Annotated in this window: 37 protein-coding genes and 1 riboswitch; of the genes, 9 read left to right on the top strand and 28 right to left on the bottom strand. The window is 70.8% G+C overall.

What is annotated here, in order from left to right; translation table 11 throughout:
- Positions 1–307: 307 nt before the first annotated feature.
- Complete coding sequence (locus AV521_RS43595; RefSeq protein ID WP_076097344.1) at positions 308–976, bottom strand: hypothetical protein; 669 nt, start codon at positions 974–976, stop codon at positions 308–310.
- Complete coding sequence (locus AV521_RS43590; RefSeq protein ID WP_179023841.1) at positions 973–4,137, bottom strand: CHAT domain-containing protein; 3,165 nt, start codon at positions 4,135–4,137, stop codon at positions 973–975. The genes AV521_RS43595 and AV521_RS43590 overlap by 4 nt, the downstream gene beginning before the upstream one ends.
- A 761-nt stretch (positions 4,138–4,898) precedes the next feature.
- Here AV521_RS43590 and AV521_RS43585 point away from each other — a divergent pair.
- The 3 genes from AV521_RS43585 (at position 4,899) to AV521_RS43575 (ending at position 6,553) form a co-directional block, all read left to right on the top strand.
- Positions 4,899–5,465: a Uma2 family endonuclease gene (locus AV521_RS43585; protein WP_076097339.1), complete on the top strand. Its 567-nt coding sequence runs from the start codon at positions 4,899–4,901 to the stop codon at positions 5,463–5,465.
- 316 nt (positions 5,466–5,781) lie between these two features.
- Positions 5,782–6,114 (top strand): hypothetical protein, encoded by a 333-nt coding sequence (locus tag AV521_RS43580; RefSeq protein WP_076097337.1) that lies wholly within the window; start codon positions 5,782–5,784, stop codon positions 6,112–6,114.
- A gap of 103 nt (positions 6,115–6,217) precedes the next feature.
- A complete protein-coding gene (locus AV521_RS43575; RefSeq protein ID WP_076097367.1) occupies positions 6,218–6,553 on the top strand; it encodes a deoxyxylulose-5-phosphate synthase in 336 nt (111 codons plus the stop codon).
- A gap of 78 nt (positions 6,554–6,631) precedes the next feature.
- On the opposite strand, the gene AV521_RS51915 is transcribed toward AV521_RS43575, so the two are convergent.
- Together AV521_RS51915 and AV521_RS43570 are read right to left on the bottom strand one after the other, a co-directional pair.
- Positions 6,632–6,895, bottom strand: coding sequence for a tyrosine-type recombinase/integrase (locus tag AV521_RS51915; RefSeq protein WP_256725961.1), 264 nt, complete (start codon positions 6,893–6,895; stop codon positions 6,632–6,634).
- Complete coding sequence (locus tag AV521_RS43570; RefSeq protein WP_256725960.1) at positions 6,805–7,539, bottom strand: tyrosine-type recombinase/integrase; 735 nt, start codon at positions 7,537–7,539, stop codon at positions 6,805–6,807. The genes AV521_RS51915 and AV521_RS43570 overlap by 91 nt, the downstream gene beginning before the upstream one ends.
- On the opposite strand from AV521_RS43570, the gene AV521_RS43565 reads away from it, so the two are divergent.
- Positions 7,468–7,959: a peptide deformylase gene (locus AV521_RS43565; RefSeq protein WP_079249709.1), complete on the top strand. Its 492-nt coding sequence runs from the start codon at positions 7,468–7,470 to the stop codon at positions 7,957–7,959. The genes AV521_RS43570 and AV521_RS43565 overlap by 72 nt on opposite strands.
- Positions 7,960–8,138: 179 nt before the next feature.
- On the opposite strand, the gene AV521_RS43560 is transcribed toward AV521_RS43565, so the two are convergent.
- Positions 8,139–8,519 (bottom strand): metalloregulator ArsR/SmtB family transcription factor, encoded by a 381-nt coding sequence (locus AV521_RS43560; protein ID WP_076097335.1) that lies wholly within the window; start codon positions 8,517–8,519, stop codon positions 8,139–8,141.
- An 88-nt stretch (positions 8,520–8,607) separates the two neighbouring features.
- Positions 8,608–8,797: riboswitch (cobalamin riboswitch) on the top strand.
- Between the two features lie 26 nt (positions 8,798–8,823).
- On the opposite strand from AV521_RS43560, the gene AV521_RS43555 reads away from it, so the two are divergent.
- On the top strand, positions 8,824–9,933 hold the full coding sequence (locus AV521_RS43555; RefSeq protein ID WP_179023839.1) for a HoxN/HupN/NixA family nickel/cobalt transporter: 1,110 nt from the start codon (positions 8,824–8,826) through the stop codon (positions 9,931–9,933).
- A 34-nt stretch (positions 9,934–9,967) separates the two neighbouring features.
- On the opposite strand, the gene AV521_RS43550 is transcribed toward AV521_RS43555, so the two are convergent.
- From AV521_RS43550 to AV521_RS43535, 4 genes are all read right to left on the bottom strand, one after another.
- Positions 9,968–10,906 (bottom strand): L-tyrosine/L-tryptophan isonitrile synthase family protein, encoded by a 939-nt coding sequence (locus tag AV521_RS43550; RefSeq protein WP_076097332.1) that lies wholly within the window; start codon positions 10,904–10,906, stop codon positions 9,968–9,970.
- A 140-nt stretch (positions 10,907–11,046) separates the two neighbouring features.
- Positions 11,047–12,297 (bottom strand): cytochrome P450, encoded by a 1,251-nt coding sequence (locus AV521_RS43545; RefSeq protein WP_076097330.1) that lies wholly within the window; start codon positions 12,295–12,297, stop codon positions 11,047–11,049.
- 12 nt (positions 12,298–12,309) lie between these two features.
- Positions 12,310–14,136 carry an asparagine synthase (glutamine-hydrolyzing) gene (gene asnB / locus AV521_RS43540; RefSeq protein WP_076097328.1) on the bottom strand — a complete coding sequence of 609 codons (1,827 nt, stop codon included), beginning with the start codon at positions 14,134–14,136 and terminating at the stop codon, positions 12,310–12,312.
- Positions 14,137–14,152: 16 nt separating this feature from the next.
- The gene (locus tag AV521_RS43535) at positions 14,153–15,571 is read right to left on the bottom strand and encodes an MFS transporter (protein WP_256725959.1); all 1,419 of its coding nucleotides are present in this window, start codon (positions 15,569–15,571) and stop codon (positions 14,153–14,155) included.
- A gap of 290 nt (positions 15,572–15,861) precedes the next feature.
- Here AV521_RS43535 and AV521_RS43530 point away from each other — a divergent pair, with 290 nt between their 5' ends.
- Positions 15,862–16,077, top strand: coding sequence for a heavy-metal-associated domain-containing protein (locus AV521_RS43530; protein ID WP_076097326.1), 216 nt, complete (start codon positions 15,862–15,864; stop codon positions 16,075–16,077).
- A gap of 57 nt (positions 16,078–16,134) precedes the next feature.
- On the opposite strand, the gene AV521_RS43525 is transcribed toward AV521_RS43530, so the two are convergent.
- From AV521_RS43525 to AV521_RS43480, 10 genes are all read right to left on the bottom strand, one after another.
- A complete protein-coding gene (locus AV521_RS43525; protein WP_076097323.1) occupies positions 16,135–16,950 on the bottom strand; it encodes an ABC transporter ATP-binding protein in 816 nt (271 codons plus the stop codon).
- Positions 16,947–18,017 (bottom strand): iron ABC transporter permease, encoded by a 1,071-nt coding sequence (locus tag AV521_RS43520; RefSeq protein ID WP_076097320.1) that lies wholly within the window; start codon positions 18,015–18,017, stop codon positions 16,947–16,949. The genes AV521_RS43525 and AV521_RS43520 overlap by 4 nt, the downstream gene beginning before the upstream one ends.
- A gap of 2 nt (positions 18,018–18,019) precedes the next feature.
- The gene (locus AV521_RS43515) at positions 18,020–19,108 is read right to left on the bottom strand and encodes an ABC transporter substrate-binding protein (protein WP_076097318.1); all 1,089 of its coding nucleotides are present in this window, start codon (positions 19,106–19,108) and stop codon (positions 18,020–18,022) included.
- Positions 19,109–19,301: 193 nt separating this feature from the next.
- Positions 19,302–19,916 (bottom strand): sigma-70 family RNA polymerase sigma factor, encoded by a 615-nt coding sequence (locus AV521_RS43510; protein ID WP_076097316.1) that lies wholly within the window; start codon positions 19,914–19,916, stop codon positions 19,302–19,304.
- Between the two features lie 167 nt (positions 19,917–20,083).
- Positions 20,084–20,743: a hypothetical protein gene (locus AV521_RS43505; RefSeq protein WP_076097314.1), complete on the bottom strand. Its 660-nt coding sequence runs from the start codon at positions 20,741–20,743 to the stop codon at positions 20,084–20,086.
- 217 nt (positions 20,744–20,960) lie between these two features.
- On the bottom strand, positions 20,961–21,482 hold the full coding sequence (locus AV521_RS43500; protein WP_076097311.1) for a copper chaperone PCu(A)C: 522 nt from the start codon (positions 21,480–21,482) through the stop codon (positions 20,961–20,963).
- Complete coding sequence (locus AV521_RS43495) at positions 21,479–23,734, bottom strand: cation-translocating P-type ATPase (RefSeq protein WP_107481182.1); 2,256 nt, start codon at positions 23,732–23,734, stop codon at positions 21,479–21,481. The genes AV521_RS43500 and AV521_RS43495 overlap by 4 nt, the downstream gene beginning before the upstream one ends.
- Complete coding sequence (locus tag AV521_RS43490; protein WP_076097309.1) at positions 23,734–23,973, bottom strand: hypothetical protein; 240 nt, start codon at positions 23,971–23,973, stop codon at positions 23,734–23,736. Before AV521_RS43490 ends, AV521_RS43495 begins: the two co-directional genes overlap by 1 nt.
- Before the next feature lie 204 nt (positions 23,974–24,177).
- Positions 24,178–24,918 (bottom strand): YcnI family protein, encoded by a 741-nt coding sequence (locus tag AV521_RS43485; protein ID WP_076097307.1) that lies wholly within the window; start codon positions 24,916–24,918, stop codon positions 24,178–24,180.
- A 39-nt stretch (positions 24,919–24,957) separates the two neighbouring features.
- Positions 24,958–25,560: a hypothetical protein gene (locus tag AV521_RS43480; RefSeq protein ID WP_256725958.1), complete on the bottom strand. Its 603-nt coding sequence runs from the start codon at positions 25,558–25,560 to the stop codon at positions 24,958–24,960.
- 315 nt (positions 25,561–25,875) lie between these two features.
- Between AV521_RS43480 and AV521_RS43475 the strand changes: the two genes are divergently transcribed.
- Positions 25,876–26,088 carry a hypothetical protein gene (locus tag AV521_RS43475; protein ID WP_076097304.1) on the top strand — a complete coding sequence of 71 codons (213 nt, stop codon included), beginning with the start codon at positions 25,876–25,878 and terminating at the stop codon, positions 26,086–26,088.
- 890 nt (positions 26,089–26,978) lie between these two features.
- On the opposite strand, the gene AV521_RS49900 is transcribed toward AV521_RS43475, so the two are convergent.
- Both AV521_RS49900 and AV521_RS43470 read right to left on the bottom strand, forming a co-directional pair.
- Positions 26,979–27,773, bottom strand: coding sequence for a hypothetical protein (locus AV521_RS49900; protein ID WP_179023837.1), 795 nt, complete (start codon positions 27,771–27,773; stop codon positions 26,979–26,981).
- A gap of 657 nt (positions 27,774–28,430) precedes the next feature.
- The gene (locus AV521_RS43470; RefSeq protein WP_256725957.1) at positions 28,431–30,845 is read right to left on the bottom strand and encodes an N-acetylmuramoyl-L-alanine amidase; all 2,415 of its coding nucleotides are present in this window, start codon (positions 30,843–30,845) and stop codon (positions 28,431–28,433) included.
- Positions 30,846–31,314: 469 nt separating this feature from the next.
- Here AV521_RS43470 and AV521_RS43465 point away from each other — a divergent pair, with 469 nt between their 5' ends.
- Entirely contained in the window at positions 31,315–34,344 is a 3,030-nt protein-coding gene (locus tag AV521_RS43465; RefSeq protein ID WP_256725956.1) for a SpoIIE family protein phosphatase, read from the top strand.
- Positions 34,345–34,615: 271 nt separating this feature from the next.
- Positions 34,616–35,752, top strand: a complete 1,137-nt coding sequence (locus AV521_RS47270) for a glycoside hydrolase family 16 protein (RefSeq protein WP_079249706.1) — start codon at positions 34,616–34,618, stop codon at positions 35,750–35,752.
- 15 nt (positions 35,753–35,767) lie between these two features.
- Here the strand turns inward: AV521_RS47270 and AV521_RS43455 are convergent, their stop codons facing one another.
- The 7 genes from AV521_RS43455 to AV521_RS43425 all read right to left on the bottom strand — a co-directional run bounded on the left by AV521_RS43455 (position 35,768) and on the right by AV521_RS43425 (position 43,111).
- Positions 35,768–36,229, bottom strand: coding sequence for a hypothetical protein (locus tag AV521_RS43455; RefSeq protein ID WP_076097302.1), 462 nt, complete (start codon positions 36,227–36,229; stop codon positions 35,768–35,770).
- Positions 36,230–36,302: 73 nt separating this feature from the next.
- On the bottom strand, positions 36,303–36,524 hold the full coding sequence (locus tag AV521_RS43450; RefSeq protein ID WP_076097300.1) for a DUF6059 family protein: 222 nt from the start codon (positions 36,522–36,524) through the stop codon (positions 36,303–36,305).
- The gene (locus tag AV521_RS50205; protein WP_076097297.1) at positions 36,521–38,299 is read right to left on the bottom strand and encodes an acyltransferase domain-containing protein; all 1,779 of its coding nucleotides are present in this window, start codon (positions 38,297–38,299) and stop codon (positions 36,521–36,523) included. The genes AV521_RS43450 and AV521_RS50205 overlap by 4 nt, the downstream gene beginning before the upstream one ends.
- Positions 38,300–38,450: 151 nt before the next feature.
- Positions 38,451–38,675 carry an acyl carrier protein gene (locus AV521_RS43440; RefSeq protein WP_076097347.1) on the bottom strand — a complete coding sequence of 75 codons (225 nt, stop codon included), beginning with the start codon at positions 38,673–38,675 and terminating at the stop codon, positions 38,451–38,453.
- A gap of 107 nt (positions 38,676–38,782) precedes the next feature.
- Positions 38,783–40,003 (bottom strand): ketosynthase chain-length factor, encoded by a 1,221-nt coding sequence (locus AV521_RS43435; protein ID WP_076097295.1) that lies wholly within the window; start codon positions 40,001–40,003, stop codon positions 38,783–38,785.
- Positions 40,000–41,268 (bottom strand): beta-ketoacyl synthase, encoded by a 1,269-nt coding sequence (locus AV521_RS43430; protein WP_076097293.1) that lies wholly within the window; start codon positions 41,266–41,268, stop codon positions 40,000–40,002. The genes AV521_RS43435 and AV521_RS43430 overlap by 4 nt, the downstream gene beginning before the upstream one ends.
- A gap of 253 nt (positions 41,269–41,521) precedes the next feature.
- Positions 41,522–43,111, bottom strand: coding sequence for an acyl-CoA carboxylase subunit beta (locus AV521_RS43425; protein ID WP_076097291.1), 1,590 nt, complete (start codon positions 43,109–43,111; stop codon positions 41,522–41,524).
- Positions 43,112–43,871: the final 760 nt, after the last annotated feature.

The raw sequence follows: 43,871 nt of genomic DNA, 5'->3' as shown, positions 1-43,871 counted from the left end.
AGCTGGAGACGGTCGCTGCCGAACTCAACAGCCGGCCACGCAAGACGCTCGGCTGGGAAACCCCAGCCGAGCGCCTGTCTAAACTGCTCGCGGCCTGATCAACCGACCACGTGTTGCAACGACCACGCGAATTCGCCCCTCGTCCGGGGCCGTTTGGGTGAGCGGTGCGCTCACCAACCAGCCTCCAGCGATTAGCAGTCGACTGTGCAGCCCCGCCAATCACTCAGCCGGCGTCGGGGACGAGTTCCGAGGGCTGTGTCGCGTCGCTGCTCAGCGCAGGGCCCACCACTGACGGAATGCGGCCGGGTCACCCCGCCAGCACGATGGCATGCGGCGACGGTGCGAGCCGTGCCCGGTAGCGGCGGATCCCCCGGCTGCGGTGCTCCAGCTCTGCCGTCACCAGCACCGCCGCCGTGTTCAGCCGGTCGGGCACGAGTTCCACCAGCGCGGCCACCGGGTGGTCGCCGACCAACGGGAAACTCTTGACTCGGCGGAACTCCCACTGCGGATTCGGCTGGGACGCGCCATGGCCGCGGACGATCCACTCGTCCCTCTCCGGCCCCGCGCCCGGCGGCTTCTCCACGCCCACGTCCAGCAGACCTGCCTTGACCGTGAAGCTCATGCCCATGCCGGAGCCGACGACCGGACGGGTGCGCTCGCCGGGGTCGATCAGCCGCGCGACGGGCCGTGCCGGGCCGTCCGGTGTGGACAGTGCCACCCCCAAGGAGGCGTGGCGGAACGCACCTTTGCCGGCCGGTGTCTCCGGACGGAACGAGCACACCATCAGCAGTTGCCGGTACTCACGGTCGGGCGTTGCCTTGACGTAGGACGCCCACTGAGCGGGCACACCCTCGTGGTCGGCGGGCAACACGTCCCAGCCGAACGTGAGCCTGCCGCGCAGCGGCTCGTCGTCGGCCGGGCTGCCGAGCGTGTGCTCCGGCACGAGCTCGACATCGTGCAACCGGACCTCGGTCATGCCACGGCTCCCTTGCTCCGACCATGCAGGTAGGTGAACGCTCCCCAGTCACGGTAGTGGGGATGCCGGGCACGGGTGGCGAGTTGGGCCTCGCGGAAGGCGCGCTCCGGGTGCGTGCCGTGCGCGACCCGATGGTGCATGTAGTGGTAGAAGTACGTGGTCGGCTCCGGGCGTACGGGCCACAGACACCCGACGACGGCCTGCGCGCCAGCGGTGATCAGTGCCGACGGGATGCCCCGGACGTTGTCCGCGCAGTCGAATCGGCCCAGCGCTGACTCGCACGCGGCGAGAGTGATCAGGCGGACACCGCGCAGGTCGGCCTCCAGGAAGTCGTAGGCGAACACTCGCCCGTCGTCGTCACGGTCCGGGGTGAGGTAGAGGCAGTGCATCCACGGCGCGTCCTGGTCCAGCGTCCCGTGTACGGCGATGTGGACCACGTCCGCCGTGGCCAGTTCGGCGAGCAACCTGTCACGTGTGGCCGCGGGCCCGGTGACAGCGTCCGCGCCGACCGCGTCGGCGACCTTCCGCGCGTGCTCCTCCAGCGCCGGTTCGGCGTGCAGCCCGTAGGGCACGCCGCCGTCGGCGGAGGCCAGCACCGCGGTGCGGCACGGCCGTACGGGGCCCGCGGCGGGCGTCAGGGCTTCGAGGCCGGCGATGGTGGTGACCGTCCAGTCGTCGGCGATCATCCGGTCCTCGGTGCGGCATAGCGGTAGCGGCAGGTAGTGCAGCGCGCCGTGCGGCCAGGCCAGGATCCGGTCCTTGCCCTGGGCCCGCCACTTGTCCCACAGTTCGCTGCCGCCGAGCGGCATGTCGCCCGGCTGCCGCAGCAGTCGGCTGCCTTCCGGCGTCACGTCGCCGAACAGCGGGTCGCGTTCGACCTCCGTCCTGATCGCTTCGACCCGGTCCGCCACCGGGTGCCGGTCGTTGTTCTCGTCCGCGCCGTCGCCCAGGTGCACGACGAGCTCCCGGCCCTGCCTGGTGACCGCGAGAAGCACGGCTGCGCCGCTCACAGCGGCGGGCAGGAACCAAGTCAGCAGTACGGTCCGGTCGTCCAGCAGTTGGTGCGTCTTCGCCCAGAGGTGCTGGTCGTCGATGAGCGGTGCGGAGCGGCGACTCAGCTCATCGTCGATGAGCGACGATATGCGCCACCGCACGTTCCGGGCGATCTGCTGAGTGTCGTGGCCGCCGGGACGGTGGTCGGAGTCCAGTACGTTCAGCAGGTGCGGCGTCGCGCCAGACGCGCCATGGGAGGCGGCGGGCTCCTCCAGGTCGCGCAGCTTGCCGTGAAAGTGCTGGATGTGCGCGGGCAGCGCGAGCGGACCGTCGATCCGCCACCATGCGCCCAGCTCCGGTCCCTTGCCCGCCTGCTGCAGACCGAGCATCAGCCCCAGCGGTAGGGTCTCGGATTCCGCGCTGAGCTGCCAGACCGCCGAGTGCACGAGGTCGCGCAGTACCCCGCCGAGTTCAGGCGCGCGGCTCGTGTCGAAGTTCGGCACGTCCACGATGATCGCGGACAGCGCTGCCTTGAGTTCTTCGCCGCGGAGGTTGCCCACCTGCTGCACTAACGGCACCAGGCTCGCCCTCGCCAGTTCCTCGAAGCCGAGCGAGGCGTAGCCGAGTGCCGCGTACGTGTAGTAACCCCACGGGAACGGGACAGGGCTGGAGACCGGCTCGCCCGCCTGGGCCGACTGGTAGTACAGGTCCGCCGTCAGCAGTCTGGCTTCTTCGCTCCGTACGTCGCCCGCCTGCCGCAGGAGGGTTAGTCCCAGCGTCGGCTGCCGCAGGTCGCGGGCATGTGCGGCCGCATGCAGCAGCGCCGCCGACCGCTGCGTCGGGGTCCAGGATTGCGGGAACGACGCCGCAAGCGGATGGTCGGGCCCCGGGCAGTCGGTGGGGTCGTCGGGCAACACGTGGAGCCGTGCCTCGGTCAACTGCCTGCGGTGGGCGTGGTCCCAGTGGACGCCGAGCTGCTCTGCCCAGTTCAGCACGGTGCGCAGCAGCGGCCGGTCGGCGCGTTCCCGGGCCAGGTTGACGCCCTGGCTGATCACCTTCGCGGTTACGTTGCTGCCATGAGCGGCTACGAAATCGGTCAAGGACGACCCGAACACCGCCCTGGGGAACCCGTCGACCATGTCCGGGGGAATCTCATTCAGCACCCTGAGTAGGAACAGGGCGACATCCGGATCGTCGGCGGTCGACGAGTCGAGCCATGCCGACAGCGCGGCGCCGGCGGCATCCCGGTGAACTCCCTCTCCGTCCGCGAGGAACTGCGCCAACGAAGCCAGGAGCCGGGGCTTTCGCTTCCCGCCGTCCAGCTCCAGAGCGCGCAGCACCAAGTGTCCCGCCTCCGCCACCAGCCGGTGGGACTCGGCCTGGAAGGGCTCCTCGTCGGTGAACCACGTGCGGTACAGATCCGCGTCCAGCCGAGCGGACCAGACGGTACGCATCCCGCGGGCGTAGTGATCGGCGGCGAAGTCCTCCGCTCCCCGGGTGGCCATACGCAACCGGGCGGCGGCCAGCAGCCCGGCTTCCAGTTCGGCGGGATCGCTCAGTTTGTCGATCAGCCGTGACGACACCGCGTCGGCTTCCTCGAACACCGCGCGATCGCACCGGTCCGCCACCAGGTGGACGGCCGACTCGACGGTACGAAGCGCCGCGTCCCGCCAGGCGGCCTCCGCCCCGCAGGCGTCGGCGACCTCGGCGACCAGCCTCCAGTAGATATACATGAGCTCGGCCAGACCGCGGTGGTCGAGGAACTCGTCCCGGAACAGCAGTTCCACCATCGCCTCGGCGGGCAGCGCTTGGTCCGTCTGTTCCGCCAGGGCTTGTCGCGTCTGCTCCAGTTCGCGCGCCTGTTGCTTCGCCTCGGACAACGACAGGATCCGGTCGCACACGTAATGTGCCAGCTCCATCAGCGTGCCGACCGGGTCGATGAGGAACCTGGCCGTCGGCGTGCCTCCCTCCTCATCACGCGGTCCGTAGCCCGGCTCACCGAAACGCACTGGGCCGGCGCACACCATCCCCTGCCGCGTTTCGAAGTCGAGCGCGCCGATCGCATCGTCCGTGGTAGGCAGCACATGGGAGACGACCAGCATGACCGAACCTGAGGCGATCACCGTCTCCCGCCAGCCCGGCGGCACTTCCAGGCGGAGGTCGTGCACAAAGTACGCGCCGTCTGGGCTGAGGACGGATAGCACGCCTCCGTCATCCTGTGTGACACACCACCTGTGATCGACAGGGTGGCCGAGGGGCAGGTCGTTCAGCGAGAGGAGCACCGGGAGGCTCCACCAGCCATTCGCGCGGGTGAACAGGCTGCCTCCGGCCCCGTCACCGGCGGTGAACGGGCTGATGCCAGCCAGCCCTACCGCCAGTCCGGCATGCCGGACACCGTCCACCTCCACCATGAACGCCCACCCAGTGATGTCCCGCGACAGCCGCACGCCGTTCCCCCCGCGCCAACCGGTCATCAACGGGTTCAACAATGGCACGCCCCTGGTCAGACCCGCTCGCTCCCCGGCCCCAGGATGAGGATGTCGAGTGCGGCAGCATGCTCGCTACCCGGCACGACGAGGAACCACCCGGCAAGGATTCGGTCCCACTCCTAAAGCGGCTGTCGCACGTTCGAATCATGCCGGGGCACCATGCAGTACGCCGTTGAACTGGGGTTTCTCCTTCCAGGGAGGCGCTCTATTCGGCCTCGGACTCCTCGTCCGGGGCCGTTTTGCGTGAGCGACAGGTGCTGGTCGGCCGGTAGCGGGTCTGTATGCGCAGGTCTGGGCGTCGGGCCCCTTTCCGGTTCAGGCCAGACTGAACTTCTCGGCGTGCACCTCATGTGAGCGAGATCAGCGTGCCGGACGGACGGCAGACCGTACGCTGAACCCAGCGGGATCGGGCCCGCAGCACAGTGTCTGGGAGGTGCTTCATGACGGCCGAGATGATGGCCCCGGCGTGGATGCATGAGCAGATCACGGCGGAGGAGTACGAGTCCTGGTCCGAGGAGCAGTGCGCCGGCATCGAGATCGTGGACGGGATGATCGTCGTGAGTCCGAGTGCGTCCAAGCGGCACAACCGGCTGGCCCGGATTCTGGCGAACGCCCTGGATGCCGCCTCGGGCCCGGAGTGGAACGCTGACACGGACTTCGACGTCCGGCTTCAGGACGTCCCGCTCACCAATCGCCGCCCGGACGTCGTCGTGTACCGCGCGGACACGATCGACATCACCCCCACCCGCCCTGAGCACGTGCTGCTGGTCGCGGAGGTGGTGTCGCCAGGCTCGGAGACCACCGACCGGATCGTGAAGGTCGACCAGTACGCCAAGGCGGGCATCGGCTTCTACTGGAGGATCGAGCAGGCCGCGACAGGCGTTCCTCTCGTGTACACCTACCTCCTCGACCCCGCGACGAAGACCTACCGGGACGGAGACGTGTTCACCGGCGTCCTCAAGGCAGCGGCCCCCTTCCCGGTGGAGATCGACCTCGGCCAGATCTGATCACTCGCTGCTGAGCAGCCGACTGCGCGTGAGCGATGCGTGAGCGGACAGCCCGATACAGAGCGGCATGAGCCGGATCAAGTGGCTTGCCATGCGGTTCCGACCAGGGGAAACAGCACCGCGCGGCAGCGCCAGGCACCCCCGGCAAGGATTCGATCCCACTCCTAAAGCGGGTGTCGCAGGTTCGAATCCTGCCGGGGGCACAGAGAAACACCAGGTCAGGGCCCCTTCCGTCCAGCGGACGGGAGGGGCCCTGCGCTTGCAGCACACATATGGCACACATGCGGCTGCGGGCAGAGGCGGGGAGCTGTGCGAGATGTCCGCGAAGGACGAGCTGGCCGGGCGCCGGTACGAGAAGCTGGTCGACCGCTTGGAGGGCCTGATGCGGGCTTCGCTGAAGCCTCGCTACCGGGGCTACCACGGGCAGCTGATCCTGAGCAGCGGCGATCTTGCGGAGATGGGCGAACTGAAGGACGTCCGTCGTGCTGCACGCGAGGCGGGCCGTCGTCTCTGCTGGCACCCGAAGACCCACGTCGTCGGCGCAAGACTCTTCGTGTATGACGACCGCGAGGTCCCCAGGGAGATCAGCGAGCTGGCCGCGAGGGACGCTGCTGACGCCATCGACGCAGCACTCCGAGGCGGCGAGTAGAAGCAAGTACGGTCGGCCGTCGCCGCCCCACCTCTATTGAAGAGCTGTGCAGCATGCCGGAAATCTGTCGAGCCCGACCCTGCTGCGGGCCTACCCTGGCCGCATGGCCCATGGAAAGACCTCGTACGTTTGCCTGCCCTGCCGGGCCTCGTACAAGCAGCCCTACCCGGGCTACCACGACCACGACCGGGTCTGTCCACGCTGCGCCGAACCACTGATCCACGTCGGCTCCGCCTTCGCCGCACCCAAGAGACGGGACACCGCTGCCTGGCGCACCCTCTCCGTACTGCTCCACGCCGGTGTGCGCTTCCACAAGAGCTGTTGCGGCGGCCCCGGCTACCGCCCACGCACCCTCGGCGAGGTGCGCGAGCGGATGGCCTACGCCCGGGCCGCCGGAGAACCGTTCGCTCAGGCGTTGGTCCGACGTGACCTGCCCTAGCAGCCCGAAAGCAGGGGTCGCTTCACCGCCCCGCCGAAGCGACCCCTGCTGTCATACCCAGCACGCGTAAGGCACACATCACGCTGCGGGATCCTCCAGGGCGGCCACCTCCTCGGCGGCCTTGCGGGCCTTCCTCTCCGCCTTCTCCAGCTTGGCCTTCGCCTTGGCCAGCTGCTTGGAGCGGCGCTTGTGCATCTTCTTCGAGACCTCGTCCAGACGGTCCGGGAAGAGGTGCCCGTACGTGTCCAGGGTCAGCGTCGCGGACTTGTGGCCCAGCATCGTCTGGACGACGTTGACGTCCGCGCCGCTGGCGATGGCCGGCGAAGCCGCCGTGTGCCGCAGCTTGTGCGGGTGACCTTGAGGTGCCCCAGCCCGGCCTTCACGACCGCCGGCGCGAAGAACCGCTGACGGAAGTTGCGGGCCCGCAGCGGTCCGCTCTGTGGGGCGGTGAGGAGCAACTCCTCATCTCCCCGCCCTTGGACGTGGGGCTTCAGCTCCTCGGCCAGGAACCGCGGGATCGGCACGGACCGGCGCTCGTGGTTCTTGGGGGTGTCGAGGTAGAGCTTGCCGTTGTCCTCGGCGTACGCCTCGACGATATGAGCCCGGCAGGCGTCCAGGTCGACGCGGCCCACCTTCAGCGCGGACGCCTCACCCCAGCGCAGGCCGGTGTAGGCCAGCAGCAGGATGAACACCCGGCAGGCACCTGACGCGTTGGCCAGCGCGTCGACCTGCATGTCGTCCAGGTACACGTGGTCAGCCGGCGCCGCCTTCGGCAGAGGAACACCGACAGCCGGATTGACCGCCAGACGACGGGCCTTGACCGCGTAGCCGAGAACGCGGCTGAGGACGACGTACGCCTTGCGGACCGAGCGGGGGCTGAGCTTTCTGCCGCCGGTCGCCTCGCCGGACAGCAGATCCGCGAGCCACTCGGCGATGTCCTCGAACTGGACGCGGCCCAGCGGAGTGGTGTCCCATCTGGGGATCACGTCGCCGCCATCGAGGGCATCGGCCAGATCCACCCCTTCGCCAAGGGCATGGGCATCCCCGCCCCCCAGATCGGCATCGCCCGCGCTGCGGCCGTCGTCCTGCCGCCCGACGACGCCCCGGCCGTCATCCTGCTCAACCCCCGCATCACCAACCGCTCCGAGGAGACGGACGAGCAGTACGAGGGCTGCCTCAGCTTCTTCGACGTACGCGGCCTCGTCCCCCGCCCGCTGAAGATCACGGTGGAAGCCACCACCCTGGCGGGCGAGACCCCGACCACCGTCTACGAACGCGGCCTCGCCCGCCTCATCCACCACGAAGTCGACCACCTCGACGGCCTGCTGTACACCGCCCGCATGCGAACCGGCGTCGACCCGATTCCGGTGGAGGAATACCGGCAGACCGGACGAGCCTGGGCATAAGAGTAGGCCCCTGAGGGGCTTTCTGCGCAGAGAAGGGGCAGTTCACGCACCACTCTCCTGACCAACAAGCTCTACGACACCCGCGACCGCGCGCTGCTGACCGACGTCCGCAACGCTTTCCGTGGGCTCGCCTTCAGCTGAGAGTCCCTGACGCAGCACCACCTTGGTCGAGTGACCGGTCAAGGGATTGCGGGAGCGTGCCCCCCAGGCTCGGATGTGCAGTGTCGCAGCAGCGCGGAAACCGGTCCGTCGACGAGTCGGTAGCGCACGATCCGGCCGTCCTTCTCGCCCTCGACGATGCCTGCGGTGCGCAGGAGGCGCAGGGCCTGGGAGACGGCGGTGTCCCGCATCCCGGTGGCGACGGCGAGGTCGGACACGGCGATGGGGCCGGCCTCGTGAAGGGCGAGCAGCAGGGACAGGCGTCGGGGATCGGAGAGCAGGGAGAAGCGGTCGGCCCAGGCGCGTACGTGCTCGGGCTCGCCGACGGCGGCGATGGCGTCGCAGACTCGATGGCCGTCGATGGTGCGCTGCCCGGCACGTTCCGCGGGGACGAGATGCATGCAGGCATCATCGCAGCCCACGTTTCACCCTCAACACCCCTCTATACCTGCTCAGATATGCAGCCTTGCAGCTGGCACTCGCCGCCTTCTAGGCTGAGCAGGCCGTGGTGTTCGGGAAGACCGGTGACAGCCCCCAGGGGCTCAGTCCGGAGCGGCCCTCGCCACTGTGATCGGGGAGTTCCCGCCCCATACATTGCCACTGGCCTCGCGGCCGGGAAGGCAGGGGCGGGCGCGGTGACCCGTCAGCCAGGAGACCGGCCACGGCAGCACGAAGCTGATCCACGAGGTGCTGGAGCGTGACCGTATGACCCTGTCCGAAGGCGTGCCCGAAACCGATGCCGCCCCGTCCTTCCGCTGGCGCCGCGAGGACACCGTCCGAACCGCCGGCCTCCTGGCCGTGATCGTCGCTCTGCACGTGGTCGCCTTCGGGATCCTCTTCCTGCTCGTGGTCCCGCACCACTACGAGGTCGGCACCAAGGCGTTCGGCGTCGGGCTGGGCATCACCGCCTACACCCTCGGCATGCGGCATGCCTTCGACGCCGACCACATCGCCGCGATCGACAACACCACCCGGAAGCTCATGGCCGACGGCAAGCGGCCCGTGTCGGTGGGCTTCTGGTTCGCGCTCGGACACTCCAGCGTGGTGGTCGTCATGGCCGCGCTGGTCGCCGGGGGCGCCAAGCTGGCCGGCACCCTGATGAACGACAGCTCCCGCACCCATCAAGTCCTCGGCACCGTCGGCACCACGGTCTCCGGCAGCTTCCTGTACCTCATCGCCGCCCTCAACCTCGTCGCGCTGTTCGGCATCATGCGCGTCTTCAAGGCCATGCGCGCCGGACGTTACGACGAGGCGGAGCTGGAAGCGCACCTGGACTCGCGCGGCTTCATGAACCGCCTCCTGGGCCGGTTCACCAGGTCGATCCGCCGACCGGGTCAGATGTTCCCTCTCGGCTTCCTCTTCGGCATCGGCTTCGACACCTCGACCGAGGTTCTGCTGCTCGCCCTGGCCGGCAACGGTGCCGCCGCCGGCCTGCCCTGGTACGCGGTTCTGTGCCTGCCCCTTCTATTCGCCGCCGGCATGAGCCTTTTCGACACCCTCGACGGCACGTTCATGAACTTCGCCTACCAGTGGGCCTTCTCGAACCCCGTCCGCAAGGTGTTCTACAACCTCACCATCACCGGCCTGTCCATCGCCGTCGCCTTCTTCGTCGGCACGATCGAGCTGGTCGGCGTGCTGCACGACAAGCTGGGCCTGAGCGATGACGTATCCGGCTGGATCGCGGGCCTGGACCTGGACAACGTCGGCTACGTGATCGCCGGCCTGTTCGTGGTCGTCTGGGCCGTGGCCGTCGCCTACTGGCGTCTGGCCAAGGTCGAGGAGCGCTGGAGCGCCCGCGCCGCGGACACCGGCTGACGGCACAGTGGCTGTCGCCGTGACCCCGGCCTGATCAGTTGTGCACGAAGTGGCTGGGCCTGCCGTCCTGTTGGATCAGATGGCCCAGCCGGGCCGCCGCCGCTCGGGGCATGAGCGTCCAGGTGCCGTCGGCGCGGTGGAGTGCGGCGGAGTGCCAGGGGGTGGTCCAGGCGTCGCGGGCATCGAGGAGGCGGATGCCGAATTTCGGGCCGCCGACGGGTTGCGGGTGGATCGAGAGGCGTACGGCGTGGGGGTGGTGCTCGGCGATCAGGTCGCCCCAGGCGCGGCTGCGCTGGATGACGCCGTAGGCGCGTTGCCGGCAGCTGCGTTGGAGGGCGGAGCGGGTGCCGGTCCAGTCGGAGGTGTCCTCGACGAGGAAGCGCGTGATGCCCCGGTAGAGGGCGAGGGCCTGGTCGTCGGCACGGACCTCGGTACGCAGAGCGTCCAGGGCAGGGGCGTACCGGTCGTGGACTCGGGCGCGTTTTGTGTCGTGCGGGAGGTCGCCGAGGATGTCGCGGAGGTCGAAGACGGACAGTCTGTCCAGGCCCAGTTGGGCCATCTGTATTCGAAGGTCGTCGGCGTATGCGTCGATGTGGTGGTCGGGGACGTGGATGAGGTCGCCGAAGACGTGGCCGTCGGAGCAGATGATCACGCGTGCCCCGGGCGGGTAGATCCGCTCGATCTCGGTGCACAGGGTGTTCAGGAACGTCAGGGAGAGGCGTTCGCCCTGGTCGGGGAGGTGACCGAGGACCTTGGCGGGGTTGGGGGACTTGCAGGGGAAGCCGGGCAGGGTGAAGACGACCGGGGCGCCCTCGTGTACGAAGTCGGTGATGCGGCGCAGCTGATGGTGGAACGCTTCCGCGGGGGCGGGAACGGGAGCGCGACCGGTCGTGCGGTGATGCGGCAGGAGCAGGTTGAGGATCTCGGTGCCGATGCGGGTGGGGAGGGCGTCTGACGGGATCGTCAGGGGCATGTCGTTCCTCCGGGAGTACGAGGGCATGTCGACATGGCGCCGTGGCGGGAATGCACGCCAGGCGCCAGTGGTCAGCGGGTTTGGGTCAGCCGAGACCGGTCCGGCCGGTGTGGCCGGACACGGTCTGCGTTACGTCGGTGTCAGAGGCGTCGGTCGTAGCCGACGGGCAGGCTGTTGGTGCCGCGACCGAGGACGGCGGGGATCCACTCGATGTCCTCGGCTTCAATGGCGAGATGCAGGCCGGGCAGCCGGGTGAGCAGGGTGCCGAGGGCGATCTGGAGTTCGGCGCGGGCGAGGGCGGCGCCGGGGCAGAAGTGGATGCCGTGGCCGAAGGCGAGGTGGGGGTTGGGGCTGCGGTCGAGGTCGAGGGTGTCGGGGTCGGGGAAGCGGCGCGGGTCGCGGTTGGCGGCGCACAGGGAGACGATCACGGAGTCGCCGGCCGGTACCTCGGTGCCGTGCAGGTCGCTGTCCTTGTCGAAGAAGCGCCAGGTGGTGAGCTCGAAGGCGCTGTCGTAGCGGAGGAGTTCCTCGACCGCGCGGGGCAGCAGGTCCGGTTCGTCGCGCAGGCGGGTCAGCTGGTCCGGGTTGCGGAAGAGCGCGATCAGAGCCGTGGTGATCTGGTTGGTGACCGGTTCCTGACCCGCGACGAGGAGCTGGAAGATCATCGAGTCCAGCTCTTCCCGGGACAGTTCACGGCGGTCGCGTGCCACGACGAGGCGGCCGAGCAGGTCGTCGTCCCAGTGTTCGCGCTTGTGGGCGACGACGTCGGCGATGTAGCTCTGCAGGCCGTGCAGACGCGCCTCATACAACGGGCGTCCCGGGTCGGTGGGGCCGACCGGTTGGACGACCTTCCCCCAGTCGCGGTCGAAGCGGGCCGCCAGTTCCTGCGGAAGGCCGATGACTTCGGCGAGGACCTGGAAGGGGAAGTGAGCGGCGAATCCGGTGACGAGGTCGGCGGGCCCGCTCTCGGGCAGGGCGTCGATCAGCGCATCCGCCAGCTCCTGGAAGCGGGGGCGCAGGCTCTCGATCCGACGTGGGGTGAAGGCGTCGGTGACGAAGCGGCGCATACGCGTGTGCTTGGGCGGGTCCTGGTGGAGGAGGTGGACCTGGAGCTGGGAGTGCCGCGGCTCGGGCATGATCGAGGCGCGGGCGCGCCAGCGGTCGTTGCCGCGGTCGTGGTTCTTGCCCAGGCGCTCGTCGTTCAGCGCGGCGTGGGCGGCGTCGTAGCCGGTGACGAGCCAGGCTTGCACTCCGCTGGGAAAGAGAACGCGGTGGACCGGTCCGGCCTCGCGCATCTGCTCGTACAGGGGGTAGGGGTCGGCCTTGTAGGGGCAGCCCATCAGCGGGACCGGGTCGGGTACCGGCTCGGCCGCCGGCTCTTGGATGGTCATGAACGGGGCTCCTCAGAGGGCGAGTTCGGGCCGGTGGTGGTCCAGCCACAGGGCAAGGTCGACGACACGTTCGAGGCGCAGGCGGTGGCCCCACTCCAGCCGGTCGGGCGGGGTGTCGAGGCAGGGCTTGATCCGGGTCTCGTCGGCCAGCGCCCGGACCTGTTCGATGGCCAGCGCGTCGCGGGCCATGTCCTGCAAGCCGCGGTTGTAGTCGGGGTGGTGGGTCGCCGGGTAGTGGTTCTTGGGCCGGTACAGCACCGAGTCCGGGGCAAGGCCCGTGCCGACGGCGCGCAACAGACTCTTCTCCCGGCCGTCGAAGCTCTTCAGCGCCCAGGGCGTGGAGAAGGCGTACTCGACGAGCCGGTGGTCGCAGTACGGGACGCGCACCTCCAGTCCCTGGGCCATGCTGAGGCGGTCCTTGCGGTGCAGGAGCTGGCGCAGCCAGCGGGTCAGGGACAGGTGCTGCATCTCGCGTTGCCGGTGCCCGGCCGCGGTCTCGCCGTCGAGATGCGGTACGGCGGCCAGTGCGGTGCGGTAGATGTCGTCGCGGAACTCGCTGATACGGAGGTCGAGTTCGGGGTTGAGCGGCATGGCGGCCTCGTCGCCGGTGACCAGCAGCCACGGAAAGGTCTGCGCGGCGAGCGCCTTGGGGTTGTGGAACCAGGGGTAGCCGCCGAACACCTCGTCTGCGGCCTCGCCGGACAGGGCGACAGTGGAGTGCTGTCGTATCTCGCCGAAGAGCAGGTACAGCGAGGTGTCCATGTCGCCCACGCCGATCGGCGAGTCACGCGCCACGACGACCGCCTTGCGGTGCTCGGGGTCGAGCAGAGCACGCGGGTCGAGGACGACGGTGCTGTGGTCGGTGCCGATGAAGGCCCCGGCCTCGGTGGCGTACGGGGTGTCGTGGCCGGTGCGCAGGACGTCGCCGGTGAACTGTTCGGCCTGGTCGCTGTAGTCGACGGCGTACGAGCGGATCCTCGCCTCCATCCCCTCTCGCAGCCGCAGTTCGTCGGCGAGCAGCGCGGTCAGGACGGTGGAGTCGATGCCGCCGGAGAGCAGGCTGCACAGCGGGACGTCGGCCTCCAGCCGGCTGCGGGCCGCCGCGCCGACCAGCGCACGGACCCGCTCCACTGTTGTTTCTTGGTCGTCAGCGTGGTCCCTGGCTTCAAGCTGCCAGTAGCGGCGTTCGCGGATGCCGTCCCGGTCGAGGACCAGCAGTCCGCCGGGCTCGACCTCGCGCACGCCGGACCAGACGGTCGGCCCGGTGTTGAACAGCAGGCTGTACGCCTCCCGCAGCCCGTCCGCGTCCACGCGGGGCCGTATCTCGGGATGGGCGAACAGGGCCTTGGGTTCGGAGGCGAAGGCCACGCCGCCGTCGACGGCCGCCCAGAACAGCGGCTTCACGCCGAGCCGGTCACGCACCAGCACCAGCCGCTGGGCCCGCTCGTCCCAGACGGCGAAGGCGAACATGCCCTCCAGGTGCTCGGCCACCGCCTCGCCCCACTCCGCGTAGGCCCGCAGCACCACCTCGGTGTCGCTGCGCGTGCGGAACACATGGCCCCGGCCACGCAGTTCGGCCCGGAGTTCGTGGTGGTTGTAGACCTCGCCGCTGTAGGTGAGCACGATGTCCGGCTGCTCGGGACGATCCGGCATCGGCTGTACGCCGCCTTCGAGGTCGATGACGGCCAGGCGGCGATGGCCGATCGCGGCGCGTTCGCCGAGCCAGATGCCTCCGGCGTCGGGGCCGCGGGGCGTGAGGGTGGCGGTCATCGCCTCGATGACCGGAGCCTGGGTGCGGGCGTCGTGGTGGAAGCTCGCCCAGCCGGTGATTCCGCACATACGGGTGACTCCTTGCTCAACGATGGGCGGCGGACGCCGCGTCGGTGGTCTTCTCCGGCACGGCGGCCGGGCGTCGGGCGGGCAGTGCCAGCAGAGGTACGGCGAGGCATGCGGCGGTGGCGGCCACGGCGAGCCCGGCGTGCACGCCGTTGACAGGTCCGGCAAGGCCCCAGGCGGCGGTGGCCAGGGCCGGGCCCAGGGTGAAACCGAGACTGCGGGCGAACTGGACGGTCGAGCCGACGGTCGCGGTCCACTCCGGCGGGGCGGCACCCATGACCAGGGCCTGGGTCGGACCGCCGTTCAGGCCCATGCCGAGGCCGGCCAGCGCCAGCCGCCAGGCGACGCCCAGCGGTGACCAGTCGCCGCCCAGCGGAACGAGGAGAACCAGGCCGACAGCGGTGAAGGCAACGCCGGTGACCGCTGTCGGCCGGGCGCCGTACCGATCGGCGAGGCGTCCGCCGAGCGGCCCGGCCAGGCCCATGCCGAGCGGGAAGGCAAGTACGGTGAGCCCGGTCGTCGTGGCGCTCACGCCGTCGTCGCGCTGGAGGTGCAGGGCGACGACGTAATGCATGGCGGCGAAGCCTGCCGCAAGCGCCAGTACCGCCCCGTGTGCCCGGAACAGCCCCGCGACACCCAGCACGCCTGTCACCGGACGGCCGCCCGGTCCGCGCAGCCACCACCACAGCGGCGGGACTGCCGCGAGCGCGAGTACCAGCCACGCCGGACGGTCCGAGGCCAGGGTCAGTGCCAGCAGCAGGGCCGCCACACCGGTGGCCACCAGGAGGGTGTCCCCTGCCGAGCGCCGATCGGGCCGGCGCAGGGCGCCGTCCGGCGGCATCGCACGCCAGGCCACCACCAGGGCGAGCACGCAGAAGGGGATCTTGACGAGGAAGACGGCGTGCCAGCCCAGGTGGTCCAGGAGTAGCCCGCCCACGGCCGGCCCGGTCACCGCCCCCAGCGGGCCCAGGGTCGCGGGCACGCTCATCGCCCGCCCTCGCTTCTCGGGCCGTACGGAGCGGAGCGCGAGGACCGGCATCAGTACGAACAGCACTGCCCCGAACGCGCCCTGCGCGACGCGGGCGGCGATCAGCCAGGCAGCCCAGGGGGCGGCGGCCGCCAGCGCGCTGCATAGTGCGAAGCCGGCGGTCGCGGTGAGTACGGCGGAGCGCATCCCCACGCCGTCCAGCCAGCGGCCGACGGGCAACAGCAGTGCGACGACGGGAAGCTGGTATCCGAGCACGGCCCACTGGGCGGTCGCGGCGGAGACGTGCAGGCCGTCGGCGATGTCCGCGAGAGCCACGTTGACGATGTTCATGTCGAGCATCGCCACGAACGACAGCATGCCCGCCACGGCCACCAGCAGCCAGCGGTCCTCGCCGGCAGAGCCGTCGGGTATGTGCCCGGGCTGTTCCGATCCGGGTCTGTGGTCTGTCACCTTTCCGCCCCTCACCTTCGTGGGCGGGCTGCCGGAAGGCAGCCTCGTCCCACAAGTCGGGAGGGATCGCAGGTGAGTTCCCGGACCTGTCCCAAAAAATGTGGCGGGAAGGCTGGAAGTAGCCCCGTCGGCCAGTTGAGCCCCACGAGGGTCATCGGAATCAGCTTGCTCACGGCGGAACTCCAGGCTCCGCTCATCCGACTACTGAGGTGACGGCGACAGCCTGAACATCCGCGTTCACGCGAACGTACGCCACGCCGAAACCCCCATCAGCTTCCAGGAGTTGCGCCATGACCCAGAAGCAGTACAACGTCACCGGAATGAGCTGCGAGCACTGCGCGGCGAGCATCAGGGAGGAGGTCTCCGAGGTGCCCGGGGTGAGCGAGGTCGTGGTGGACCTCTCCGCCAACGCCGTCACCGTGCACGGCACGGGCCTCGACGACGAACGGCTGCGTGCCGCGATCGTCGAGGCCGGGTACGGCATCGCGGACCCGGCCGCCGCCTGACCGGAACCCGGAGAGCAGGAAGGACGGCACCACCCCCGCCGTCCTTCCCCACCGTGTTCACGCGCCGGTGTGCGTCTCCACTGCCACAGCCGGCTCCGCGTCGGCGGGCGCCCGGTGGTCGAAGGCGATCAAGGGATCCCCCGTGAGGGGGTGGTCGACCACGGCCGCCCGCACCCCGAACACCTCCGCCATCAGAGCGGGCGTGAGAACCTCACGCGGCGGGCCGGAGGCGACGACCGATCCGGCGTCGAGGACGTGGAGGCGGTCGCAGACGGAGGCGGCCGCGTTGAGGTCGTGCAGCGACACCAGCGTCGTACGGCGCTGGGCGCGGAGCAGGGCGAGCAGTTCGACCTGGTGGCGGATGTCGAGGTGGTTGGTCGGCTCGTCGAGGACCAGGATGTCGGGGTCCTGGGCGAAGGCCCTTGCGAGTAGGACGCGTTGGCGTTCCCCGCCGGACAGGGCCGTGAACCGGCGACCCGCCTGTTCGTCCATGCCGACATCGGCCAAGGCGCGGGCGACGATGTCCCGGTCGGCGGCGTCCTCACCGGCGAAGGCTCGCTTGTAGGGAGTGCGGCCCATGGCGACGACCTCGCGCACACTCAGCTCGAAGTCGCTCCCCCGCTCCTGCGGGAGCGCGGCCACGTGCCGCGCCGACTCGACCGGGCTCATCTCGCGCAGGTCGGTGCCGGACAGAAGTACCCGCCCGGCGGTGGGCTTCAGGTGCCGGTAGACGGTGCGCAGGAGCGTGGACTTGCCGCTGCCGTTCGGCCCGACCAGGCCGGTGATCTCACCCTCGGCGGCGATCAGGTGGGCGCCCGCGACGACCGTACGGCCCGCGTAGGCGACGTTCAGGTCCTCGATGTCGATCCTCAACTGCCGCTCCCCAGGCGCCGGTCCAGCAGATACAGCAGAGCCGGAGCCCCGAGCAGCGAAGTGACCACGCCCACCGGCAGCTCCTGCGTGTCCATGGCCGTACGGCAGACGATGTCGACCACCACCAGCAGCACTGCCCCGAACAGGGCCGAGACCGGCAGCAGGCGCCGATGGTCACCGCCGACGACCAGCCGGCAGACGTGCGGCACCATCAGCGCGACAAAGGCGATCGCGCCGGAGACCGCGACCAGGACACCGGTCAGCACACTGGTGACCGTGAACAGCTCGCGGCGCAGCCGGGTGACGTCGATGCCGAGGCCGGCCGCCGTCTCGTCGCCCATCAGCAGGGCGTTCAGGCCCCGGGCGCGCGCCTGCAGCCAGAGCAGAGCGATGGGCACGGCGCACGCGGGGACCGCGAGCATCTGCCAGTTCGCTCCGCTGAGGCTGCCCATGAGCCAGAACAGCACGCTGTGCGTCTGCTGCTCGTCCCCGGCCTGCAGCACCAGGTAGCTGGTGAAGCCGGACAGGAACTGACCGATCGCCACCCCGGCCAGCACCAGGCGCAGCGGCGCGAACCCCCCGCCTCGCCGGGCCACCGCCCACACCAGTGCAAAGGTGGCCAGGGCCCCGGCGAAGGCCGCGCCGGACAAGCCGAGACCCAGCGCCCCGCCCGCGCCGACGCCGAGCACGATCGCGGCCACCGCACCGAGGGAGGCACCGTTGGAGATGCCCAGCAGATACGGGTCCGCCAGCGGGTTGCGCACCAGGGCCTGTACGGCCGTACCGACGACGCCGAGCCCGGCGCCGACGAGAGCGGCGAGCAGGGCGCGCGGAACGCGAAGTTGCCACACGATCAGGTCGTTCGTGCCGGGCCGCGGCGCCTCGCCGGACAGTCTTCGCCACACCACGCCCCACACCTCGCCGGGCGGGATGGACGTCGAGCCCCAGGCCACCGCGGCCGTCAGCGCGGCCAGCAGCACCACCGCGAGGACCACCGCCAGCGGTGTCGCGGGCAGACTGCGCTCTTCCGAGGCTGAGGCTTTTCGGCGCACCAGCGTGGAGGGCATGGTCAGCCGACCTTGCCCGGGTAGAGGGCCTTGGCGATCTCCTCGACCGTGTCGGCGTTCTCGACTCCCGCGATGGTCGTCTGTTCGGAGCCGACGCGCAGGAGGTGGCCTTCCTTCACTGCCTTGAGGCCCTTGGTCGCCGCGTTGGACTTCAGCCACTGTTCGGCCTCGTCGAACGCCCTCTTGTTCGCCGCCTCGCTGCCCCGGTCGCGGACTCCGAGCTGGATCCAGTCCGGGTTCTTGGCGATCACGTCCTCCCAGCCGACCTGCTTGTAGTCGCCGTCGCAGTCGGCGAAGACGTTGCGGGCTCCGGCCAGGGTGATCACCGCGTTGGCGACCTGACGGTTGCAGGTGACGGAGGGCTGCTTGGTGCCGGCGTCGTAGTCGAAGAAGAAGTACGCCGGCCGCTTGTTCTCCGCCGTGCCGCCGACCGCCTTCTGGACGGCGTCCACCTTCTCCTTCATCCCGGCGACGAGTTCCTTCGCCCGTGCGCTCGTGCCGGTGACCGCGCCGAGGGAGGTGATGTCGGCCTCCACCGCGGACAGGTCGGTCACCGGGCTCTTGCTCTGTGCGGCGCAGGCGGTGGACTTCAGGTAGATGTGCTTGATTCCGGCGGCCTGGAACTCCTCCGCCGTCGGCGCGTCCCCCATTCCTCCGCCGCCCATGCTGCCCATGGAGGCGAAGGTGTCGATGTACAGGTCGGCGCCGGAGCCGAGCAGCTTCTCCTTGGGGATGACGGTCTGGCTGAGCACCTTCACCTTCTGTGCCTGCGTGTCGAGCGTGCCGGGCAGGGTGCCCTTGCCGGGCGGGAAGCCGGTGCCGATCACCTTGTCACCGGCACCGAGGCGCAGCAGCAGTTCCAGGCTGGAGGCGTTGCTGGTGACGATCTTCTTCGGGGCGGCGGAGAAGGTGGTTTTGGCGCCCATGCAGTCGGTGACGGACACCGGGTAGGCGCCCGAGACGGAGTCTTTGGCCTTCCCCGCGCTCCCGCTGCCGGTGTCCGTATTTCCGCGGTCCCCGCCGCCACAGCCCGCCGCCAGCAGGCCGCCGAGCACGACGGCCGCCGCAGAGCCCCACACTCGAGAACGCATCGAACAACTCCCGGATCCACTCGGTACGCGGGCGAACCTCCGTCACCCGCTCCAGAAGTCGGAGCGAACGTCACGCGAGTTCCCGTGAGTTTCCGAAAAGTTGGCGACACGGCTCGGGAGAACCGTTCCCAGGTGCTGACGAGGGTGTCGGTGCCGGGAATTCCATAGTCGGCACCGACCCCCTCCCGGAGCATCAGGCCGCCAGCTCGGCGGGCCTCTCCGCCTCGTCGAGCAGGTCCATCAGGGCCGCCCGGGCGCGGGCCACGCGGGAGCGGACCGTGCCGACCGGGCATTCGCTGACCTCGGCGGCCTCCGCGTAGGGCAGCCCGACCAACTGCGTGAGGATGAACGCCTCCCGCCGGTCATCGGGCAGCGAAGCCAGCAGATCGAGCAGGGCGATGCCGTCGTCGAAACCGGGCAGATCGCACGACTGAGCCAGCTCAATGGCTGCACACCAGTCCGGTACGTCCGACTGACGCGGCCGGGCCGCGGCGTACCGGTAGCTGTCGATCACCGCGCGGCGGGCGATGGACAGCAGCCAGGCCCGGGCCGAGGAACGCCCCTCGAAGCGGTGCAGGCTGCCGAGCGCCCGCAGGAACGTGTCCTGTGCCAGATCGTCCGCAGCCTGGGGATCGCCGCAAAGGTGGGCGACGTAGCGCTGGACGTCGCGGTGCAGGGCGCCCACGAACTGCTCGACCGCGTCCGCGTCACCGCCTCGGGCGGCCAGCGCCCATGCGGTGATCGATTCGTCGAGTGCTGCCGCTTTGTCGCTTTTGACGCGCGACGTGGGCAGGGCAGAGGTAATCACCTGGTGTCCTTCTGGAGTCAACCGTGATCCGAACCATCGGCTTGCAGAAGCGCGCGGTCCGGTGAAGAGGGGAGACGGCCCTACGGCGCGGTGGCGCTACGGCGCCTGTGCGGTCGTACGGCCGTGGCCCGAGGCGCAGACGGGCAGCCTCGGGAAACCAGCTGTCCTCAGACGACAGCCGTCCCCACGGGCGGACCCCGAGAAGTGATCGCGTGGCCGAGAAGGAGCAGACGCGGCGCCCGGTCCGAGCGACGGCGCCGCAGGTGGACGCGCGGGCGGTCCGGGGTGAGGGGCGAAGCGAACAGGAGTCGCAGCGGCGCCGCCAGCCATCCGGCCACCGCCCGCAGGATCCGGAAGGCGGCCTTCTCGCCGTACGCCAGCCACAGCCCGCACAGCAGCGCGGCGAGCAGGTGAGCGGCGAGCATGCCGAACGAAGACGAGCCGCTGTCCATGGAATGCCCCATGTGCCCCATGTGCCCCATCTGGCTCATGTGGTCCATGTGACTCGTGCCCATGTGCCCCATGCCCATGGAGCCCGTGCCGCTCACGTCCGCGGAGGCCGAACCGCCGGATGCCGACTGCGCGTAGGAGAACGCCTCGTGCAGCACGGTCTGGGCGGCGACCACGGCCGTCACGATCAACGGCAGCCCGCGCTCACGCCCCGCCAGGCACCAGCCGGCGGCACCGGTCACGGCCACGCCTGCGGCCAGCGCCCACGCGGGCACGTCGCTCCCGGACATCAGGACGTGGCCCAGGGCGGCGAGCAGCACGCATACGGCCGCGAACACCGCGGCCCGTATCGTGCGAGCACACCACCCTGCTGTCATGGCGCCTCATCCTCGCATCCGGGCTTCGGCCGTCATGCGTGGGTACGGAAATCCACCGGGCACCACACTCAATACGCAGCCTGTGATCCATACCACGACGCCACGCCGGAACTGACGAGGGTTCCTACCCGACATCTCTCCGGGAAGCACTTTCCGGCCGCGGCTTTCCGGCGACAGCACACCCGTCAAGGCCGAACTGCTCCCAGGGCGCAGCTGATCAGGAGACTCCGTCGCCGGAGCGGATCACCACCGCGATCGTCGTGACCGGCGCGCTGCGCTCGAAGTGCAGCGTGAACGACACCAGGTCACCCGCCCGCCACCCCGCCCGCGCCCGCAGGGTCAGGTCCACGCCCTGCGGAGACATGGACAGCTCACCACCGGCAGGGACGGTCACCGAGTTCACGTCGGCCTTGTACGCGGCCCCGCTGTCGGTGGTGCGGTGACGGCTGAGGGTGATCTCGCCGCGCGCGTCGGTGGACGTCACCTTCACCAGCCGGTCGTCCGCGCCGCCGAGGTTGGAGACGTCGAGGAACGCCGCGGTCTCCGTGCTGCCGCCGTAGGGCAGGAGCACGCGCCCGGACGTGACGGCGATCCGCGCCGGGCTGCCCGCCTTCCCGGCCCCGACCCAGGTGGTCAGGCCACCCAGGGCGAGGCTGCACGCGGCCACGGGCACGGCCGCGGCGAGCAGGGTGTCGGTCAGCCGGCGGCGCGACGGCCGCCAGGGGTTCTGCCGGGTCATCGGGTACGCCTCCGGGCGGACGAGGGCTGCCAGGCGCGCAGCCGCAGGCTGTTGCCGACCACCAGCAGCGAGCTGGCCGACATCGCGGCCGCGGCGAACATCGGGTTGAGCAGGCCGACCATGGCGAGCGGCACGGTGACGACGTTGTAGCCGAACGCCCACACGAGGTTGGCGCGGATGGTGCCCAGCGTGCGCCGGGCCAGCCGGACCGCGTCCGCGAGAGCCTCGATGTCACCGCGCACCAGCGTCACGTCGGCCGCCCCGATGGCCACGTCGGTGCCGCTGCCCATGGCGATGCCGAGGTCGGCACCGGCGAGTGCGGCGGCGTCGTTGACACCGTCGCCGATCACCGCGACCCGGTAGCCCTGCTCCTGCAAGTCCCGTACGAGGTCGGCCTTGCCCTCGGGGGTGCAGCGGGCGTGCACCTCGTCGACGCCCAGGGCCGACGCCACGGCCTGCGCGGGCGCTTCCCGGTCACCGGTGGCGAGCACCGGGTGGACGCCGAGCCGCCGCAGGCGGTCCACGGCACGGTAGCTTCCGGGGCGTACGACGTCCCCGACCTCGATCAGGGCCTCGGCCACGCCGTCGACGCGGACCAGGACGGGTGTGTGGGCGGCGGCCTCGGCCCTGGACAGGGCGTCCGCGAGGACCGTGGGCAAGTCATCGTCCGGCGCGCGGACTTCGACCAGGCGGCCTTCGACCCGGCCGCGCACCCCCTGCCCCGGTGTGGCGCCGAACTCGGTCACGTCCGGCGTCGGCTGTCCCTGCGCGGCCCGCCCGGCATACGCGGCGATGGCCAGGCCCAGCGGGTGCTCCGAGCCCTGCTCGACAGCTCCGGCCAGCCTCAGCACCGCCTCCTTCCCGAGCCCGCCGGGTACCGCGGTGACCCGGGCGACGCTCATGTGGCCGGAGGTGAGAGTGCCGGTCTTGTCCAGCACGACCGCGTCGATGTGCTGCAGCCCCTCCAGAGCCTGCGGTCCACTGACCAGAACGCCCAACTGAGCACCCCGGCCGGTCGCGGCCATCAGCGCGGTCGGGGTCGCCAGGCCGAGTGCGCAGGGACAGGCGACGACGAGGACTGCCACACACGCGGTGACGGCCGCCTGAGGATCGGCTCCCGCACCGAGCCAGAAGCCGAGCGCCGTGACGGCCAGCGCCAGCACCACGGGTACGAAGACACCGGCCACCGAGTCGGCCAGCCGCTGCGCCCGCGCCTTGCCCGCCTGCGCCTCGGTGACCAGGCGGGTGATCCGGGCGAGCTGGGTGTCGGCGCCGACGGCCGTGGCCCGTACGAGCAACAGGCCGCCGGCGTTGACGGCCCCGCCGACCACGGCCGATCCCGTGCCCACTTCAACCGGCTCGCTCTCGCCGGTGACCAGGGACAGGTCCACGGCCGAGGCGCCCTCCACGACCTCGCCGTCGGTGGCGACCCGCTCTCCGGGCCGTACGACGAAGACCTGTCCGACACCCAACCGCTCGATGGGAACCAGCCGTTCGGTGCCGTCCTCACGTACGGAGACGTCCTTGGCGGCGAGCTGGGCGAGCGACCTCAGCGCCGCCCCTGTCCCGCGCCGGGCACGCGCTTCCAGGAAGCGGCCGGCCAGGACGAACAGCGGTACGCCGACGGCCGCTTCGAGGTAGATGTGCGCGGCGCCGTCCGAGGCGGAGGGCACGAGGGTGAACGGCATCCGCATCCCGGGCTCACCGGCACCGCCGAGAAAGAGCGCGTACGCCGACCAGGAGAAAGAGGCCACCACACCCAGCGACACCAGGGTGTCCATCGTCGCCGCCGCATGCCGCAGCCCGCGCACAGCCCGCACATGGAACGGCCAGGCTCCCCACACCGCGACGGGCGCCGCGAGCATGAAGCACAGCCACTGCCAGTTGCGGAACTGAAGGCCGGGGACCATCGACAGCACGAGCACCGGCAACGCGAGCAGCGCGGTGATCACGAGCCGGTCGCGCTCTTGCCGGGCGCCCTCGTCCTCGGCGCCGTCCTCGCGCTTCTGCTTCTTGGGCGGCTCGGGCAGGGCAGCCGTATAGCCCGCCTTCTCGACGGCCGCGACGAGGTCCTCTGGACTGATCTCCGCCGGATGGCTCACCCGGGCGCGGCCGGTGGCCAGATTGACGGTCGCCGTGACCCCGTCCAGCTTGCCGAGCTTCTTCTCGACCCGCCTCACGCAGGCCGCGCAGGTCATGCCGCCGACAGTCAGGTCGGTCGTGACGAGGGTGCCCACGGGTTCCGCTCCCATCAGTGGCCACCCCCGTGCATGTCGCCCATGTCGTCGACGCCTCCGCCTTCACTGCCGCCGCCAGGACTCACGCCTGTGCCGTGCATACCGGGGGCGACGGGTCCGGCGGCCGCACCGACGGCGTACGACACCGCGAACATCAGCGCCAGCAGGAGAAGGAACCCGCACAGGGCAGGCGGTGGGACCAGCTTCCGCAGTACCGCACCCGCGTTGGAGGAGGATTGCCGGGATTCGTCCATCAACCGCGTCTCCAGATCACGTCGTACGGCGCCGGTCGGATCGAGCCGTACCGCTTCAGGAGTCGGGCCACCGGACGCCCGAGTTCCGGAGCACACCTATGGCACACATCACATAACGAACAACTGTTCTCTGATGTTGCGCACCGACGGACAGACGCCCTGCCGACGGGTTCCCGGGTTCCGGCCGTCGGCAGGGCACCTGCGCTACTCGGCCCGGGATCCCGTGGAGCGGCTGCGCAGGACGGCGAACACGGCCGCCGCCAGGCCCAGCACGCCCACGACAAGCCCGGCGATGCCGAGGCCACGGGCGGTCGAGTCGCTGCTCCAAGCGGTCGACTTGGCGCTCGCGGAGGTCTTCGAGTTCGCCGGCGAGCCGGTCGAGGTACTGCCGCTCTCGTCCGCGCCCTTGGCGGTGAGCTTGAGGACAGGCGCCGGGTTCTCCGGCTCCTGGCCGCCGGAGGGCGTCTCGATCCAGCGGACGGTCTTTCCGTCGGAGTACGTCTGGAGAGCCTTGAAGGTCAGCTGGTCGGTGTCGTCGGGCAGCTGCCCGAAGGCGACGTTGAAGTCCTCGTACTGGCCCGGCGCGATCTTGCCGCCGGTGAAGGTGATCTCGGAGACGGCGTCGGTGATGGTGCCGTCGTCCGTCTTGAGGGGCGTCTTGAGCTTGGTGTTGGTGACCTGAGCGGTCCAGCCGTCCTGCGGGTGGACCAGCACACCGAGAACAGGGTGATCGGTGGGCAGGAAGACCTGGACCTCGTTCGTGCTGGCGTTGTCCTCCTCGTCGGGCACGCGGAAGGTCAGCACGCCGTCGGTGGCGCCCTTGGCGTAGCTGTCGGGGTGGACGGTGACGTGGGCGGAGGCGATCCCGGCGGCGGCGAGGAGTCCGGCGGCGGTCAGCGCGGTGACGGCACCGGCGCGGCGCGGGGCGATACGGTTCGGGGACATGAGGTGATGAATCTCCGTACTGGGGAGGGATGTCGGGGGTCAGATCGCGGACGACATCCCCATCGGTGGCCCCCGCCGGTGAACGGCATACCTCAGCCGCACCTGTCTCACCGACCACAGCTCACCGACGGCCCGCCCCACGAGCCCCGGTGCGTCCGACACGCTCCGCACCGCACCTGCCACCTGCCACCAGGCGGCGAGCCCCGGCATGAACGCGACCGCCCGTCGCAGCAGCGACCACAACGCGGCCTCACCGCGGCGCAGCCACCAGGTCAGCATCACGGCCGCCCCGACATGGGCGGCGGTGGCGTGCGGCGTGAGCGCATGGTCATGGACCATCCGCATGCCGCGCATGGCCATCGCGACGTGCTGTGGCCGCGCGGCGTGGAAGGCGAGGTGCAGCCCGCACTGGGCGGCCGGCGTCCCGAGGCCGATGGCGGCCAGCGACCGCTCCCGCCCGCCCAGCAGACAGCCGGCCACGAAGACCGGCACGAACGCGGCGACCTGGACCCACACCGCAGGGGCGGCGCGTGTGGCCAGTGCGTGCCCCCCGGCTGCGAGCAGCACGCACAGCACGGCGAACACCGCCGCGCGCACGCTTCGCACCGCCCAGGACACGCTCACGGCATCAGGTGCTGCCACGGAGCCAAGGGGTCCATCCCCTTCTCCACACACACTCAGCACCGTCCACGAGCGCCCGGGCAATCCGCCTCCTCCCAAGGAGTCGGACGCGAGTGCAGTTCAGTTCCCGGCCACCCTGGCGAAATCGAAGCACCGGAAGCAGCCCAAGGAGCACGCGCTCACACCTGCCGCCCCCTGCACCCCCGCACACGACGCGGCCGCGCGTCCGCCATTGCCGCGCCGGGTATCCCCGGGACAGTCCCCTGCGGCCACCGGACCGGTCCGGGCATCGGGCACCGGAACGCCGCGCCCCCACGTCCACGGAGGTGGAACAGCATGACCCACGACATCAGCGGGCTGGAACCCGTCGCCACGTTCTGCGGCGAGTGCGACTGCGGCTGTCCCCAGCTGTTCGTCGACCCCGGTGCCTCGGCCGACCGCCGCATCGTCCTGACCGACGACTTCGGCCAACGCGTCCAGATGAGCGCCGACCAGTTCTCGTCCCTCGTCGCCGACGCCAAGAACGGCAAACTGGACGGCATCGCCTGACCCACCGCCGCAGGGCACTCTCTGGCTCTGGTGAACCGATGCCGGGACTGCCCTGCGCGGAAGCCGGCCCGCGTCAGCGACCACCTGCTTCGATCGCTGCACGCGGGCCGCAACCGACGGGGTGTGTCAGGTCACACCAACGAGGCTGAACTCGCCGACCTGTTCAGCCGACTGCTCAGGTGAAACCCGCGTCTGGCTCGGCGGGGCCGAACAGGATGCTCGCGCGCGCGTCGATGCCTCACCGGGTCGGCTTGGCCGGCGGCGGCTAGTCCGCCAACTGCAGCACGTCGGTCACCTTGCCGGTGTCCGGGTCGACGGCGATCGAATCCCGCTCCTGCGGCGTACCTTCGGGGGCCCTCTGCCGGAACGCATTCAGCACACATGAGGCCGGGAAAGCCCGTGAACACGTGAGAACGACGGATGGGTGTTTTCCCAGGCCAGACACCAGACGGCTGGCCTGGGAAAACACCCATCCGGCATAGGCAGCTTCCGCCGCAGATCCGCCCGGCAGCAAACTCCGGATCACCTTGGCTTCCCAAGCTGAGGGGCCGACGCGCGGACGTCCCCGAATCGCCACCCAGGGGCCGCGGCTTGCCCCGGTTGGGGACAGCCGGCCCGCCGCCGGCCGACTGTCACCGGCTGGGGCTCGGACAGACCACATCCAGTGATCGAGGCTGGGCCGTCTCTGGCGCGCGACGTACACCGGTGTGATGTTCCACCTCCGCCAGCGGACACACCATGGAGTCGAGCTTGGGCACCTGGGTACCTGGGCCGACCGCAACTCCCGATGCGGGTGCCGCGGGTCGAATCCTGCCGGCGCCTTTGCCGATGGCCTACGGCTGCGGGCACGTACCGCCCTGAGCTTCTGACACCTGGTTGGCCTCACGGCATCACACCTTGGACATGCCCGGAATGCCAGTTATGCGTGCTGTCGGTACGTTCATCGCAGGTCGGTCGACCGGCCGACGCACATAAGAAAGAGAGAAGTGCCCATGCCCTCGCGTGCTTTCACCGTGGTCGGCGCCGGAATAGGCGCGACCGTTCTTGCAGCCGCCGGCATCACCTATGCCTCGACCGTCGAATCCGCTCCGGCTTCCCCGCCTGTCCACCGGGCAGCCCAGCCACTCCACCACCCGGCCCAACCGGCCCACCACGCCGCCCAGCCCACGCAACACGCCGCATCCACAGCTCCTTCCGCTTCCGCCAAGGCTCCTTCGGGCGCGAAGAACGGGGGCGGGGGCGGAGGCGGAGGCGGAAACGGGAGCCGCGACGGCGGACGCGACGGCGGGGGCGGACGCGACGGCGGGGGACGCGACGGCGGGGGTGGTCGTGACCGCGGCGAACGCGACGGCGGGGGTGGTCGTGACCGCGGCGAACGCGACGGCGGGGGTGGTCGTGACCGCGGCGGACGCGACGGCGGCCACAGGAGGGGCGGAAGGATCTTCTTCAACGAACGTTCGTTCCCTGGCTTCATCGAGGGGTGCATCACCGCAGCCAGCGGACTGGGCGCGGACAGCTTCAATGTCCGCAATGAAAGCAGGAGGACCGTCGAAGTCTTCCGTGGCTTCGACTGCGACGGCGGCCCTCCGGTCGCCATCGTGGGGCCCCGAAGCGAGACCTTCGGCGTAGCGCCCCATGGCCACGGCGACGAATCCGGTTTCGACGGCGATGGCGAATTCGGTCACCACGGCGTCGTGGGCAGCTTCCGGGTGGTCTGCGACCACGACGAGTGGTAGTGACAGCGCCAGTCGACGCACGCGAAAGTCTCCCGGCCGATCACAGTCCGGGGGCTTTCCCCATCTGCCCCTGAGAGCAGCGGAACTCCCGCCGCCTGTGCCGCTTCAGTGCCTGGCACATCTGATCAACCCGGCTCTCCTCCCCCGAACGGTCATCAGGCCTCGTGGCCCAGGCGCTGTGCACCGGACAAGAACCCGTCGAACAGCCTGTCTTCGTCGTCAGTCATGAGTTCGGACGAAGATGTCGCCGTGCCACAGCCGGGCCGGATACAGGGGTCAACAGTGCGTGCAGGGGGCAGACCGGGTCACGGGGGGAAACCGAGCCTGCCCCTGCACATCGGCGCCTGCATACCTCCCCCCGGAGAATGGGCGCCATGACCCCGCCCGGGGTCACTCCTGTCAGCGCGCCGCACGTCAGGAGTGTCACGGGTGGACGGACATGGTTGCGAGAACTCCACGCTTATGAAGGCGCGCACTTGTCGGCGTCACGGCCTGGCCATGAAGGGCGCACACCCATCAGGCGGTGAAGCCGGATGTGCCCGAAAGAGCCCTCTGCCCGCGGACTTTCGCGGACAGAGGGCTGCTTGGTGAGGTGCGGCCGACGGTTCAGCCGATGGTTGCGATGCCGTCGGTGGTGACGGTCGGGCGGCCCGAGGTGCCGACCACGACGATCTTCAGGGTGTGCCTGGCGGAGCTGGACCAGGTCCTGGTCCAGATCGCCTGGCGGTAGAGGGTGGTGGAGGACTTCAGGTCCACCGTGGTGACCTTGGTGCCGTCGACGTAGATGTACGCCTGGCCCGAGGTGGCGGCCCGCGAGACGATCCAGGCCACCGAGCGTCCGGTGAAGGTCCAGCTGATCGAGGCCCCGGCGGACGAGGAACTGTAGGAGTAGCCGCCCAGGTAGCTGGTACCGCTCCGGTGCGTCCAGCTGCCGGTCCGGGTGGTGGAGGTCTCCTGGATGATGTTCGGCGTCCGGTAGACGGAGGCGCCGCCGGTGTTGCCTGCTACGTCGTACGCCTTCAGCGCGAACAGGTCCGAGGTGCCGGGCTTGGCGCTGGTCGACCAGGAGGTCACCGTCGGGCCGAAGGCGGCTGAGGACGGCGAGGTCGCCATGACCTCGGCGAGCGCCGCGTTGTCGGCGGCCTTCCAGGTCACCGTGACCGGGACCGAGATGGAGCTCACCGTGCCGGTGCGCACCTGTACGCCGGGAGCGGTCGGGAAGGTGGGCGCGGTCGTGTCACCGACCAGGGCGACCGGGCCGGACAGCGTGGTCGCCCCACGGACGTGGGTGGCGCGGACCTGGACGGTGTGGCTGCCGGCGGTCACGGAGACCGAGGCGGAGCGGGCGGAGCCGGAGGTGTGTGCCACGGCCTGGCCGTCGACCAGGACATCGAAGCCGGAGATCACCGCGGACGGCGTGGCGGTCGTCCAGCTCACCGTGGCCGCGCCCTTGGTGTAGTAGCTCGTCCCGGACTTGGCCGCCCCGCCGGACATCCCGGTGACGGATACCGCGCCGACCGGGCCGGCCGCGTAGGAGCGGATCGTGCTCAGGGCGTTGTAGAGCTGGTTGCCGGGGCAGTCGGTGGCGAAGCCGTTGCGGTGCCCGGAGATCACGCTGAAGCCGTAGCTGTTGCCCAGGGTGAAGCCGTAGCTGTCGGAGGCTCCCTCGGGCAGCGACGCGGTACCGGTGCCCGGGTTCACGCCGGTCATGCCGAACTTCCAGGCCGCGATGCGGGCGATGGAGGCCAGCATCGCCTGGCTCGGTGTGGCCCCGGGGAAGGTGCTGGCCGTGGAGTCGCCGCCGCTGAGGTCGGTGTACGTGCCGATGGCGGCCACGCCCATGCTGTTGGTGTTGAACCCGTAGGTCTGGGCGCCCACGACGGGCAGCGCCATACCGCCGAAGCGGCCCTCGAAGATGGTGCCGCACTTGTCGACGAGGAAGTTGTAACCGAGGTCGCGCCAGCCCTGGTTGAGGTGTTCGGCGTAGATGCCGCGCACGATCGCGGGGGAGTCGGCGCAGGAGTAGTCGTTGGTGGTGTCCGTGTGGTGGACGAACATCACCTTCGCCGCCGAGCCGTACGTCGGGTAACCCGAGTCCCGCGCGCACTCGTCCGCGCCCCAGCCGGCCCGGGTGACCACGGTGGGCGGCGCCACCGTCGAGGCGGTCGCGGCCGGCATCGGATTCGGCGGGGTCGGCGACGCGGACGCGGAGGGGCTGCTGGAGGAGGTCGCGCAGGACGGGTACGCATCGGACAGCGACGGAAGCTGGCTGGGCCAGGGCGTCGGGGACGCGCTGGGGGAGGTGGAAGCGGAAGCGGAGGCCGAGGTCCCGGTGGACGGCGCGATGGATGCCGAGTCCGTGGCCGTGGGGATGTCCGTGGCCGAGGCGGAGTCCGTCGCGGTCGGGGTGCCCGAGGTGCCGCCGCCCGCTGTGGCCGTGGCGGTGTCGGTCGGGGTGACGCTGTCCGCCGGTGTCGTGGTGTCGGTGGCGGTCGCGTCCATGGCGTATGCCGCCAGGCCCGTGCCGGAGTCCGGCGTCCCGCCGGTGGCGGGCCGGCCCGGGTCGACCAGGTCCACCCGCAGCCCGCCGGGCAGCGCGGTCGTCCTGCCCGCGCCGGTCGCGCGGACCTGGATTCCGTTCGACGGCCCCGACCACATGGGCGACATCCCGCCCCGCACACCGGGTCGGTTCAGCTCGGCGGCGTCCGGGATGTCGTCCGGCTGCTGCATCTTCAGCCACGGTGTCCAGTGGCCGCCGGCGGCGGAACGCGTCCGCACCTCCACCGTGCCGCGCAGCTTGGCGTGCGCGCCGTTCCAGGTGACACCCACCATGCTGAACGGAGCCGTGGACCGGGCCCCCAGCGTCTTGAGCGACGCGTCGGCCCCGGTCAGGGGCAGCGAGTGGACATGCGTCTTGATCGGTCCCGGCGCGGCCGACGCTCCGGCACGCCCTGCCGACCCGGCCATGGCGACGGTCGCCACGGCCAGACCGCCCCCGCCGACGACCGCCCCCAGCGCCACCCACGTGCGTGTCTTGAGGCCGGCTCGACGGCGACCGCGCCGAATCCCGTGTTCAGTTCTCATGCCCCACCCTGAAGCCCCGTTGCAGTTGTCATCACGGCCATTGCAGGGCGCGGCTGTCACAGGAGCGCCCTGGAATACCAGCGCACCCGAATGTTCAAGCGTCACAAGTCCCGAACCCGGGCGGGGGACGGACGCATGCCGACAGCGGCTGTCGCGGCCCTTGCACACCGGAAAGCGTGAGAGGGGCGCCGCACCAAGCCGACGGACAGGGCCTCAACAGTAACGAAGAGTGAGTTGACGCCACATACGGTCAATAAGGCGCGGAAGGCTCCCCAGGGCAGATGAAATGACCTAAGTTATTCCGATTAGGATGGATTGAACGGATGTTGATCGCTTCAGGTCCACATCCGATCGCATGTGGCCCAGCGGGTACCCAAGCGGTGAGCGGAGGCGACAGTCGGCAGTGGTGAACACCAAAGACGGCGACGCGGACAACACCGGCCCGTCCATACCCCAGGTCCCCCGTCCGCTGCACCGACCGCAGGGCCTGCGGACCATGCAGGCCGTACGGCCCCCGGAGCGACACCGCATGCGAATGCGGCTGCTCGACGCCGTCGACGAGGACCGGTGCGATGTCGAAGTGCTGCTGACCGCGCTCCAGCAGGCGGTGGCCGAGGTGCGCGGCCTGGGCGGCATGGTGCATCTCCCGGGGGGCGGCATGAGCGGCGTCCTCTACCTGGTCGCCGACAGTGGCCTGCCGGAGTCGATGACCCGGCCCTGGCTGATCATCCCGGCACGGGGTACGGCGCCGCCCAGCAGGGCCGCTCGCAACGACACCGTCGCCTGGCAGCCCGACCTGGCTCCGCCCGACCCGGTGCCGGGCCGGGACCCCGCCGCCCTGTGGCCTTCCCGGCTTCCCGCCGGCATCGGTCACCTGGCCGTTCCCGTTCCGGGCACCGGCCGGCGGCGCGGCGCGCTCTCCGTCCTCTTCGCCCCGGGCGCCGAGCCCGGCCCGCCGGAGCGCGCGTTTCTGAACCAGGTGGCGGCCTGGATGTCCGGGAGGCTCAGGTCGTCCGGGATCCTCAATCCGTCCCCCACCCTGCTGCGCGCCCTGGAGAACGGGCCGGCCCCCGGAGAGGCTCCCCCGTGGGACGCGAAAGGGATGCCCTCCATCGCGTACACCTGGGACCTGCGCACCGGTGAGCTGACCGCCGACCGGCCCGTCCAGGAGGTGCTGGCCGGCATCGATCCGGAGGTGATGACCGGCGGCATCGAGGCGTGGGCGGCGCTGATCCACCCGGACGACCTGCCGGCGGCGGTAGCCGGCTTCGACACGGGCATCCAGATGCGCGGCGGCTTCCAGAACGAGTACCGGGTCCGGCGCCAGGACGGCACATACGTCTGGATCGAGGCTTGTGCCCGGACGGTCACGGACGAGGAGGGGACGCCGGTGAAGGTGACCGGCTCCCTCCGGGACAGCAGCGAAACGCACGCCGCCGCCGAGTCGGTGGGGCGGGCGCTGCAGCACATGAGCGACGGCTTCGTCTCCGTGGACACGGACTGGCGCATCGGATTTGTCAATCAGGCCGCCGAGCGGCTCTTCGGCCCCGCGGGAGATGTGGCCGGAGCCCTGCTCTGGGACATTCCCGCGGTACGTGCCGTGCCCGGGCTGGAGGAACGGTGCCGGGCCACGGCAGCCGAGGGCCGGCCGGCCGGATTCGACGTACCGGGGCCCGACGGGACGTCCTGGTACCACCTGCGGCTGGTGCCGGTGCCGGAAGGCCTCACCCTCTACATCACCGACACCACCGAGCGGCATCTGCGGGAGGTCGAGCGGGCCGCGGCGGAGCGGGCGTCCGCGGAGCGGGCGGCCCTGGTGCAGCGGATCACGCGAGAGCTGGCCGAGGCCGTCACGGCCCAGGATGTGATTGCGGCGGTGGCCGACGGTGTCATGACACCCTTCGGGGCCACCGGACTCATCATGCTCGGTGTGGTCGGCGACCGGCTGACCGTGATCGGCTCCCGGGGATATTCGGAGCGCTTCACCCGGCTGCTGGACGGGCGCTGGACAGTGCCGGACACCACGAATCCGGTGGGAGACGCCCTGCGCACCCGCACCCCTCTCTGCATCTCTTCCGCGGAGGAGTTCCTGAAGCGTTACCCGGGGGCCGAGTCGCTGACCCGGGAGAGCGGCAAGCAGGCGTGGGCCTTTCTGCCGCTGGCGGTATCGGGGCGCGAGATCGGCGCGGCGGTGATCTCCTTCGGCCGGCCACGGGTTCTGGACGATGACGAACAAACGCTGCTGACCGTGCTCAGCGGACTGATCGCGCAGGCCCTGGAGCGGGCCGGGCTCTACGACGAGGCGACGACCCGGGCCCGTACCCTCCAGCGCAGCCTGCTGCCGCAGGCACTGCCCGAGCTGCCCGAGGTGACGACAGCGGCGCGCTACCAGCCGGCCAAACAGGGAGCCGATGTCGGCGGCGACTGGTACGACGTGATCCCCCTCTCCGCGGCCCGGGTGGCGCTCGTGATCGGCGACGTCATGGGCCACGGCATGGCCGAGGCCGCCACCATGGGCGGGCTCCGCACAGCCGTGCGCACCCTCTCTGAGCTGGAGCTGCCGCCCGACGAAATCCTCGGCCACCTCAACGACATCGTCGGCGAGCTGGGTACCGATGCCTTCGCGACCTGCCTGTACGGCATCTACGACCCGGTGACCCAGCGTCTGTCGTACGCCAGCGCCGGTCAGCCGCCCCCGGCGGTGGCCCACCCCGACGGCCCCGTCACCTTCCTGCCCATGGCCCCGGACCCGCCACTGGGGGTGGCCGCGCCGCCCTTCGAAACCCTCGAAACCCTGTTGCCCGCCGGCAGTCTGCTCGCTCTCTACAGCGACGGCCTGGTCGAGAGCAAGGACAGGGACGTCACCACCGGTATGAGCCGCCTCGCCGAACTCCTCTCCCGGTCCGTGAACGCCATGCCGGCCTCTCTGGCGGACGCGTCCGGACTGGACGCCCTCTGCGCCACCCTCACCTCCGCACTCCTCCCCGCCCACGGTGCGCTGATCGACGACGCCGCCCTGCTGCTGGCCCGCATCCACCCGCTGGACGCGGACAACGTCGCCGAGTGGCCGTTGCCGGAGGACCCGCTGGCGGCAGGCCAGGCCCGCGACCTGGTCCGCGCCCAGCTCACCGACTGGGATCTGGCCGACGAGGACCTGATCATGACCACCGAGCTCCTCGTCAGCGAGCTGGTCGGGAACGTCATCCGGCACGCCTGCGGCCCCATCCGGCTGCGCATGCTCCGCAGCCGCACACTGATCTGCGAGGTCTCCGACGCCAGCCTGACCACGCCGCACATCCGCCACACCTCGGCCACCGACGAGGGCGGTCGCGGCCTGCAGCTCATCTCCGCGCTCTGCCAGCGCTGGGGCACCCGCCACACCCGCACCGGCAAGTCCATCTGGACCGAACAGCCCCTCCCCACCGGCCAAGTCTGATCCAGAAGTCCCCACTAGGTGCGTGGGTTGGACGCCTCAAAGGCCGACCGCATGCCTGAGCCCCCTCAGGGGCCGGAAGTGGCGGAATGGGTGGCTTCGTTGTCGATCATCCGGTGTGAGTGACATCTCGTTGTACGCGCACGGCACATCTGCCTAGCCTTCGGGGGTCCTCCCGGGTGGCCTCAGCCGCCGGAACGCCGAGTCCTGCGGGGACGGGACCGTGGTCCCCACAACAAACTCCCTTGCAGGCGCCGTTGAGGAAGCCCCCACCATGCGCCCTTTCATATCCCCTGCCCGCCTGGGCGTGGTCGGCACAGCCGTCGCGCTGCTGCTCCTGCCGTTCGCCGCCCAGGCCTCCGCCACCACCTCCGTCACTCAGGACAGGCTGACCCCGACCGCGATGACCGCGGGCGTCGCCGGCTCGGCCCAGCTGACCGTGCACTCCGCCAGTTGCTTCACGGTCAGGACGCTCGGCGTCGGTGTCCGTGACGCCTCAGGCAAGAATCTGGACTTCCCGGGCAACGCCTCGAACGTCCGGATCTGTCCGAGCGGCGCGCACTTCACCAGCGGCCGGCGCACACTGCCGGCCGGTACGTACACCGTCTTCGGCTTCTGGCAGGAATCGGGCGGAGCCTGGCACAAACTGCCGTCGCACAAGCTGACGGTGAGCAAGGCCCCGTCCACCGCGACCACGCCCCCGTCGGGCAACGGCGGCTCGCCGATACCCGGCCAGTCCATGGTCTGGTCGGACAACTTCTCCGGCGGCATCGCCTGGAACTCGAAGTGGGTCGGCGACAAGACCTCGTCCTACCGGTACGGCAACCACAACCCGGACTACAACAAGCTCGACTGGCTGGACCCGAGCGCCGTCACGACCTCGAACGGCGTCGCGACCTTCACCGCCAAGCCCTCCTCGCACATCCTGGAGAACGGCAAGAAGGCGTGGACCACCGGCCTGCTCACCACCGAGCGCTCCAGCGAGGGCTTCCAGGTGAAGACCGGCGACTACGCCGAGACCCGGGTCAAGCTGCCTTCCGCCGCCGGCGCCTGGCCGGACCTGTGGACCTGGAAGAACGGCAACGGCGAGATCGACTCCTTCGAGTACCACCCGGACAACCCGAACCTGCTGGAGCTGACCAACCACGTCACCTCCGGCTCCGACTACTACACCAACTCCGGCGCGGTCGCCCCGGGCCGGTGGGTCACCATCGGCACCCACTACGGCGCCGGCTCGGTGGACTGGTACGTCAACGGCAAGAAGGTCTACTCCGACGGCCACGGCGTGGGCAGCGACTTCTCCGCGTACCTGATCCTCAATCTGTCGATCAGCGCCGGCGAGTACCACCCCGCGCCCACCGGCTCGGCACCGATCACCATGCAGGCGGACTACGTGAAGGTGTACCGCTGACCAGCAGCCTGCCGATCAGCGGTCGACGGACAGCGCGAACGGCGTACGGTCGTTGCGCGGATCGCGGTCGTCGGCACTGACCACCTGGACGTGCCCCCCGGCCTTCGTGCCGGGGGGCACGTCCGTGCGCACCCGGACCGGAACCAGCGCGGTGGACGTCCGGTACGGCGCCAGCCCGGGCCCGAAGGTGCAACGCACCAGGCGGCCGAGGTCCTCGGCGCGGCAGTCCTCGGGGAAGTACGGCCCCTCGGCGGTGAAGCCCGGTGGCAGCGTCACGACCACCGTGAACGGCGAGGCGGTCTGCTCCGGCCCGAGGTTGGCCACAAAGGCGTGCACAACCGTGCTGCCGCCGGGCGGCGCGGCCGTCGGGTCGAGCCGGACCACCTCCAGGTCCGAGTCCGAGGGCACGGCCGCCAGACCGGTCGCACACATCACCGCCACGCCCACCGCGAACACGGCCGTCACCCTTCTGGCCATCCGGCGTCTCCCGTCCTGCGCGCACAGGTCGCCACTCACGGTAGCGCGGTGTCACCGGTGGGTGGGGGAGGGCTCAGGGCACCCGGCCCTCCGTTGTCAGCTCGTGTTCCAGTGCGCGTTCGTAGTCGGTCAGGGGCAGGTCGGGGCGGAGGCGTTCCGGGTGGTGGCTCGGGATGCCGGAGCCCTCGGGGTGCAGGTCTGTCAGGGGCGTCCAGACATACATGCGGCCCGATGCGACCAAGGTGCCGTAGATCGCCTTCAGTACGCGCACCGCCGTCGCTGCCAGGCCGGTCATGAGGTCACGGCGGCGAGCTGCGGTGTGGCGGCGGGGGTGTCCCCGTGCCAGGCGTCGGCGGTCCACGTCCACAGGGCGGACAGCGCGACCGGGGAGGGAACGTGCCCCTCGGTCCACAGCCGGGCGGCCGCGGTCAGGACCGACTGGCGGTCGGCCTCCGCCGTGCCGGGGCGGCCCGGGAGCAGGGGTATCGCGGCGCTGGCGCCGAGGCGGACCGCGCGGTGCCGGCGGGCGAAGGCGGTGAGGGTCTGCCTGGGGCCCGCCTCGATCAGCAGCATGTCGTCGGCGGCGAGGAGGGACTCCAGGGCCTGTTTGAAGTACACCGTGTCGGTGATCTGGCGGGCCCAGAAGCGGGGGCTCAGTGCCTCTTCGGGGCGCAGCAACTCGCCCGTGTACCCGGAGTACAGCGGCAGCGCCGGCGGGCGGAGGGGGATGTCGCGGTAGGCCGCCTCCACGGCTTCGGACGCGGGTGCCATCGCCGGGGAGTGGAAGGGGCTGGTCGCCGGTACGGTCACGACGGTGAGGCGGTCCGCCCGCAGCCGCTCGGCGATCTCGGCGAGCGGCTCGGCCGAACCCGCCAGCATGGTCTGCTGGTTGGCGTTGACCGCGGCGATCGCCACGTCGTCGCGGAGGTAGGGGCGCAGGCGCTCCTCCTCCGCCGCCACCGCCAGCATGCCGCCCGGCGGGATCTTCACCGCCTGGCGGACGCGTTCCATGACCATGGTGACCGCGTCGGGCAGGGCGACGGCACCGGCGATGGTCGCGGCGACGAGTTCGCCCGCGCTGTGGCCCAGCACCGCGGTGGGACGCACCCCCCAGCCGATCACCATGCGGCCGAGCGCGTAGTCGACCGCGAAGAGGAGCGGCTGGGCCCGGCGCACGTCGTCGATGGGGATCAGGGGGCGGCCGTCGGTGAGCCAGTCCGCCCGGATCCGCGGGCCCTCGTCGCCCATGTGGGACAGGGCCGCGTCGAAGGCGGCGGTGAACACCGGCTCCCGCCCGTACAGGCCGGCCGCCATGGCGTGGTGCTGGGAGCCCTGGCCCGGGAAGAGCAGGGCGACGGGCCGGGGCCGCGTCGCGGTGACCGCCTTGGCCTTGTGCACCGTGGCGGCGGACAGCGCGGCGACGGTGACGGCGGCGCCGCGCACCGGTCCGGGCTCGGTGCCGCACGGGACCGTGGTGGGCAGCGCCGGGAACGCCTCGTGGTGCAGAGCCGAGAGCAGGGGCAGCAGTTCGCCGCGCACCCGCTGCTCGTCCCGCTCGTCCCGGCCCGACCACAGCAGCAGCCGGTGCCGGCCCGGGTCGGTGGCACGGTGTCCGTGCACCAGGGCCTTCAGATCCGGCGCGGCGTCGGGGCCGGCGGCGGTGAAGTCGAGTGTGCCGAGGACGGTGTCGCCGTCCGCGACCGCCTCCGCGGCGCGTTTCACCGCGTAGACCGTGATGGTCCCGACCTCGGGCTCGTCGAATCCGGCGACGAGCGCGAAGTCCGCGGTGCGGTCGTGGAGTTCCTGGTGGGCCAGGCGCAGGGCGCGGCCGGGCGCCGAGGCGATCCGCACCGCGAAGCCCTCGTGCTCGGGAGCGAGTCCGGGGTCCGGCGCGTGCGCACCGACGTAGACGACGGTCCGTACGGGCAGATCGCGCGGGGAGCGGCCGAAGGCCCGCAGCACCGCGGAGACCGCGGCGGCCGACGCCGGCACGGGCGACCAGTCCTCTCCCGCGGGGCCCGGACGGACGATCAGCCTCCGGATCACCGCGCTGTCAGCCGTCAGCGGCATGGGGTACCTCCTCGTGGGCCGCGGACCGTCGCGGCGGTGGGGCAGGGATCGACAGGAACCAGGGGGTGTGGGGGGAGTCGGGTCGGGAAAGGAGTGCGGGCCGCCCCTGGCGGCGGGGGATCCGGAATCGGGGCGGCCCGCACCGTCCGGCTCAGGCCTCGTTGTCCTGGCCGGAGTTGATGAGCTCAAGCAGGGCACGGGGGGTCTCGGCGTCGACGACCGCGTCGTCCGGGACGCTGATGCCGTAGGTGCGCTGGACCTCTCCTATGACCTGGAGCAGGGCGAGCGAGTCGTAGCCGAGTTCCAGGAACGGCGTGTCGAGGACGTCGCCGTCCAGGTCGATGCCCTCCTCCTCACCCGCGCTCTCGCGCAGCATCCGGGTCAGGTCGGCCAGGGTGACGGTGGTGCTCGTGGTGGTGGTCACGGTGGGTCCTCCGTTGGGTGATGGTTGTGGTGCCTGACTCAGGGTGTGGCAAGGGGCGGTCACGGCGTACGGCGTACGACGAGGGCCGCGTTGAAGCCACCGTGCCCCCGGGCGAGAACCAGCGCGCTGCGCAGGTCCGCCTCCCGGGGCGCCCCGGTGACCAGGTCGATCGGGTAGTCGGCGGCGGCCGCGTCGACACCCACGGTGTGCGGGATCACCCCGTCGCGCAGGGCGAGCAGGGCGGTGGCCGCGTCGAGGGCGGCTCCGCCGGCGAGCAGCCGCCCGGTCATGGACTTGGGGGCGGTCACCGGTACGGCGTTCGGGCCGAACACCTCCGCCAGGGCCTCGGCCTCGGCCCGGTCCAGCTCCGGGACTCCGGCGGCGTCGGCGAAGACGACGTCGATGTCGGCTGGGGTAAGAGCGGCGTCGGTGAGGGCGGTGCGCACGGCCCTGGCCAGGCCCGGCGGGCGCCCGGAGCCGGGGGCGGGGTCGAGCGTGGCGGCGTACCCGGCGATCTCGCCGTAGACGTGGGACGCGCCCCGCTCGCGGGCCGCCGCGAGGTCCTCGGCCACCAGGATGGCGCCGCCCTCCCCCACCACGTATCCGTTTGCCTCGGCGGAGAAGGGCAGGTAGGCGTGGGCCGGGTCCTGCTCGGTGCTCATCAGGCCGGTGGTGAGCTGCGGAACCCAGCCCCAGGGGCAGATGCCCGCGTCGACGCCTCCGGAGACGACCGCCTGGAACCCCTTGCGGACATGGCGGCGGGCCTGGCCGATCGCGTCGATGCCGCCGGCCTGTTCGGTCAGCAGCACACCGCTGGGGCCGCGCAGCTTGTGCCGGATGGAGATCTGCCCGGTGTTGACGGCGTAGAACCAGGCGAAGGACTGGTAGGCGCTGACGTGTTCCTTGCCCTTGCTCCACAGGTTCTGCAGCTCGCGCTGGCCGAACTCGACGGCGCCGCCGGACGCCGAGGTGACCACGCCCATGCCGTACTCGGGCACTTCACCGGTGTCGAGGCCGGCGTCCTGAAGGGCCCATTCCGCGGCGACCAGGGCGAGTCGGGTCATGTGGTCGGTCTGCGGCATGAGCCGGCTGGGGATGTGCTCCTCGGCGACGAACCCCGGTACCTCGCCGGCCAGCCGGGCCGGGTACCGCGTGGCGTCGAACCGGGTGACCGGGCCGATGCCCGACTCGCCCGCGAGGGTCGCCTTCCAGTAGTCCTCGGTGCCCAGGCCGTTGGGTGCGGCGATACCGAGGCCGGTCACCACGGTGGACGTGGTCATGCGATGCTCCTTTCCGGTCGCGCGAGGACCATCGCGCTCTGGAAGCCGCCGAAGCCGCTGCCCACGCTGAGAACGACGTCCGTCTTCTTCTCCCGGGCGGTCAACGGGATGTAGTCGAGGTCCAGTTCGGGATCCGGCTCGTGCAGGTTGGCGGTGGGCGGCAGCACACCGTGCTCCATGGCGAGGGCGCAGGCGGCGATCTCTAGCGAGCCGATCGCGCCGAGCGAGTGCCCGATCATCGACTTGATGGAGCTGACCGGGGTCCGGTAGGCGTGCTCGCCCAGGCTGCGCTTGAACGCGCCCGTCTCGTGCCGGTCGTTCATCTTGGTGCCGGAACCGTGTGCGTTGATGTAGTCGATCGTGGTCGGGTCGAGCCGGGCCTCGGCGAGGGCGGCGTCGATGGCCTCGGACATCTCGCGGCCGTCCGGCTTGAGCCCGGTCATGTGGTACGCGTTGCAGCGCTGGGCGAAGCCCGCGATCTCGGCGTAGATGTGCGCGCCCCGGGCCCGGGCGCTTTCGAGCTCCTCCAGGACCAGGACGGCCGCGCCCTCGCCGAGGACCAGTCCGCTGCGGGTCTTGTCGAAGGGGCGGCAGGCGCTCTCGGGGGTGTCGTTGCGCGGGGTGGTGGCGAGGATGGCGTCGAAGCAGGCGGAGGTGATCGGGGAGATCGGGGCCTCGGTCGCGCCGGCGATCATGATGTCGCAGGTGCCCTCGCGGATCAGTTCCACCGCGTGGCCGAGCGAGTCGAGGCCGGAGGTGCAACCGGTGGAGACCACGGCCGCCGGTCCCTCGGCGCCGGCCGCCCGGCCCACCTCGGCGGCCATCGAGCTGGGCACGAAGTGCCGGTAGAGCTGGGGAATCGCGTACTCGTGGTCGACGAGCCACTCGCGGCCGCCGTCGCTGACCACCGCGTACTCGCGTTCCAGGCTGGTGGTGCAGCCGACCGCGCTGCCGAGCGAGGTGCCGATCCGGCCCGGGTCGAGGTCGGAGGTGTCGAGGCCGCTGTCGGCGAGCGCCTCCCGGGTGGAGACGACCGCGAACTGCGCGGCGCGGTCCAGCCGTCGGGTCTCCTGCTGGGAGAGGCCGGCGGCCACCGGGTCGAAGTCGCACTCGGCGGCGACCCGGGAGCGGAACTGGGAGGGGTCGTAGAAGGAGATGGTGCGGGTGGCGGTACGGCCTGCGGTGAGCAGGTCCCAGTACTCCTTGACGCCGATCCCGCCAGGGGCCACGACGCCCAGTCCGGTGATGGCAACTCGACGCATCATCTACCTCGCCTTCGACGGGGCGGGGTGCTTCGCGCACTCCCTGCCGGATGGAACTGTGCGGGCCACTGTCGATCCCTTCGTCCGGAACACTGCGCTGTCGCGGCGGCCGGGGCTGCCGTGGATGGGCTCTCGCCCCGGCCGGCCGGGCCGGACGGCCACTCGCTTGTGGCGTGCCGCCGTATCCGGTGCATCCCATGGAACGTGCATGTGCTCGACGGCCGCTCGTGTCCGCGTGGACCTGCGTCTGCGCAGGTCAGGTGGGGAGGTTGCCATGCTTGCGGGCGGGTACTTCGGCCTTTTTGCCGCGCAGCATGGCCAGGGACCGGATCAGGACGGAGCGGGTCTCGGCCGGCTCGATGACGTCGTCCACCAGGCCTCGTTCGGCGGCGTAGTAGGGGTGCATCAGCTCGGTCTTGTACTCCTTGATGCGCTGCGCCCGTACGGCGTCGGGGTCGTCGGCCGCGTTGATCTCCCGGCGGAAGATGACGTTCGCGGCGCCCTCGGCGCCCATCACGGCGATCTCGTTGGTCGGCCAGGCGAAGGACAGGTCGCAGCCGATGGACCGGGAGTCCATGACGATGTAGGCGCCGCCGTACGCCTTGCGCAGCACCACGGAGATCCGGGGGACGGTGGCGTTGCAGTACGCGTACAGCAGTTTCGCGCCGTGCCGGATGATGCCGTTGTGCTCCTGGTCCACGCCGGGCAGGAAGCCGGGCACGTCGACGAGGGTGACCAGCGGGATGTTGAACGCGTCGCAGGTGGAGACGAAACGGGCGGCCTTCTCGCTGGCGTGGATGTCGAGCACACCGGCGAGCACGGCGGGCTGGTTGGCGACGATGCCGACGGTGTGCCCGTCGAGACGGGCCAGCGCGCACACCACGTTGCGGGCCCATGCCTCGTGGACCTCGAAGTACTCGCCGTCGTCCACGAGTTCCCCGATGACGTCGCGGACGTCGTAGGAGCGGCCCGGCTCGGCCGGTACGAGGTCGCACAGGGCCTCGGTGCGCCGGTCCGCGGGGTCGTCGCTCGGTGCGGCGGGGGGCAGCTCGCGGTTGTTGGACGGCAGCAGCGAGATGAGGAAGCGCACGTCCTCCAGGCACTCGGTCTCGTCGTCGTAGGCGAAGTGGCAGACGCCGGAGGCGGTGGCGTGCGGCTCGGCGCCGCCCAGGCCGTTGTGGGTGATCTTCTCGCCGGTGACGGCCTGTACGACGTCGGGTCCGGTGATGAACATCTGGGCGGTCTCGCGCACCATGAACACGAAGTCGGTCAGGGCGGGGCTGTAGGCGGCGCCGCCGGCACACGGGCCGAGCATCACGCTGATCTGCGGGATGACGCCCGAGGCGGCGACGTTGCGGCGGAAGATCCCGCCGTACCCGGCGAGGGCGGTGACGCCTTCCTGGATGCGGGCGCCCGCGCCGTCGTTGAGCGACACCAGGGGCGCGCCGGCCGCCTCGGCCAGGTCCATCACCTTGTGCACCTTGGCGGCGTGGGCCTCGCCGAGTGCGCCGGCGAAGACGCGGAAGTCATGGGCGTACGCGAAGACGGTACGGCCGTGGACCAGGCCCCAGCCGATCACCACGCCGTCGCCGTGCGGCTTCTTGTCCTCCAGGCCGAATCCGGTGGCGCGGTGCCTGCGCAGCGGTTCGATCTCGGTGAAGGTGCCCTCGTCGAAGAGGACCGCCAGTCGCTCGTGGGCGGTGAGCTTGTTCTTCGCGTGCTGCCGCCGGGTGGCCTCGGGATCGGGTCCCCGGCTCACTTCCTCTTTGATACGACGCAGCTCCGCGGCGGCTCGGCGCAGGTCAGGGGCGGCTGTGGAGACCGTGAGGTCGTCAAGGATCGTCATCGGCCGAACGTAGGCCCGCTACCTCGAACGTCCCTGGAGGCGGGGGCGGTGGACTGGGCCGACCACGGGGAGAGGCGAGCGGACCCGGCCGACCACCGGAGAGGGGCGGGCCAACTGGGCCAACCTCGGTGAAAGCCAGGCGGATTCGACCGACCACCGGGAGAGGCGGACCGACTGCGCCAACCACCAGGAAGGACGAGCCGACCCGGCCGACCACCGGAAGAGGCAGGCCAACTGGGCCAACCCCGGGGAGAGACGGGCGGATTCGACCGACCGCACGGAGAAACGGGCAGACCGAGCCGACCACCGGGAGAGAGGGACGGACCGACTACGCCAACCGCAGGGAGAACCAGGCGAATTCAACCAACCACACGGAGAAGCGAGCAGACTGAGCCAACCACCAGGAAGGACGAGCGGACCCGGCGGACCACCGGAAGAGGCGCACCGACTGCACCAACCTCCGGGAAGAGCGAGCGGACCCGGCCGACCACCGGAAGAGGCGCACCGACTGCACCAACCGCAGGGAGAAACAAGCGGATTCAACCAACCACACGGAGAAGCGAGCAGACTGAGCCAACCACCAGGAAGGACGAGCCGACCCGACCGACCACCGGAAGAGGCGCACCGACTGCACCAACCGCAGGGAGAACCAGGCGAATTCGACCGACCACGCGCAGAAGCGAGCAGACTGGGCCGACCGCCGGGAGAGGCGGGCGGACTGAGCCGACCACCGGGAGAGGCGGGCAGACTGAGCCGACCA

It is taken from the genome of Streptomyces sp. IMTB 2501 (genome assembly GCF_001953885.1).
GTDB lineage: Bacteria > Actinomycetota > Actinomycetes > Streptomycetales > Streptomycetaceae > Streptomyces.
The sequence above is the reverse complement of the archived record's forward strand: the minus strand, read 5'-3'. Positions and strand labels throughout refer to the sequence as shown.

Bases quoted from the DNA above. Each gene is read 5' to 3' on its own strand.
- AV521_RS43595 (WP_076097344.1), bottom strand. From the start codon at position 976: ATGACCGAGGTCCGGTTGCACGATGTCGAGCTCGTGCCGGAGCACACG.
- AV521_RS43585 (WP_076097339.1), top strand. From the start codon at position 4,899: ATGACGGCCGAGATGATGGCCCCGGCGTGGATGCATGAGCAGATCACG.
- AV521_RS43580 (WP_076097337.1), top strand. From the start codon at position 5,782: ATGTCCGCGAAGGACGAGCTGGCCGGGCGCCGGTACGAGAAGCTGGTC.
- AV521_RS43575 (WP_076097367.1), top strand. From the start codon at position 6,218: ATGGCCCATGGAAAGACCTCGTACGTTTGCCTGCCCTGCCGGGCCTCG.
- AV521_RS43560 (WP_076097335.1), bottom strand. From the start codon at position 8,519: ATGCATCTCGTCCCCGCGGAACGTGCCGGGCAGCGCACCATCGACGGC.
- AV521_RS43555 (WP_179023839.1), top strand. From the start codon at position 8,824: ATGACCCTGTCCGAAGGCGTGCCCGAAACCGATGCCGCCCCGTCCTTC.
- AV521_RS43550 (WP_076097332.1), bottom strand. From the start codon at position 10,906: ATGCCCCTGACGATCCCGTCAGACGCCCTCCCCACCCGCATCGGCACC.
- AV521_RS43545 (WP_076097330.1), bottom strand. From the start codon at position 12,297: ATGACCATCCAAGAGCCGGCGGCCGAGCCGGTACCCGACCCGGTCCCG.
- asnB (WP_076097328.1), bottom strand. From the start codon at position 14,136: ATGTGCGGAATCACCGGCTGGGCGAGCTTCCACCACGACGCCCGCACC.
- AV521_RS43530 (WP_076097326.1), top strand. From the start codon at position 15,862: ATGACCCAGAAGCAGTACAACGTCACCGGAATGAGCTGCGAGCACTGC.
- AV521_RS43520 (WP_076097320.1), bottom strand. From the start codon at position 18,017: ATGCCCTCCACGCTGGTGCGCCGAAAAGCCTCAGCCTCGGAAGAGCGC.
- AV521_RS43515 (WP_076097318.1), bottom strand. From the start codon at position 19,108: ATGCGTTCTCGAGTGTGGGGCTCTGCGGCGGCCGTCGTGCTCGGCGGC.
- AV521_RS43505 (WP_076097314.1), bottom strand. From the start codon at position 20,743: ATGACAGCAGGGTGGTGTGCTCGCACGATACGGGCCGCGGTGTTCGCG.
- AV521_RS43500 (WP_076097311.1), bottom strand. From the start codon at position 21,482: ATGACCCGGCAGAACCCCTGGCGGCCGTCGCGCCGCCGGCTGACCGAC.
- AV521_RS43495 (WP_107481182.1), bottom strand. From the start codon at position 23,734: ATGGGAGCGGAACCCGTGGGCACCCTCGTCACGACCGACCTGACTGTC.
- AV521_RS43490 (WP_076097309.1), bottom strand. From the start codon at position 23,973: ATGGACGAATCCCGGCAATCCTCCTCCAACGCGGGTGCGGTACTGCGG.
- AV521_RS43485 (WP_076097307.1), bottom strand. From the start codon at position 24,918: ATGTCCCCGAACCGTATCGCCCCGCGCCGCGCCGGTGCCGTCACCGCG.
- AV521_RS43475 (WP_076097304.1), top strand. From the start codon at position 25,876: ATGACCCACGACATCAGCGGGCTGGAACCCGTCGCCACGTTCTGCGGC.
- AV521_RS47270 (WP_079249706.1), top strand. From the start codon at position 34,616: ATGCGCCCTTTCATATCCCCTGCCCGCCTGGGCGTGGTCGGCACAGCC.
- AV521_RS43455 (WP_076097302.1), bottom strand. From the start codon at position 36,229: ATGGCCAGAAGGGTGACGGCCGTGTTCGCGGTGGGCGTGGCGGTGATG.
- AV521_RS43450 (WP_076097300.1), bottom strand. From the start codon at position 36,524: ATGACCGGCCTGGCAGCGACGGCGGTGCGCGTACTGAAGGCGATCTAC.
- AV521_RS50205 (WP_076097297.1), bottom strand. From the start codon at position 38,299: ATGCCGCTGACGGCTGACAGCGCGGTGATCCGGAGGCTGATCGTCCGT.
- AV521_RS43440 (WP_076097347.1), bottom strand. From the start codon at position 38,675: ATGCTGCGCGAGAGCGCGGGTGAGGAGGAGGGCATCGACCTGGACGGC.
- AV521_RS43435 (WP_076097295.1), bottom strand. From the start codon at position 40,003: ATGACCACGTCCACCGTGGTGACCGGCCTCGGTATCGCCGCACCCAAC.
- AV521_RS43430 (WP_076097293.1), bottom strand. From the start codon at position 41,268: ATGATGCGTCGAGTTGCCATCACCGGACTGGGCGTCGTGGCCCCTGGC.
- AV521_RS43425 (WP_076097291.1), bottom strand. From the start codon at position 43,111: ATGACGATCCTTGACGACCTCACGGTCTCCACAGCCGCCCCTGACCTG.